Here is a 57,347-nt window from a genome sequence, read left to right as displayed (position 1 = left end):
AAGTATGTCTATGTGCCCTTGACGATCTTGGTGGTCATTCTGGGATTTGTGTTCCACGGGATTGGCTGAGTGAGGAATTTGAGAAATTGGAAGGGAGAGGTCTGTGTTGAAACAGAGGAGCATCAAGAGGCGATATGAGATCGATATGTGCAACGGGTCCATAGCGGATAAGATCCTTCTCTTTGCTTTGCCGCTGATGGCCTCCAGTCTGTTGCAGCTGCTGTTCAACGCCGCCGACGTAGTGGTGGTGGGTAAATTCGCCGGCAAGGAAGCCCTGGCGGCAGTAGGGTCCAATACGGCCCTGATTAACCTGCTGATCAATCTGTTTGTGGGCCTCTCCGTGGGCACCAATGTGGTGGTAGCCAGAGATTTGGGGGCCGGGCGCCACGACAATGTGAGCCGCAGCGTCCACACCTCCATGACCCTGGCGCTCATCAGTGGTGTGGTCATGACGGTGTTCGGCACAGTCATGGTCCGCCAGCTGCTAGAGTGGATGTCCTCCCCCACCGACGTCATCGACTTGGCCACCGTCTACCTGCGCATCTACTTCTTTGGGATGCCCGCCCTGCTTACTTACAACTTTGGGGCGGCCATCCTGCGGGCTCAGGGGGACACCCGCCGTCCCCTGTACTTTCTCTTTTTATCCGGCGTAGTCAACGTGGTACTAAACCTGTTTTTCGTCATCGTCCTGCATATGGATGTGGCCGGTGTGGCGCTGGCCACTATCATCTCCCAGTATATCTCCGCCGCTCTAGTGGTTTGGTGCCTGGTGCGGGAGGAGGGGGCTCTCCGGTTGGAATTGAATAAGCTGGGCCTTCAGTGGTCGGTCATCCGCCGTATCCTCCAGGTGGGCCTGCCGGCGGGCTGCCAGGGAGTGGTGTTCTCCCTGTCTAACGTGGTCATCCAGTCGGCCATCAACTCCTTTGATGACCCAGTGCTGGCCGCCGGCTCCTCTGCCTCCGCCAGCATTGAGGGCTTTGTCTACGCCGCCATGAACGCCTTTTATCAGACGGCCATCACCTTTGTGGGGCAGAACTACGGAGCCGGAAAGTGCAAGCGAGTGGACCGCATCGCGGTCCAGTGCGTCTCTTTTTCGGTCATAAGCGGCCTGGCATTTGGTAATCTTGCCTATTTCTTTGGCGAGACTCTGGCTGGCTTCTATGTCCCTGCCGGGGAGCATGAGGTCATTGCCCAGGCGCTTATCCGGTTGTCTTTTATCGCCTGCCCCTATTTTATCTGCGGCATCATGGATACGCTGGTAGGCGTCCTTCGGGGGATCGGCTATTCGGTGGTTCCCATGGTGGTCTCCCTAGTGGGGGCCTGCGGCCTGCGTCTGGTGTGGGTGGCGGTGATATTCCCGGTCTATCACACAGCCTCCTGCCTGTACATCTCCTATCCCATCAGTTGGCTGGTCACTGGTGCGGTCCATCTGATTTTCTTCCTGTGTGTACGGAAGCGGGCATATGCCAAGGTGGAGGGCAGCGACTTAACAGCGTTGGAGGGTCGGCATCCCCCGCTCTCCCAGGAGGCAGAGCGGCAGTAAAAAAACAGAGCGGGTCCCATAGGGGACCCGCTCTGTTTTTATAGTAATTTTGAGAGAAAATCAGACCAGGCGGCGTCCGCCCACAAAGCCGGTGGTGTAATAGGCGTAATCCATATCGCTGACAATGACGCCCACCGTGGAAGTGGAGGCATGGACAAACTGGTTGTTGCCGATGTAAATTCCCACATGGGATGCCCGCTTGCTGCCGGTACCGGATTTTTTGAACATGACCAGGTCGCCGGGCTGGAGCTCGCTCATGGAAACAGGAGTACCGTTATCCAACTGGGTGGAGGCGGTGCGATTGATGGTGATGCCAAACTGCTTATAGACATAGCTGGTAAAGCCAGAGCAGTCAAAGCCCTTGGGGCTGCTGCCGCCATACACATAGGGATACCCCACGAACTGGAGGGCATAATCGGCGATTTCCTGTCCCTTGCTGATTTGGGAGGGGTCTACGATGGTCACATACTCGGTGCTGATATAGCCGTTTTCAATACGGTACCAGCCGTCGCTCTCCTCCAGCAGTTCGACGACCCTGCCCGCGGCTAGGCTCCCTACCTTTTCGTGGTCAGTGCTGGGGCCAGAGCGAACGTTCAGGGAGGAGGCGGTAATCCGGCCAAAGGTACTGGCAGCTTCCGCGTCAGCCTCCGCGGCCAATGCGACGGCCTGCTCCTGGCCCTCCTCATGGACCACCAGATACTCCCCCGAAACGAAGCCGGAGATCCCCTCATGGGCGATCTTGTACCAGCCGTTTTCGGCCTGTTCCAGCACCTCTACCTGGGTGCCGTCGGACAGCTTGGTTAGAATTTGACTGCTGGTGTTGGGATCGGCCCGGACCCGAAGGGGGTCGCCCCCGGAATTGACAGTACCCGAGGCGGCCAGGACAGGGGCCGCGAGGGTGCTGGAAACCAGAAGGGCGGCGGTGAGCCGGGTGATGGTCATCTTCAGGTGCATAGCTGAGATCCTCCCAAATCCTTTTCTATTTCTGATGGTCAGCCAACAGGGGTCACTTGCCGTTCAAAGAGCGGTCCAGCCACACGGCGGCGATATCCATGGCCGCATAGAGGCTGTCTTTTTCACTTTTCTTGACCACACGGTCCCGTCCCCGCAGATCGGGGTCAGTCAGCTGGAGCTGGACGGCCACCTTATCTGCCATCTCCAGGCCGTTGACGGTCTTGGTAGACAGGATCTGGAGCATGATAATATATTTCTCGGCCATAGTGCCGTAGTAAATCAGGTTGTCTTTCCGACGCAGGGGATGCCCTTTATAGGAAAGAGGAATATTCTCAGAAGCCACTATGAATCCCTCCTTGCTCAAAACTTGTAACCGAATTGTAACATATTTGCCGCCGTCTGTCAAATCCTTTCCCAAAGAATTGGATGGAAAAATACGGAGAGAAAAGAAAAAAGCCGCTCTATGGGCGGCTTTTACGCTGAGAGCGGTCCTGATATGGGAAAGAAGGCCGTTTCCAAGGCCTATTTTGTATGTTGCCGGACATGGGCTTTAATCTTTTCAAAGGATTCATCGCTGAGGTCATGTTCGATCTTACAAGCGTCCGCCGCCGCGGTCTTTGGGTCAACCCCCAGCCGAACCAGAAGCTGAGTCAACAGCTTGTGGCGGTCATAAATCCGCTGGGCAATCGCCTCTCCCGGGGGAAGCAGAGTGATATGCCCTTCCCCATCCATTTCAATGTATCCATTTTCCCGCAGCCGTTTCATAGCCACGCTGACACTGGGCTTTGTGTAATCCAGGTGGTGGACAATGTCTATGGAGCGGACCATCCCCAGCTGTTCCCGCAGGATCAAAATGGCCTCCAGATAATCCTCAGCCGATTCGTGGATATTCATCTAAAGTCCTTCCTTCCTGGCAACTCTTTGTACCAAGGGTAACATAAACGCCAGAAAAAGGCAAGGACTTTCAAATAGGGGTTGACAAGGAAAGTTAGTTGTGATAAACTCCACAGACGAAAAGGGGTTAGTAAATGCTAACCTAGTTTTTCTGAGTGCGAGTTAGCTTTCGCTAATCATCTGAAGGAGGAGAGCTATGATGCCGCTGACGATGGCGAAGTCTGGGGAACGGGTTACGATCAAAAAGATCACAGGCAAGGACGAGATCCGTCAGCACCTGGCTGAATTGGGCTTTGTAGTGGACAGTGATATCACTGTGGTAAGTGAGATCGCGGGAAACCTGATCGTACAGGTCAAAGACAGCCGGATCGCCCTAGACAAGAGTATGGCGAACCGCATTATGATTTGAGGGGGAATAAGCATGAAGACATTGAAGGATGTGGCCGTGGGCCAGACTGCGGTTGTGGCCAAGCTCCATGGAGAAGGGCCGGTAAAGCGCCGGATCATGGACATGGGAATCACCAAGGGCGTCGAGATATTCGTCCGCAAAGTGGCTCCACTTGGAGACCCCATGGAATTAAATGTCCGGGGTTACGAGCTGTCGGTCCGGAAAAGTGACGCGGAGATGATCGAGGTCGTCTGAAAAGGCTCGGCGCCAGACGGTAAAATGCCGTCTGGGAGAGCCGCTTTTTTCAGCCAAAAAGTTAGCTATAACTAACAATCGAGAGGAGCAGAGGCGAGAAATGAACATCAAGATCGCATTGGCCGGCAATCCCAACTGTGGCAAGACCACCTTGTTCAACAGTTTGACCGGCGCAAACCAGTATGTGGGCAACTGGCCCGGCGTAACGGTAGAAAAGAAGGAAGGCAAGCTGAAGGGCTATAAGGACGTGATCATCCAGGACCTGCCCGGTATCTATTCCCTGTCCCCCTATACACTGGAGGAGGTAGTGGCCAGAAATTATCTGGTTAAGGAGCAACCCGACGCCATTCTGAACATCGTGGACGGCACGAATATCGAGCGCAACCTGTACCTGACGACTCAGCTCATCGAACTGGGCCTGCCCGTAGTGGTGGCGGTCAACATGATCGACCTGGTCCGTAAGAATGGGGACCAGATCGACCTGAAAAAGCTGGGTGACTCTCTGGGCTGCCTAGTGGTGGAGATGTCTGCCCTGAAAGGGGAGGGCGGCATGGCGGCGGCCGAACAGGCCGTCTCGATGGCTAAAGCCCACCGGGTAGGAGAGCTGCCCCATGTGTTTACCGGCAGCGTGGAGCACGCCATCGCCCACATTGAGGAGTCCATTGAGGGAAGGGTGGCCGATCAGTATTTGCGCTGGTATGCCATCAAGGTCTTCGAGCGGGACGAGAAGGTGTTGGAGGAGTTGGCACTGGACAGCGAGCTGGCGGCCCATCTGGAGTCCCATATCGCTGACTGTGAGAAGGAACTGGATGACGATGCTGAGTCCATCATTACCAATCAGCGATATGCATACATAAACGGTGTCGTGTCCAGGGCGGTAAAGAAAAAGGCGGCCAAGGGCAGCCTCTCCATCTCCGACAGAATCGATCAGATCGTGACCAACCGAATCCTGGCCCTGCCCATCTTCGCGGTGATCATGTATCTGATTTACACCATCGCCATGGGGACCTCTATTGTGGACGGCGGCATCGGGATCGGCACCTTCGGTACAGACTGGGCCAACGACACCCTTTTCGGTGAGATCGTGCCCGGCTGGTTCGACGCGATCCTGGGCGCCCTGGGCGTAGTGGAAGGCACCTGGGTCTACGGTCTGATCCAGGATGGTATTGTGGCCGGTGTGGGTGCTGTGCTCGGCTTTGTGCCCCAGATGCTGGTGCTGTTCCTCCTGCTGGCCATTCTGGAGGATGTGGGCTATATGGCTCGTATCGCCTTCATCATGGACCGGATTTTCCGCCGCTTTGGTCTGTCCGGCAAGAGCTTCATCCCCATGCTGGTGGCTACCGGCTGCGGCGTCCCCGGTATCATGGCTTCCCGAACCATAGAGCAGGACCGGGACCGGAAGATGACCGTTATGACCACCGGCTTCATCCCCTGCGGCGCGAAGATGCCCATCATCGGCCTGTTCGCCGGCGCTATCTTCGGAAACTCCTCCTGGGTAGCCACCTCTGCCTACTTTATTGGTATCGCCGCTGTCATCATCTCTGGCGTCATGCTCAAGAAATTCAAGGCATTTGCTGGTGAGCCCGCCCCCTTTGTCATGGAGCTGCCCACCTACCATGCCCCCTCTGCCGGCAATGTACTGCGGGCCACCTGGGAGCGGGGATGGTCCTTCATCAAGCGGGCTGGCACCGTTATCCTGCTTTCCTCCATCGTTCTCTGGTTCCTCCAGGGTTACGGCTTTGTGGAGGGCGTGTTCCAGGCTGTGGAGGACAACAACGACTCCCTGCTGGCCGTCATCGGCAATGCGGTCGCCTGGATCTTCTACCCCCTGGGCTGGGCCGGCGACTGGGCCTGGAAGGCTACGGTTGCCACAGTTACCGGACTCATCGCCAAGGAGGAGGTAGTCAACACCTTCGGCGTGCTGTACCACTATGCCGGCGAGATCGACCTGATGGAGGACTCCTCCCCCATCTGGACCATGGTGGCTGGCGACTTCAATGGCATCACCGCCTACTCCTTTATGATTTTCAACCTGCTGTGCGCTCCCTGCTTTGCCGCTATGGGCGCCATCAAGCGGGAGATGAACAACCCCAAGTGGACCCTGGGCGCCATCGGGTATATGTGCGGCTTTGCCTACGTCATCTCCATGATCGTCTATCAGATCGGCGGGCTCATCGCCGGTGTGGCCTCCTTCAGCGTGTGGACCGTAGTAGCGGCGGCTGCTCTGGTTCTCCTCCTCTTCCTGCTGTTTCGCAAGGGTTATCAGCCTGAGGGCGAGATCCACCACCTGACTTCCGTGGCCGCCGCTGAGGCGAAGAAAACTGCGAAGAAGTAAGAGAGCATTCATTTTCCTATCCTAAGCTATGAAAGGAGGGCGTGACGATGATACCGCCCATGATAGGAAACCTCATCGTGATCGCGGCCCTTGTGGCCGTGGCAGCCCTGGCAGTCCGCTCTATCTGGAAGGGCCATAAGAAGGGCGGACACTGCGGCGGCGACTGCGGCCAATGCGGCGGCTGCCATCATAAATAGATTTTCTCCCCCCTTTATGAAAGGCCGGACGGGATAACACCCGTCCGGCTTTCTTCCTTCCACATGGGGGTGGTAGATTGAAAACTGCTGTGTCCAAAGTCCGGATAGGTCTCCAGATAAGGTTTTATACCAAGGAAATTTTGGGAAAATAAAAGGAAGGCGCTTGACACAGCGCCTTCCCCATGGTACAATAAAATGCTTTTATGTCCCCTCAAAGAAAGAGCATGATCTCCCATACTCTGTCTTTAGTTTATCACAGGGCGGACAGAAAGACAAGAGTGACTTCAAGCAAAATAGCAACGCGCCCGGGTGTGCGGAAAAGCGGCGGAGTGCCGGATTTGTATAAATCGACGGCGAAAACGGCTGTTTTTCCCTGCATCCAGAGGAAAAAACGGAAGGACCAACCGTGGAATCAGAAGAAAGCGAGTTGATTTTTTAGCATGGTCAAGGACGTAATGTACGGCAAGACCCCGAGAAAGAGCTTTGCCCGCTACCAGGAGATCCTGGAGATGCCTAACCTGCTGGAGGTGCAGAAGACCTCCTACCAGTGGTTCCTGGACACCGGCCTGCGGGAGGTGTTCAAGGACGTCGGCCCCATCACCGACTATGCCGGCAATCTGGAGCTGACCTTTGTGGACTACTCCATGGATGAGAAGCCCAAGTACGACGTGGAGGAGTGCAAGGCCAGGGACGCCACCTACGCCGCCCCCATCAAGGTGAAGGTCCAGCTGCGCAACACCCAGAAGAAGAACGACCGGGTGTCGGAGCAGATCGCCGAGCAGGAGATCTTTATGGGAGACTTTCCCATCATGACCCAGGCCGGCACCTTCGTCATCAATGGCGCCGAGCGGGTCATCGTCTCCCAGATCGTCCGCTCTCCCGGTATGTATTACACCCGGACCGCGGACAAGGCGGACAACCTGACCTACACCACTACCGTAATCCCCTACCGGGGTGCCTGGCTGGAGTATGAAACCGATTTGTCCGACCTGTTCTATGTCCGCATCGATAAGAACCGCAAGCTGCCCATCACCTGCCTTATCCGTGCCCTGGGGCCCCGGACCGACGCTGAAATCATCGAGATGTTCGGCGAGGACGAGCGTATCCTGGCCACGATGGAGAAGGATGCCTGTAAGACCTATGAGGACGCCCTGCTGGAGATCTACCGCAAGCTCCGTCCTGGCGAGCCCCCCACGGTGGACTCCGCCCGGACCCTGCTGGACGCCACCTTCTTTGATCCCCGGCGCTATGATCTGTCCGCTGTGGGCCGCTATAAGTTCAACAAGAAGATGGCTCTGTGGTCCCGGCTGTCCGGCCAGAAGCTGGCCCTGCCCGTAGCCGATCCCCGCACCGGCGAGATCATCGCCGAGGAGGGAGAGGTCCTGACACGGGAGAGGGCCCACTTCCTGGACGACCGGGGCGTCAACGAGGCTGTCATCGACGTGGACGGTAAGCAGGTCAAGGTGTTTTCTAACAACATGGTCCACCTGAAGGACTTTGTGGACTTTGACCCTCAAGAGGTCGGCGTCAGCGAGATGGTCTATTTCCCCGCCCTGTGCGAGCTGCTGGACCAGTTCCAGGGGGAGGAACTGAAGGACGCCATCCGCGGCCATCTGGACGACCTGATCCCCAAGCACATCACTGTGCCTGACATCATGGCCTCTATCAATTACCTCAACTGTCTGGCCCACAACTCCGGCACCCCGGATGACATCGACCACCTGGGTAACCGCCGGCTGCGCTGTGTGGGCGAGCTGATTCAGAATCAGTTCCGCATCGGCTTCTCCCGTATGGAGCGTGTTATCCGGGAGCGGATGACCACCCAGGACCTGGATGTGGTCACCCCCCAGAGCCTGATTAACATCCGCCCTGTCACCGCCGCCATCAAGGAGTTCTTCGGCTCCAGCCCCCTGTCCCAGTTCATGGACCAGACCAACCCCCTGGCCGAGCTGACCCACAAGCGTCGTCTGTCCGCTCTGGGCCCCGGCGGCCTGTCCCGTGACCGGGCCTCCTTCGATGTCCGTGATGTCCATTACAGCCACTACGGACGCCTGTGCCCCATCGAGACCCCCGAAGGTCCCAATATCGGCCTGATTTCCTATCTGGCCTCCTACGCCCGTATCAACCGTTTCGGCTTTATTGAGACCCCCTACCGTAAGGTGGATAAGGAGACTGGCCGGGTTACCGACGAAATCACCTATATGACCGCCGATGTAGAGGACGAGTACACCATCGGCCAGGCCACTGAGCCCGTGGACGAGAACGGCTGCTTCGTCAACGAGCGTATCACCTGCCGTCACCGGAATGAGACCATTTCTGTGGATAAACACCAGGTGGACTATGTGGACGTGTCCCCCAAGATGATGGTGTCCGTGGCTACCGCCATGATCCCCTTCCTCCAGAACGACGACGCCAACCGTGCGCTGATGGGCGCCAACATGCAGCGCCAGGCCGTCCCCCTGCTCCGGCCCGAGGCTCCCATCGTGGCCACCGGCCAGGAGCACAAGAACTGCATCGACTCCGAAGTGGCCATCCTGGCGGAAGGCCCCGGCACGGTCACCAAGGTGTCCGCCCGGTATATCACCGTGGCTTATGACAACGGCCAGACCAAGGAGTACCGCCTAACTAAGTACCTGCGCTCCAACCACACCACCTGTATCAACCAGCGGCCCATCGTGGACGCCGGACAGCGGGTAGACTTCCAGGACGTGCTGGCCGACGGTCCCTCTACCGACCACGGCGAAATCGCCCTGGGCCGGAATATCCTCATGGGCTTCATGACCTGGGAGGGCTACAACTACGAGGACGCCATCCTGCTCAACGAGCGGATGGTGAAGGACGACGTATTTACCTCCATCCACATCGAGGAGTATGAGACCGAGGCACGGGACACCAAGCTGGGTCCCGAGACCATCACCCGTGATATCCCCAACGTGGGCGAGGACGCTCTGCGGGACCTGGACGAGCACGGCATCATCCGGGTGGGCGCCGAAGTCCATGCCGGCGACTACCTGGTGGGTAAGGTCACCCCCAAGGGCGAGGCGGAGGCCACTGCTGAGGAGAAGCTGCTCCGGGCCATCTTTGGAGAGAAGGCCCGTGAGGTCCGCGACACCTCTCTGAAGGTGCCCCACGGCGAGAGCGGCATCGTGGTGGATGTAAAGATCTTTACCCGTGAGAACGGCGACGAGATGTCCCCTGGCGTTAACCAGACCGTCCGGGTGTATATTGCTCAGAAGCGGAAAATCTCCGTGGGTGACAAGATGGCCGGCCGCCACGGCAACAAGGGCGTGGTGTCCCGCATCCTGCCCCAGGAGGATATGCCCTTCCTGCCCGACGGCACCCCCCTGGACATTGTGCTGAATCCCTTGGGCGTGCCCTCCCGTATGAACATCGGCCAGGTGCTGGAGGTCCATCTGGGATACGCCGCCAAGACCCTGGGCTGGAAGGTGGCCACCCCCATCTTCAACGGCGCCACCGAGAGCGATATTCAGGAGTGCCTGAAAATGGCCGGCCTGGCCCGTGAGGTGGGCTATGACGAGCCCCTTATCGGCAAGCAGCTCTATCTGGCCGGCGAGGGCGAGGAGGAGATGCGTGCCCTGTCTTCCGAGGAGATGGCCGACAGCGCCCAGGTCCGGGAGTGGCAGAAGGCGGGCAAACTTCGCCTGGTGGACGGCAAGAACTGGCTGTATGACGGCCGTACCGGCCAGCGATTTGACAACCCGGTCACCGTGGGCTATGTCTACTTCCTGAAGCTGCACCACCTGGTGGACGACAAGATCCACGCCCGTGCCACCGGCCCCTACTCCCTGGTCACCCAGCAGCCTCTGGGCGGCAAGGCCCAGTTCGGCGGCCAGCGGTTTGGCGAGATGGAGGTGTGGGCTCTGGAGGCCTACGGCGCCGCCTACACCCTGCAGGAGATCCTGACGGTCAAGTCGGACGACGTGACCGGCCGTGTCAAGACCTACGAGGCCATCGTCAAGGGTCTGAATGTGCCCAAGCCCGGCGTGCCCGAGTCCTTCAAGGTACTGATTAAAGAGCTCCAGTCCCTGTGTCTGGACATCAAGGTACTGGACGACCAAGGGCAGGAGATCGAGCTGAAGGATGACGACGAGGACAACTACCAGCCCGTCCGGGACGATTTCTATGACCGGGACGATGACTTCGGCTATGAGAAGGACGCCGACTTCGCCTCCGCTGGAGGCTTCACCTTCAAGGGAGAGAGCGATGACGACGACCTCACCTTGGATGTGACCGATGAGGAGAGCTCGGAGGACGGGCTGTTCTCTGACGAGGACTTTTGAGTACGGGAGGAGATTTGAAACATGAGTTACGCTGAATTTGACGCCATCCAGATCGGGATCGCCTCCCCCGAACAGATCCGTGAGTGGTCCTACGGCGAGGTCAAGCGCCCTGAGACCATCAACTACCGCACTCTGAAGCCGGAGAAGGACGGCCTGTTCTGTGAAAAGATCTTTGGCCCCACCAAGGACTGGGAGTGCAACTGCGGCAAGTATAAGAAGATCCGCTACAAGGGCAAGGTGTGCGACCGCTGCGGCGTGGAAATCACCAAGGCCAAAGTCCGCCGGGAGCGGATGGGCCACATCGAGCTGGCCGCCCCCGTGTCCCATATCTGGTACTTTAAGGGAATCCCCTCCCGGATGGGATTGCTGCTGGATATCAGCCCCCGGATCCTGGAGAAGGTTCTGTACTTTGCCGCCTATATTGTCATCGACCCCGGCTTCTCCCCCCTCTCCAAAAACCAGATCCTGTCCGAGAAGGAATATCGGGATATGCGGGAGAAGTACGAGGACGACTTTGACGCCGGTATGGGCGCCGAGGCTGTCAAGAAGCTGCTCCAGCAGATTGATTTGGAGGAGCTGTCTGCCCAGCTGCGTGCCGAACTGAAAGACGCCTCCGGTCAGAAGAAGGCCCGCATTGTTAAGCGTCTGGAGGTGGTAGACGCCTTCCGCGTCTCTGGCAACAAGCCCGAGTGGATGATTATCGATGTACTGCCTGTGATTCCCCCGGAGATCCGGCCAATGGTCCCCCTGGACGGCGGGCGGTACGCCTCCTCTGACCTGAATGATCTGTACCGCCGGGTCATCAACCGCAATAACCGCCTGAAGCGGCTCATCCAGCTCAACGCACCGGACATCATCGTGCGCAACGAGAAACGGATGCTCCAGGAGGCTGTGGACGCCCTCATCGACAACGGCCGCCGGGGCCGGGCCGTCACCGGCGCCAACAACCGGGCCCTCAAATCCCTGTCCGACATGCTCAAGGGCAAGCAGGGACGCTTCCGTCAGAACCTGCTGGGCAAGCGTGTGGACTACTCCGGCCGTTCCGTCATCGTGGTGGGCCCCAGCCTGAAGATATATCAGTGCGGCCTGCCCAAAGAGATGGCCATTGAGTTGTTCCGCCCCTTCGTTATGAAGAAGCTGGTGGACGACGGCGCCGCCCACAACATCAAGCAGGCCAAGAAGATGGTGGAGAAGGGCGAGGCTGCCGTGTGGGACGCCCTGGAATTTGTCATCAAAGACCACCCCGTCATGCTCAACCGCGCCCCCACCCTGCACCGCCTGGGCATCCAGGCATTTGAGCCTGTTCTGGTGGAAGGCCGGGCCATCAAGCTGCACCCCCTGGTGTGTACCGCCTTCAACGCCGACTTCGACGGCGACCAGATGGCTGTCCACGTCCCCCTGTCTGCCGAGGCCCAGACCGAGGCGCGGGTGCTGATGCTGTCTGCTAATAACCTGCTCCGTCCCCAGGACGGCGGCCCGGTTACCATCCCCTCCCAGGATATGATCCTGGGTGCCTACTACCTGACCTTCACCCGGGACGAGGCTGGCACTGGCCACTGTTTTGCCGACAAGGACGAGGCTATGCTGGCCTATGACGCCGGGGTAGTCACCCTTCACTCTCCCATCAAGGTCCGTATGTACCGGGAAGTAGATGGTGAGATGCGCCACAAGCTGGTGGAGACCACGGTGGGCCGCCTGATCTATAACGAGGCCATCCCCCAGGACTTGGGCTTTGTGGACCGCGACGACCCTGAGACCATGTTCGACCCAGAGATCAACTTCGTGGTGGGCAAAAAGCAACTGGGCAAAATCATCGACAAGTGTATCTCCAAGCACGGCTTTACCGTGTCCGCCGGAGTGCTGGACGCCATCAAAGACTTGGGCTACCATTACTCCACCCGGGGCTCCCTGACCGTGGCCATCGCCGACATGACGGTCCCGGCCAAGAAGTACGAGCTGATTGCCGAGACCGAGAAGGAGATCATCAAGATCGACCGCCTGTACCGCCGGGGTATGCTGACAAACGAGGAGCGGTACCGCAAGTCTGTGGAAGCCTGGGAACAGACCACCGCCGACGTGACCGCCGCCCTGCAGGAGTCCATGGACCGGTACAACCCCATCTGGATGATGGCCGACTCCGGCGCCCGTGGTTCTATGGCCCAGATCCGTCAGCTGGCCGGTATGCGCGGCCTGATGGCCGATACCGCCGGCCGTACCATCGAGATCCCCATCAAGGCCAACTTCCGTGAGGGGCTGTCTGTATTGGAATACTTCATCTCCTCCAGGGGCGCCCGGAAGGGTATGGCCGATACCGCTCTGCGTACCGCCGACTCGGGCTACCTGACCCGCCGCCTGGTGGACGTGTCCCAGGAGGTCATTATCCGGGAGGAGGACTGCGGCACCTCCGACGGAATCCTGGTCAGCGAGATCGAGGAGCACGGCCAGGTCATCGAGACCTTTGCCGAGCGCGTCCACGGCCGCTATCCCGCGGAGGACATCGTGGACCCCGCCACTGGCGAGGTGCTCTTCACTCGAGATACCATGCTTCTCAACGAGGACGCCAAGACTCTGGAAAAACACGGTATCCATGAAGTGAAGATCCGCTCTGTCCTTACCTGCCGGGCCCGCAGCGGCGTGTGCGCCAAGTGCTACGGCATCAACCTGGCCATTGGTGAGCCTGTGGGCGCTGGCGAGGCGGTGGGTATCATCGCCGCCCAGTCCATCGGTGAGCCCGGCACCCAGCTGACCATGCGTACCTTCCACACCGGCGGTGTGGCCGGCGGTGATATCACCCAGGGTCTGCCCCGCGTGGAGGAGCTGTTCGAGGCCCGCAAGCCCAAGAAGATGGCCCAGCTGGCTGAAATCAGCGGTGTGGTGTCCATGGAGGAGACCAAGCGCAACGTGATGTGCAACGTGACCATCACCGCCGATGACGGCGAGGTGGTGACCTACGCCCTGCCTTACTCCGCTGGCATTAAGGTGAAGGAGGGCGACATGGTGGAAAAGGGCTACCAGCTTACCGAGGGCGCCCTGTCCCCCCATGAGGTGCTGCGTATCCGCGGCCTGTCCGACTGCCACAACTACCTGATCCGCGAGGTGCAGAAGGTGTACCGTCAGCAGGGCGTGGACACCAATGATAAGCATATCGAGGTTATTGTCCGCCAGATGATGCGGAAGGTCCGGGTGGAGGATGCCGGGGACTCCGATTTGTTGTCCGGCGCTACCGTGGACATCACCGAGTTCCGGGATGCCGAGGAGGCGGTCCAGGCCCGCATTGACGCCGGGGAGAAGAACGAGATGGGCGAGGATCTGCGCCTGCCCACCTGCACCCGCCTGCTCATGGGAATTACCAAGGCATCTCTGGCTACTGAGTCCTTCCTGTCCGCCGCCTCCTTCCAAGAGACCACCAAGGTGCTCACTGAAGCGGCGATCAAGGGCAAGGTGGACCACCTGCAGGGGCTGAAGGAGAACGTCATCATCGGCAAGCTCATCCCCGCCGGCTCTGGCCTGGCCCAGTACCGTAAGGAGGATGTTATCGACGACGAGGGCAACCTAGTCTCTGACCAGAGCGGGGCCATCGTAGCCGATGCCCTGGAGGAACCCACCCAGATGGAAAACGAGGAGGACCTGTCCTTCGAGGTTGGCTCTATCGAGCTGGAAACAGCCGCTGGAAGCCAGAGCGAGGACGCGCTGGTCTAAAATGACCAGGAAACCTGCACAGTAGAGCGGACCGAGGGAGTGTATAACGCTCCCTCGGTCCGCTCTTTTTTCAACTTTTAAAAGAGAAAAATTCGTTTTTTCACAAGTCTTACCTTTTTAAAGCGAAAAATAGTTGCTATCGGGCCTAAAAGAAAGAAAAAATGATGGCTCAAATATCTTCTCTTGCAATTTTGCGGGACTGTCTTTATAATGTTTCTAAAAGAGGGAGAGGGATGATCGACAATGCTGGAGATGCTTACATCAGTCAACAGCGCCTTGAATGGCTTTGTATGGGGCCCCGTCATGCTGGCTCTGCTGGTGGGAACCGGCATCTACCTTACCTGCCGCACCGGCTGGATTCAGGTGCGGCGCTTCGGCTATATCATGAAAAGCACGGTGGGCTCTCTGTTCCGCAAGTCGGAAAAAGACCATGGCAGCAACCTGTCCCCTTTTCAGGCGGTGACCACAGCCCTGGCCGGGACAGTGGGCACGGGCAACATCGCCGGTGTCACTGGCGCCATCTTTGTGGGCGGGTCCGGCGCTGTGTTCTGGATGTGGGTGTCCGCCTTTTTTGGAATGTGTACCAAGTATGCCGAGATCGCCCTATCCATCCAGTACCGGGAGACAGATGAGGGCGGCGCCCACCGGGGCGGCCCCATGTATTACATCGAAAAGGGGCTGGGCAGGGGGTGGAAGCCCCTGGCTGTTTTGTTTGCCCTGTTTGGGGGCTTCGCCTCTTTTGGGATCGGAAACATCTCTCAGTCCAGTGAAATTGCCGGCGCCATGAACGGACTGTTCGGAATTGATCCTCTGGTTACCGGTATTCTTTTGGCAGTTATTGTGGGAGTGGTGATCATCGGTGGCGTCAAGCGCATCGGCCAGGTGGCCTCCTATCTGGTCCCCTTTATGGCCAGCTTCTATATCCTGGCCGGCATCGCTGTTATTTTGCTGCGGATTACCCAGGTTCCCGCCGCTTTGGCATCCATTGTCATCAGCGCCTTCAGCTTTGAGGCAGTGGGAGGGGGCGTCTTTGGCTACGCCATCATGGCGGCCATGAAGCAGGGATTTGCCCGTGGGGTGTTCTCCAACGAGGCCGGCCTCGGCTCCGCCCCGATGGCCCATGCGGCCTCCTCCACCGACGAGCCTGCCGAGCAGGCCATGTGGGGCGTGTTCGAGGTGTTTGTGGATACCATCGTGATCTGTACCATTACCTCCCTCACCGTGCTGCTGTCCGGCCTGCCTCTGGGGGAGGCAGCCCTGGACAGCTATACCTCCAATGGCGCCGCCGCAGTGGCCGCCTTCAACACGATCCTGCCTGGTACCATAGGGGGCGTGGTCATCCAAATCAGCCTGCTCTTTTTTGCCCTTTCCACCATTTTGGGCTGGAGTTACTACGGCGAGCAGTGCTGGGGCTATCTGACCCATGACAGCAAGGTGGTCAAGGCTCTTTTCAAAGCTGTATTCGCCTTAATCTGCATCGTGGGAGCCACCGGCTCCGGCAAACTGATGTGGGATATCGCCGATACCCTGAACGGCATGATGGCGATTCCAAACCTGGTGGGCCTTCTAGCCCTGTCGGGAGTGGTGGCCCGGATCACTAGGGACTATTTCAAGGAGCGGTAAGCTGATTGTGTGTATAAAAAATAATATTTGAATTTCTGCTATCGAAAGACCTCGAACCGCAAAAACCCCTGCAAATACAGACTTTTTTGCTCATTATGACACTTATGGAAGCAATGCTTTCTGATGTTTTGGTGTCCAGATTTTCTATAGCGATATAAAACGATATGGGCAGATATGAGAAAAAACATGGCATCCAAATTTGCCTCGGTCTTTTTTGCTTTTTAGAAAATTATGATACCGATAAATTGAAGTTGTAGGAAGAAATAGATATGCAAGAAAGATATAATTTTTGTGAATGGGATGAAGAAACATTCAAACTCCCAGATGAATACTTACTTGATGAAAATAGTGATTTGGCAGAGGCTTTGAATGTCTTTTATTCAGCAGGTGGTTACGATTTTTTTAATGTTATGGAACCTAAATATTATTCTGGTAATTGGTTGGATTTTGTAGGGAGTTTATATGCTGAAATAGAGGATAATAAATATCAACCCAGAGGAAAGAAATATATTATCCCCTTGACTGGTTCACAAAAACAAGAATTACTTGACAGAGGTGTTCCAAAAATCTTTTTAACAAACTTGTGAAGTTGAATTTAGCGCACAGTCAATACAATAAGGCGGAAATATTATTTGTGCTGCTAAAATGGTACTCAACTTTACAGAACCAACTTATGCGGGGATATGGGAAAATACACACAGAAACGGGAAGACCATGGAAAATACAGGTTTTTTCTTCCCTTATATAAATACTTGTAAGAAGTTATAAGACGAGTTTAATAAAAAACCCATAAAAAAATCCGCCCATACCGATGCGTGGGCGGATTTTTTATGGGGAAAGATACCTCTCCAGGGCGGAGAGAAGGGCGGAACGCTCGTTGGGCAGCTCTCCCTGGGCCACATGGTCCAGGAGCTCGTGCAGAGCCTGTCCGATTTGGGGACCGGCCAGACCGACCTTCAGGGCGTCGTGCCCGTTGACCGCCAGAGTCCGGAGGGAAAGACAGGCATTTTCCTCCAACAACTGCCGCCCCAGCGCCTCCGCCCGCTCCAGCGGAGCGGACTCCTCCGCCTTGAGCGGCGGGGCACAGGCGGATGCGTCCGCCCCTTTGAGAGCCAGCAATTGGAAGAAGCACTCCTCTCCCAGCCTGGACAGCCACCGGCCGGCCCACCGCCGGGTAGGCTCCACCGGCAGGTGATGGCGGGAGATCAGGATGGCCGCCCGCTCCCGGGTGGCGTTGTCCAGGCGAAGGCGGGCCATAGCCCGCTCGGCCAGCGGTACGCCCAGGCGGTCGTGGCCATAGAAATGCCCGATGCCCCGCTCATCCAGGAAAAAGGAGGCGGGCTTCCCCACGTCATGAAGAAGGGCGGCAAGTCGGAGAGCGGGGGAGGGGGGGACCAGGGCAGCCGTCTTGACGCTGTGGGTATACACGTCCCAGCGGTGGTGTGGATTACGCTGGTCAAAGCCCACCGCAGGGCCCAGCTCCGGAAGAATTTGGGTCACTACGTCGGGGAAGTCCAACAACACCTGCTCCGCTCCGGGGGAGCAGAGTAGCCGGAGAAATTCAGCGGAAATACGTTCCCAAGCCACCATGGACAGCTGGGAAGCGTGTCCGTGGATGGCGTCGGCGGTGTCCGGGTGGATGGTAAAACGAAGCTGACCGGCCAGCCGGAGTCCCCGGAGGAGCCGCAGGGCGTCCTCCTCCATTCGCCGGTCCGGATCCCCTACACAGCGGATCAGCCGAGCGTTCAAATCCTCTTGACCGCCAAACCGGTCGATCAGTCCCTCCGGACCCCAGGCCATGGCGTTGATCGTGAAGTCCCGGCGGGCCAGGTCATCAGTGAGGTCGCTGGTAAATTCCACCTGGTCCGGATGCCGGTGGTCGGAGTAGCTCCCCTCCCGGCGGAAGGTGGTTACCTCCACAGAGAGGCCGCCGGACAGGACAGTGACCGTGCCGTGCTTCAGACCGGTATTCAGACATGGAAAGCCGGCGCAGCAGGACAGTATCTCCCAAGGCAGGGCGGAGGTGGTCACATCGTAGTCATGGGGCGGGATGGACAGAAGGCTGTCCCGGACGCAGCCCCCCACCAGCACCGCCTGATGGCCGGACCGCCTCAACTGCTGGACGACCGCCAGCGCCCTGCTGTCCCAGTTTGTCATGCCACTCACCTCCTGTTGGGATTATCTTATCAGAGCGGGTGGAAAAAAACAAGGCCGGGACGTCCCAATGTCCCGGCCCGGAAATCACCGCCCCAGAACAAAAAGATTCTGGTCGGTGGAAAAATTGGAGAAAGAGTAGAGCACAAGCACCGAGTCAATGCCGTTGTCTGCTACATAGTCCTTCACGCTGCTCAGATTGTTCCGGGGATCAAAGAGGTGAACCTCAGAAAATCGCTCCGTCAGGAAGGGAGCCAGGGAGTCGGAGTAGGAATCCCGGATGACCAGCACCTTGGGGCCATCCACCTGTGGGTTCTCGATGACGCACAGGGGCTGGCGCCCCCCCAGGAAGTAGGAGTATTTATCCTTCACTTCTAAAAAGCTGTCCACATATAGACTGCCTTCACTGGGCTCAGAGCCGAACCAGGAGGTCACCTTCAGCCCCTCGCCAGACACATAGGTATCGATGGAGTCAGGGGCCACCCAGCGAACTCCGGAGGTGGAGAAGGTAGTGCCGAAGAACTGGTCAGTGACCGTAGTCTTCTGGTAATCATCCAGATCCAGCGGATCCAGACTCATAGCCTCAAAGATGGCGTTGGCCCCGTAGAAGGCCCCCAGGCTGGTCCAGTGGTGGTCGGTGCGGTAGTAGATGTCCTCGCCGCTGTGGGCGGCCAGAGCGCCTGCCATGTCGATGGTAGAGGCCCCGCTCTGAAAATACATCTGGTCAATGAGGGAAAACTCGTCCGCTGTGGGCGCACCAGCGGGCAGGCGGTCTGCCCAGATGGCAGAGGAGGAGGGGATGATGCCCAGGTACACCGGGACAGACACATTGCCTGCCAGCGTGTCCACAAAGCCGAGGCGGGTCAGAAGCCCCTGCTTGGCGGAAACGCCCGCCTGAGCGGGGGTATCCTCCCAGGCGGGGGTATCCACCCGGTTCAGGAGGGTGTCCTGCTTACCGAAATAGACCCCGTTGTTCTCCCGCTTGCCGGACAGACGCTCACACCAGGCTTTGGCGGCCACCCAGAAGTCCCGGCCGGCGATATGGTCGGCCACATAGTCCTCGGCCTGTTCCATAAAGGTGCCGTCTGTGACTGTTTCCACGCTGAATTTGGGCGGCTTCTGGAGATAGCGGTTCTCCAGCTCGGACATCTCCTTGTCCGGCAGGAGAGTGCTGACCACCAGCATCCCGCCAAGGAAGGTGCAGAACAGGGCAGTGATAAACTTGTTGTACTTGTTTGACATAGTCTGCGCCTCCTTAGAAACGGAAATAGAGGAAGGGATTGTAGGTGCCGTCCACCAGATAGGCGGTGCACACCAACAGGCCGGCTATGATGGCGGCGGCACCTGTTACCTGCGCTGCCCGCTGAGGGAGCCTGTGGTACAGTTTTGCGCCCAGAGGGGTGGAGGAGAGGGCCGCCAGCGCCAGGATGGGCAGATAGCTGATGAAATAGTAGCCCAAAGTGCCGTCCGCCAGAGGAGCGCCCCCCAGACCGAACATCACCTTCAGATAGCCGCCCAGCCGAGAGGCGTCCTCGATGCCAAAGATAGCCCAGCTGACAAGGACAAAAAACATGGTATAGACATGGCCCACCAGGGCTGGGGCCTTTTTCAACGCATCCAGCAGGAAAAACTTTTCTACCATCAGAAGGGCAAAGAAATACAGTCCCCAGATGAGATAGTTCCAACTGGCCCCGTGCCAGATGCCGGTGGCCGCCCACACGACGAACAGGTTGAACATCCAGCGGCCCTTGGAGCAGCGGTTGCCCCCCAGGGGGATATACAGGTATTCCCGGAACCAGGTGGACAGGGAGATGTGCCACCGCCGCCAGAACTCGGTGATACTCTTGGAAATATAGGGGTAGTTGAAGTTGGGCAGGAACTCAAAGCCCAGCATCCGGCCCAGGCCTACCGCCATGTCGGAGTAGCCAGAGAAGTCAAAGTAGATCTGGAAGGTGAAGGCCAGCACACCCAGCCAAGCCCCCGCCACGGTCAGGTCCGCCAGCGCCATGGTCTTATAGCTGTCCCACAGCATCCCCACGTTGTTGGCGATGAGCAGCTTTTTGCCAAGGCCGATCATAAACATCTGGACGCCAGAGGCAAACTTGTCCACAGTGCAGTCCCGCTGATCGATCTGGTCTCCCAGGTCCTTATACTTGATGATGGGACCGGCGATGAGCTGGGGAAACAGAGTGACGAAGGTGCCAAAGTTAAGGATGGATCGCTGCGCTCGGGCGTCTCCCCGGTACACATCGATGGTGTAGCTCATGGTTTGGAAGGTATAGAAGGAGATACCGATAGGCAGGTGGATACCCAGCACCGGCATGAAGTTCAGCCCGACCGACTGGAGAGAGGCGGCGATAAAGTCCCAGTACTTGAAGAAGAACAGCAGGGCCAGGTTGAATACAATGGAGGAGGCCACCGCCATCCGGGCGCCTCTGTCGTTGTCCCGCTTTTTGCACCGCTCCACCAGCAGGCCGTGGGTGTAGTCGATGGCGGTGGACAGGAACATGATGACGACATAGACCCGCTCCCCCCAGTAGTAGAAAAACAGAGAGGCGCACAGGATTACTACGTTCCGGAACTTTCGGGGCACCAAGTAGTAGATCAGCAGAGTGAGCGCCAGAAAATAAAATAAAAAGGTAGGGGTGGAAAAGACCATGAGCAACACTCCTTAAAGGAACGGCGGACGACTTGTCGTCCGCCGTGGGATCATATGGATCATAACACTGGGGATAGGGACTTTTGCTTCGAATCAGAACAGGGCGTTGAAGGCGTCTACGATGGCGTCGCAGTTCTCATGGACGACCATCATGACATAGTTGCCGTTGCTGACAACACGGGAGTTTTCGGTCCAGATCCGGGTGGGTTCGGGATACCAGGCTCCTCCGTTGATCATACCGTCGATCCGGGTCTGGAAGATGGACTTCACAGTATCCACGTCCTTACTGTCCTTCACCTGGACCAGGCCGAACTCGCCGTTGTTCATGGTCATCAGTGTGCCATAGATCAATTTTTGTTCCGCGCTTACCGCGCCCATGCCAGGATAGAGCTGTTCCATCAGATCGGCGTCTAAGAGTTGGAGCATACCAAACTCATACTGGCCCATGATATCGCTAGCAAAGGCGGATAGGTCCACGTTGCCGGCAGGGGTGGAAGTATCGCCGGAGGAGCTGCCGCTGGAGGAATCGCTGCCATCTGCGGGGCCACCCTCCTCGGGCTTCTGTTCCTCCCAGTTGCACCGGACGATGCAGGAGGCGGTCAGGCCCGTTTCGCTGTCGGTAACAGTGATAGTGGCGTTTCCAACGGCCACAGCGGTGACCAGGCCCTTGTCAGACACAGTGGCCACAGACTCATCGCTGGATTTCCAGGCCAGAACACCGCCGGCGGGATCAGCCTTGGCCTTCATTTGGAAGGTGGCTCCCGCCTTGAACAGGGTAAAGTCGCTGCGGTTTAGGGACAGGGAGGCCTGTGCCTGGGGCTCGTCCACAGGGGGCTGGGAGCTATCAGAGGAGGTGCTCCCAGAACCGTCCGGCTGGCTGCCGTCCGGCTGAGAGGCATCCGGAGCGGAGCTGTCGGGGATGGAGGTGGAGCCGTCCGGGGCCATAGTGCTCATGTCAGAATTGCTGCCAGTAGAAGAGGACTGATTGCCGGAGGAGTTATCCTCCCCCTTGGGACCACAGGCGGCCAGCAGGACCATGGACAGCGCCAAAGTCAGAGCGAATACACGTCGTTTCATGGTATTGATCTCCTTTTCTTGGGGATGGTATGGGGTTCCCCTGATGGGGATTACGACTAGTTTGACGAGGGCGGAAGAAAAAAGTTCCCTGGTAGAGAAAAAATATTTAACAGATCCATTATATTTTGTTTTTGTCTGAACAGCAAGATTTTTGTTGGAAAGACAGGAAATGAAATTTCCCCCGGCCTCTTGACAAAAGAGGAGCGGTACGCTATTATAATATCAACATATGAATAAATGTTCATATATTGAGAGGAGATGAGAGAATGGAGCGTGAAGTTATCCCCTGCTGCCAGGAGGACCGGGTCCATGTGGACGCGGTGGACCAGGTGCGCGCCCTGCTCCCCCCGGATGAGGAGCTGTATGACTTGGCGGAGCTGTTCAAAATATTTGGGGACAGCACCCGAATCAAGATCCTGTACGCCTTGCTGGAGGGAGAGCTGTGCGTCTGTGATATCGCCAAGCTCATGGAGGTCACCCAGAGCGCCGTGTCCCACCAGCTCCGGGTGCTGAAGAGCAGCAAGCTGGTCAAATTCCGCCGGGAGGGCAAGACAGTTTATTATTCCCTGGCGGACGAACATGTAGTCCGCATCTTAAGCCAGGGAATGGAGCATATCGAGGAGTAACCTGTATGCCGCGATCCAATGGATCGAGAAAAGGAGAGTATACAATGAAAAAGACGTATAAGATGATTGACCTGGACTGTGCCAACTGTGCCGCTAAGATGGAGGAGGCCATCAAGAAGATTGACGGCGTTACCTCCGCCTCTGTCAGCTTTATGACCCAGAAAATGACCATAGAGGGGGACGATGCCCGTTTTGATCAGATCGTCAAGGAGGCGGTCAAGGTGTGCAGAAAAGTAGAACCCGACTGCGAGATTGTACTGAAATAAACGTGAGGCGGCCTAAGGCCACCCATGTCCATATCCCTGTGAGAGGAGCTTTCGCCATGACAAGAAAGCAGAAAAAGACGCTCTGGCGTATTATCTTCAGCTTTGTCCTGCTGGCCGCCGCCGCCCTGCTGCCGGAGATCGAGGTACCATTTAATATGTGGCCTTATTTCGGTCAGCCCCTGGTGAATGAGGCTGGCGAACCCTATTACGCATTCCCCAGGCTGTACCTGTTTCTGATCCCCTATCTGGTCATTGGCTGGGATGTACTGTGGAGAGCTGTGCGCAATATTAAAAACGGCCAGGTCTTTGATGAAAACTTCCTTATGTCTGTCGCCACCGTGGGTGCTATGGCAGTGGGCGAATACGCCGAGGGCGTGGCAGTGATGCTGTTTTACCAGGTGGGCGAGCTGTTCCAGAACGTGGCCGTCAGCCGCAGCCGCCAGTCTATCTCCGAGCTTATGGATATCCGCCCGGACTACGCCAATGTGGAGCGGGAGGGACAACTGGTCCAGGTGGATCCGGAGGAGGTCCAGGTGGATGATATCATCGTTATCAAGGCGGGGGAGCGGGTGCCATTGGACGGGACTGTCACCCAAGGGAGCTCCGCTCTGGACACCGCCGCTCTCACCGGCGAGTCCCTGCCACGGGACGTGGAGCCGGGGGATGAGGTGATATCGGGCTGTGTCAACTTGTCCGGCCTGCTCCATGTGAAAGTGAGTAAGCCCTACGGACAGTCCACCGTGGCCCGTATCTTGGACCTGGTGGAGAACTCCAGCGAGAAAAAGGCCCAGGCGGAGCATTTTATAACCAAATTCGCCCGGTACTATACCCCTGCTGTGGTTTTTGCTGCCCTGGCCCTGGGGCTGCTTCCCTCCCTGCTGACTGGCCGGTGGGGGGTGTGGGTCCCCCGTGCCCTGAACTTCCTGGTCGTATCCTGCCCATGCGCCCTGGTCATCTCCATTCCCCTGTCCTTTTTTGGCGGGCTGGGCGGAGCATCCAAGCAGGGTATCCTGGTGAAGGGGAGCAACTATCTGGAGGCCCTGGCCAATACCGGAATCGTGGTGCTGGACAAGACAGGCACTCTGACTAAGGGCACCTTTGCTGTCACCGGAGTCCACCCCAAAGACTGCGCTCCAGAGGAGCTGTTGGAAACCGCCGCCCTGGCAGAGCAGTTCTCTACCCACCCCATCTCCAGGTCCATCGTCAAGGCCTGGGGCGGTGTTCCAGAGCAGAATAGGGTCTGCGACGTGGAGGAGATCGCCGGCCACGGGGTCCGGGCCAAGGTGGACGGCCGGGAGGTGCTGGCGGGGAACCAGAAGCTGATGGACTTGGAGAATATTCCGGTGACCACGGACCATCAACACCCTGGGACCGTCATCCATGTGGCGGTGGAAGGGGAATACGCTGGACACCTTGTTATCTCCGACCAGGTGAAGGAGGGGTCCGCCCAGGCTCTGCGGGAGCTCAAGCAGGTCGGGGTCCGAAGGACCGTCATGCTCACCGGCGACAGCCAGGGGGCCGCTCAGGCGGTGGCGGATCAGTTGGGGCTGGATCAGTTCTTTGCCCAGCTTCTGCCTGGGGACAAGGTGGAGCGGGTGGAGGATCTGCTCCGCTCCAAAGGCCCAAAGGAGAACCTGGTCTTTGTGGGGGACGGTATCAACGATGCCCCCGTCTTGTCCCGTGCGGACATCGGGGTGGCCATGGGGGCCCTGGGCTCTGACGCGGCCATCGAGGCGGCCGATGTGGTCCTGATGGACGACGACCTGCGCAAGTTGCCCGTGGCGGTGCGAATCGCCCGGAAAACGCTGACCATTGTGCGGCAAAATGTGGTGTTCGCTCTGGGGGTGAAATTCCTAGTGCTGGGGCTGTCCGCCGTTGGCCGGGCCAATATGTGGATGGCTGTCTTTGCCGATGTGGGCGTATCTGTCATCGCCATCTTAAATGCGAGCCGGATGCTGAAAGCCAGATAACCCAAAAGCCGCGGCCTAAGAGCCGCGGCTTTTTCCATAGATAGGACGGATGGGATATCACTCCAATATCTGGAACAGGCAGCCCCAGACATAGTCCAGAGCTTCAAAGCTTACCTGGGGAGAGAGGTGAAAGACCGCCCGATTCCCCTCCAGGTCCACCAAAATGCCGTGGTCCCGCTCCAACCGCGCAACCACGCTTTCCGTGGAGCGGCCGGGAAAACGGGCGAATATGGTTCCAGATGCCTGGTCCGCCTCCAACACCTCCGGGCCGTCAGGTCCAAAGTCCCGCAACCGGGCCTCCAGGTGTCGGACCTGCCTGGCCCGAAGGGCCTCCTTCCCGGCGGCGGAATATGTATGACGAAGGTCGATCTCTCTCATAGTCTGGTCTCCATCGGGGTATATACCACAAAATGCTCGTACCGAAGCTGACGCAGCAGCGCGGACAGGATTCGGGCGGTATTTTCCCCTCCCTCTAAAGTCAGATAAGTAGTCCTGGTACGGCCCTCCAGGCGGTTGAGGGTGTTGACCGCGAAGGTGTTGGGGCCCACGGTACCAGATGGGGAGAGGGCCATGGTCTGGTCCCAGCACACCCACCCCTCCAGCTCCAGCAGCTCCCGCTGGCCGTCAGGGACATACGCCACCGTGGTCCGGGTGTAGGCCAGATGCTCCAAAGCCCGGTTGCCCTCCTCCAGCAGCGCGCGGGTCTGGTCCAGGGTTCCTCCATCCGCCAGGATACCGACGCTGTGCCCAGTACCCAGAATCCGCCGTACCAGGTCATCCTCCTGCTCCAGGGCCTCTGGGGTAAAGAAGAATAGTGCCTGATTGCCCGCGCTGTCCAGGGCAGACAGAATCTGATCGAGTCCATGGCCATCCTTACAGAGAAAGGCCAGATAGGTGGATACGTTCGTGGTATTGGACTCATCCGGCTCGGTGGGAGGGGATGTGGGAGTAGTGGTATCGGGAGCGGGATTGATGGATTGGTTATATTCACGGAGGTAGCGGTTTATCAGGTTGCTGGCCGCGTCGATCAGCTTGGCGTCGGACAGGACCACCGAGTCGTTGTTGATGCGGACCAGGTAGCCCTGGCTGAAGGCGGTATAAGAGAAATCCAGACCGAAGAAGTTGCATACCATGACCACAGGCAGGTAGGGTATGCCATTTCGCATGATGGCCTGAGCGGGATAGCTCTCACCGGAGATTTCCTCCCGGCAGGTGCCGTTTTTCAGATCAAAGGTGAGCATCTGTTGTAACGTGTACAGGGTGAGCTTGTGGGTGGTGCTGGTGTGAATATAGCTGTAATCCACATCCACCAGCTTGAAGCCGCCGTTGTACTGGGCCAGAAAGACCGTATAGGGCACATAGAGGACGCCGCCGGACCAGGTAGGCATGGTGTCCGCGGTCAAAGGGCGTAAATTGTCGTTGATGGAAGTAAAGTATACCGTGGAGGAGGCGGAGGAGGCGGGGGGGACAAAGACGGCCCCGCACAGGACCAGGGACAGCAGCAGCGAGATCATTCTTTTTTTCAGGTCCATGGGCGCTCCTCCTTTCGACTTCTGGTTGCGGATATCATTATATCATAGTATAATCCAATGGGCAAGACAGCCAAAGGGTGCGTTCTTTAATGAAACTTTAAGGATCGGTAAATTCCCTTTCAACACTGGTGTGGTATCCTGACCATAGAGAAAAATCGACCACTCCGGAGGAAAGGAGTTCCCATCATGGATATCACGTTGGAGCAGGTGGAGCGCCTGCGGGAAAAGGCGGACGTGAGCTACGCCCAGGCCAAGGAGGCTTTGGAGTACAGCGGAGGCAACCTGCTGGACGCCCTGATCTATTTGGAGGAGAGGGGAATGATCCCACGGCCCGAGGGGGCTTACTACTCCACCAGGGGGGGAACTTCCCCCCAGCCCGCCTCCGCCGCGGACAGCGCCTCTCAGGGTGGGGAGCGGAAGGAAAAGAAAGAGAAAAAGAAAAAGGGCGGCAGTATGGAAGTCGTCGTGGTAAAGCCAGAGAGAGGGGCAGTCAGGGGCCTGCTCCACACCTTGCGCCGCTGGCTGATCGAAAATGAGTTGGAGATCTGGCGAAAAGACAAGCCGGTCACGGCCCTGCCGGTGTTGATCCTGGTCCTGCTGGTCATCTGCGCCCCCTGGGTGGTGCTGCCCGCTTTGGTGCTGGGATTGTTCCTGGGCTTTCGGTACCGCTTCTCCGGCCCGGACTTGGAGCGGGACGAGCTGAATGACATGATGGGCACGGTGGCCGATACCGCCGCCGACATTGGGCACAAGGTCATGGAGGAATTGAAGCATGACTGGCACTCGGATGAGCCGGGCAGACAGGACCGGAACAAAGAGCGGGAAGAATAAAAAGGTCTGAGGTGATGGAGATGGCGGAGCACATCCTCCTGGTGGAGGACGAGGAGAAGCTGGCCCGCATGGTGGAGCTGGAGCTGAAATATGAGGGGTACTCTGTGGAGAAAGCCTTTGATGGCCGAAAGGGGCTGGAGCTGGCCCTGAGCGGGGCGTTTGACCTGGTGCTGCTGGACATCATGCTGCCCCAACTGTCTGGCATGGAGGTGCTGCGCCGCCTGCGGCGGGAGAGTCAGGTCCCCGTCATCATGCTTACCGCCCGGGACAGCGTAGTGGATAAGGTGTCCGGCCTGGACTCTGGCGCGGACGACTATATTACAAAGCCCTTCGCCATCGAGGAGCTGCTGGCCCGCATCCGGGCGGCCCTGCGGACCAAGAGTGGCCGGGACAGCCAGATGCTGGCCGTCGGTCCCCTGGCAATGGAGGTGGAGAGCCGCCGGGTGACAGTGAGGGGCCAGGAGGTGGAGCTGACCAAAAAGGAGTTTGACCTGCTCCGCCACCTGCTGGAAAATAAGGGCCGGGTCCTGACCCGTGAGGCCCTGCTGGACAGTGTCTGGGGCTTTGACTTTGTGGGAGAGACAAACTCGGTGGACGTGTATATCCGCTTTCTCCGGAGCAAGATTGATGAGGCCTTCGGCATCAAGCTGATTCACACGGTCCGGGGCGTGGGCTATGTGATCAAAGAGGAGTAAGGGGCGCGACCCGCCATACCGTCAGGAGAAAAAGGAGAGAGAGCCATGGTCATCGTCTACCGTTCCAACACCGGCTTTACCAGGGAATATGCCGAAATGCTGGGCAGAGCGGAAAAAATAAAGGTGTACAGCGTCACTGAGGCGGAGCGCAGTCTGGAGTCAGGTACTGAGATATTCTATATGGGTCCCCTGATGGCAGGCCACATCGAGGGCGTGGACCAGGCGGTGAAGCGATATCAGGTCAGGGGCGTGTGCGGCGTGGGGCTCTCCCCCTCTGGCCGGCAGGTGCTGGAAACCATCTCCAGAGCCAACTATGTGCCAAACGCCCCTATTTTTTATTTGCAGGGGGGCTGGGCCCCTAAGAAAGTGAGCTGGCTGAAGCGTAGGATGGTGGGTATGGCCACAAAATCTCTGCGGGAATCCCTGCAAGACAAGGGCAGCCGCCGTACCCCTGAGGAGCAGGCCCAGCTGGATCTGCTGGTAAAGGGCGGGAGCCGCGTCGCCTTTGAGCGTCTTGAGGCTATTCGGGATTGGATGAAGGACTGCTGAGGGGCCGTGCGCCACGGGTCTGAATCACGGCCCATCCCGTTTTACAGAGAAAATGGGTGCGTACAGGCCCTGAAAAGAACAGACCGCACAGAGAGGAGGCGTGCCTATGGCCCGGAAAAAGCACCGTTTTCAATCCCCCCCGCCGGCAGACCCCATTGCCGCCGCTCGGGATTCCTCTCTGGTATTTCGGCTAAATTTCGGCTTTTTCCTGCGCCAGCTTACGATTTTTCTGGTGATGGATCTGCTGCTGGTGGCCATGGCCACCGCGGGCGTATTCTATTACGCGGAGAACCGGTGCGCCGGCGTGGCGGCTCTGGTGGAGGAACGGGGTGTCCCGACGGTGGAGGCCATCCCCTGGATGGAGAAGGGGGACTATACCATCACCCCCCTGAACCGTCCGCCAGAGGGCCAGCCGTCCTCCAGCTTCTCATGGCTGCCGGGGGCGGTGGCCCAGGAGACCGCCGATGGCTACCGTATGTGGGATCTGACCAGCTACTACACCATTGAGCTGTACTATGGGGACCAGCCCTACGCCATCACAGTGGATCTGTCCGGCATCGCCGGGACAGGCTATTGGGCGGGAGTCGTTCTGCTGATATGCCAATTTTTGTCCCTGGTCACCGGACTGTTCCGCAACAAGCGGTCGATCAGAAAGGTGCTCCGGCCTATCCAGGACCTAGCCGCCACTGCGGCCCGCCTCAACTCCATGACTCACATGTCCAAACGGGAGCTGGAGAGCCTGGCTGACAAGCTGGATAAGATCGACGCCACCCATCTGGACAGCCGCATCGACCTGCCCGCGACCCAGAAGGAACTGCGCTCTCTGGCCCAGGCCATCAACGAGATGATGGACCGGGTGAACCAGGCGTACAGCGCCCAGATGCGGTTTGTGTCCGACGCCAGCCATGAGCTGCGTACCCCCATCGCGGTAATCCAGGGCTATGCCGCCCTGCTGGACCGGTGGGGCAAGTCGGACCCAGAGGCCCTTCAAGAGTCCATCGACGCCATCCGCTCCGAGGCCCAGGCCATGGAGCGGCTGGTGGAGCAGCTCCTTTTCTTAGCGCGGGGGGATAACGATTCCCAGCCGGTGAAGAGGGAGCGGGTGGACCTGATAGCCCTGGCCGGTGAGGTGCTGCGGGAGGAGGAGATGATTCATCCTGACCGGCTTCTCATTCCCTGTTGGGAGGGAGAGCCAGTAAGAGTATACGCCGATCCGGGGCTGATGAAGCAGCTGCTGCGCATCCTGATGGACAACAGCCTCAAGTACAGCCCACCCGAAGGCAGGGTATATCTGCGGGTGTCCCACAATCAGGGGTATGCAAGAGTGACCGTCCAGGACGAGGGCATGGGGATCCCTCCCGATGGCATCCCCCACATCTTCGAACGATTCTACCGCACCGACCAGTCCCGCGACAGAAAGACCGGAGGGACGGGTCTGGGACTGTCCATCGCCAAGTGGATCGTGGACCGCCACGGCGGTTGGTTTGAGGTAGTGTCCAGGGTGGATGTGGGGACTCGCATTACCTTCCTGATCCCACTGAAGGAGGACAAGCCGGGGAGTGCGTCAACAGAAGGATAGAAGCCCAACCTGCCGTTGCCGATTGCTTTCGTCAGGAGGGCATCCACAGCAAGGTGACGCTGACGGGGTTCCTCCGTCAGAACCGTGTCGAGAGGGTGATCAACACGGCGGATAGCAGGATAGGAAAGGAAAAGGAATGGACGGCTTTGGGCCGTCCATTCCTTTTCCTTATTTTGATGGGTGGGGCCACAGGCCGTCCCATAGGATGTTGCGGTAGTTTTCCCGGTCCGTATCCCCCTCTGTGGAAAAGCAGAGGATTCGGGAAGCTTTGCCCAGGCCCAGGGCTTCCTTGAGCGGAGCCAGGTCCTTTCGGCGCAGAACTTCGGTCACAAGACCGAGGGTGGCGGCACCGCTTTCACCGGAGATGACCTGGGGATCGCCGGGCAGGGGAGCGCCCAGCACCCGCATTCCCTGAGCGGCCACATAGTCTGGAACAGAGAGAAAATGGTCCGCGTGGTCCCGCAGGATATCCCAGGAGATAGAGCAGGGCTCTCCACAGGCCAGACCGGCCATGATCGTGTCCAGCGCCCCATCCACGCGATGGAGCTGGCCGTCATTGGCCTGGGCCGTATGGAACAGACAGTTGGCCCGGTGGGGCTCCACGATGACGACTTTGGGACGGTCCTGGCCGTAGAAGTCAGCGAAAAAGGCGGCCAGGCTCCCGGCCATCGCGCCTACTCCAGCCTGAAGGAAAAGGTGGGTGGGAGGGCGGTCCTCCAACTGGCGGACCGCCTCAAGGGCCATGGTGGTGTAGCCCTCCATAATCCAGGCGGGGATATCCCAATAACCCTCCCAGGCTGTGTCCTGAATCACTACCCAGCCCTGTTCCTGAGCCTGCTGCTGGACCAGGCGGACGGTGTCGTCATAGTTCAGGTCCGTGACAGAGGCGTCTGCCCCCAGAGCCCGGATATTGGCCAGCCGCTCTGGGGAGCTGCCCTTGGGCATCCGGACCACGGACCGATGGCCCAGCTGGGCGGCGGTCCAGGCCACCCCTCGACCGTGGTTCCCGTCGGTGGCGGTGGCAAAGGTGAGCTGGCCCAGCCGATCCCGGACATGGGGGGAGGTGAGCAGAGAGAAGGTCAGATCCTCCGGCGCCAGCCCCAGCTCCCGAGCAATATAGCGCCCTATGGCGTAGCTCCCGCCCAACACCTTAAAGGCGTTGAGAGAGAACCGCCGGCTTTCATCCTTCACATGGATGGCCGCCACTCCGAGATGGGCGGCCAGACGGTTCAGGCTGGCTAGGGGGGTGGGGGCATACTGGGGGAAGCTGGCGTGAAATCGCTGGGCCGTGCGGGCCCGCTCCAGCCCAAAGGGAGCGGTGGGGGCCAGTGGACCGCCTGGCTTTCTGGTCAGGGAGACGGCCTGGATGGGGGCGTCCATAGAAATTCCTCCTTCTGTTGATGGAAAAGAATCAGGCGGAACAGCCCTGGAGCAAGACTATTCCGCCTGAAAGAAAGGTCATTTGTTGGGGGCTGGCTCTCCGGTGGGGACTTGCTGCTCCAGTTTTTCAACCAGCGCCCACTCCACCCGGCGGTCACACAGTTCCTCCACCTGGATACGCAGTCCCAGGGCCTCCACTATGGGCCGGCTGCCGTCGTCTGGGATGACGGAGAGCTGGGAAAACACCAGGCCGCCCAGCGTATCATAATCCAGGTCCTCGTCGGACAGGTCCAAGTCAAGGGCCTCGGCCAGCTCTTCCAGGTCGGCGGAGCCGGACACACGCCACTTGTTGTCCTCCAGACGGATGATATCCTGCTCCTCCTGGGGGTCAAATTCGTCGTAGATGTTGCCCACCAGCTCCTCCAGCAGGTCCTCCAGAGTGACCAAGCCGCTGGTTCCGCCGTACTCGTCCACCACCAGGGCCATGTGGGTCTTTTTCCCCTGCATATCCCGGAACAGCACATCGGCGGGCACACTTTCGGGGACAAAAGAGGCGGTGCGGAGCAGCTCACGAATGGGTTTGGGATCGGGCAGGTGGAAGTTGAGCAGATATTCCCGGGTGGATAGAATACCCACAATATCGTCTACGTCGTTTTGATAAACCGGGAATCGGGACAGTCCGGACTGGCGGATGGTGTCCAGAATGACGTCCTCCTCCTCATCCAATGCCAGGGTCACCATGTCGGTGCGGTGGATCATGACATCCTCCGCGGTGATGTTGTTGAATTCAAAGATATTCTCAATGAGCTCTTTTTCGTTGGACTGGATGGCGCCGGACTCCTCGCCCTCCTCCACCATGGCCATGATCTCGTCCTCGGATACCTCGTCCTCACGGCGAAGCAGCCTCAGGAGCGGCTTGCGGGCCAGCAGGAGTACGTTGACCAGCAGACTAACAGCAAATAGGATGGGCCATATATGGTCCCCAACCACGGAAATTCCCCCTTAATAGATAAGAATACAAGATAAATGATAGCACATCTATCAGCGTTATGCAAGGGGCGTCTGTGTGGGCTCTCTGTTTACATTTGGACTGATGGGTTTTTACTCCGTCCTTTTCACTGAGTATTGAATAAATCAGAAAAATAGGATACAGTAAATATAAAGATAAACTGGATTTTATGGGGTATGAATATGAAAAGATGGACAGCACTTTTTTTGACTTTGGTCTGCATATTAGGATTAGCGGGCTGCGACAATCGAACGATGAATTATATCATAGAAAATGAGCCAAGTATTACCGGAACTGTGGAAGAAGTAAGAGATAACGCAATTATCATCTATATCAATACACAGGGATATCCTAACGGGGCAAGTTGTAAAGTTTCTTTAGATGTGGAAAACAAAGACAGCTATACCGATATATCTGTTGGCGATGAAATTGTTGTGTACTATAATGGTGAGATAGCGGAAAGCGACCCGCTACAAATAAATACGGTATACGGCATTACATTAAAAACTCCAGCGAATCAAGATGCTGAATAATTCTCTATCAGTTGTTATCGGCGCAGATACCTCTCCTCGTCATTTTGACTGGGGGAGGTTATTTATATCTAAATGTCTAAAATCTGTCCAAAGGGTAATTGGGAGGTGTGTGGGGCCCTGCTTTTGCCAGGAGACTGGAAAAAACCGATGCAAAAGCCGATGTTCTATGATATAATTTGGAGTATCGAGCGGGAAGCGGCAGGTGGTATGTAGGCCGCTCCAGGGGGGAGAAAGAAGTGTATCAGCCGTCAGACCGGGTCAGGGGGCACATAGAGGAGGGGATCTCCTTCCTGAAGTGGCTCCTGTACGCCTGCTCCATCGGGGCGCTGGTGGGCGTGGTGGGCGTGGCCTTTTACTATGGGATAGACTGGGCCACCCAGCTGCGGGGAGAGGTGCCGCGGGTGGTATGGCTGCTGCCCGCAGGTGGTGTGTCCATCGTACTGATCTACCGCATCTGTCACATGGAGCGGGACCGGGGGACAAACCTGGTGCTGGTGGCCGTGCGGGAGGCGGAGCCTATGAAGTTGCGCACCGCCCCCCTGATCTTCCTATCCACCATCATCACGCACCTTGTGGGGGGATCCGCCGGCAGAGAGGGGGCAGCTCTCCAACTGGGCGGCTCCCTGGCCGCTTTTGTGGGCCGGCAGATAAGGCTGGACCAGAAGGACGGCCGGGTGATGGTCATGTGCGGCATGGCCGCCGCCTTCTCCGCCCTGTTTGGCACGCCGCTGACGGCAGCCATCTTCGCCATGGAGGTGGTCAGTGTGGGTGTGATGTACTACGCCGCCATTGTCCCCTGTGTGTCTGCCGCCCTGGTGTCCCTCCAGGTAGCCCAGCTCTGCGGCATCCACAGCCATGGGTATGAGATCGGTCCGGCGGCGCTGTTGGGGCCCGCCACTATGGTCCAGACAGCCGTTCTGGGGGTGCTGTGCGCTCTGGTTTCCATCCTGTTCTGCAAAGTGATGCACGCCTCCCCCCGCCTGTATCAGAAGTATTTTCCCAGCACCATGCTTCGAGTGACCGTGGGGGCCCTGCTGGTGCTGGCCCTGACACTGCTGGTGGGCAATCAGGACTACAACGGAGCGGGGGACCCGGTCATCCGGCGGATGCTGGCTGGAGAAACCATTCCGGAGGCTTTTTTACTTAAAATATTGTTTACCGCTCTTACCCTGGGGGCCGGATTTCGAGGCGGAGAGATTGTACCTGTCCTGTTTACCGGCTGCGCCTTTGGTACTTGGGCCGGACCGCTGCTGGGACTGCCCCACGGTTTTTCCGGGGCCTTGGGGATGGCGGCCGTTTTCTGTGGAGCTACCAACTGCCCCATGAGCGCCCTGATGCTGGCCTTTGAGCTTTTTGGGGGCGAGGGCCTTTCCCTCCACGCCCTGTGTATCGGAGTGGCCTATATGCTGTCCGGCTACTATGGACTGTACAGCGAGCAGAAAATCGTCTATTCGAAATTCAGAACCGAATGGATCGATAAGAAGGCAAAGTGAGTGTATCCGGGCCTGCTGGCCCCTATCAAGGAGGAATTTGCGTGACAAAATTTTATCATTTCAATTTCAATGTTCTGGACTTGGACAGGAGCCTGGCCTTTTACAAACAGGCGCTGAATCTGACCCCGGTGCGGGAGAAGGAGGGAGCTGACGGCTCCTTCAAGCTGGTCTACCTGGGGGACGAGGCCGGCAGCGATTTCACCCTGGAGCTGACCTGGCTCCGGGACCGGACCACACCCTATGATCTGGGGGAGTGCGAATTCCACCTGGCCTTCCGCGCAGACGACTATGACGCCATGTATGAAAAGCACAAGTCGATGGGCTGCATCTGTTTTGAGAATCCCGCCATGGGCATCTATTTCATCTCCGACCCGGACGGGTATTGGATCGAGATTGTGCCGGAGGCAAAGTGATGGCGAAGGGAGATCGCAATCTGGGCTGGCCCGGTTTTTTCCGGGCCTTCACTGTGCTGTGCGCCATCATGCTCCTGCTGGCTCAGGAGGGGCAGGGAGGTGTGGCCGTGGGCTCCGGCCCGTGGCAGGTCTTATCCGTCTATGAGGGACTCACATCTTGGACGGTCCCAGCCCTGTTCATGCTTTGGGGGATGTTCGCTCTGGAGGAGGGGAAGCCCCGTCTCGCCTCGTCGATGCTGGGACTGGCCCTTCCGGCCTTCTGCCTGCTGGTATTCTGGGGGGCCCTGTATGCGGTGGCTGCCCACCTGCTGGGGGGCGGTGCGCTGTCCTGGTCGGGAGTATGGGCCGCTCTGGTATCCGCCGCTAAGGGGAATACCTACCACCACCTTTGGGTGCTCTACCCCCTCATTGGCCTCTACCTGGTTCACCCGGTGATCCACCGGTTTACCTCGTCCGCCAGCAGGGGAGAGGTCCGGTACTTCCTAATTCTGTGCTTCCTCTTTGCCTCCCTGCTCCCTCTGTGGTCGGCCTACCATCCGAATAGCTTGCTCGCGGCCCAGCTGGAGCGCCTACGGGTCCATCTGGTGCTGGGGTGGGTGGGCTGCTATGTGGCGGGCTGGTATCTGCGCCATTATACCATCGGGCGAGTGCCGGAGTTTATCCTCTATCTCCTGGGTATTTTGGGCATGGTGTTCACCCTGATGGGGAATACCCTTTTCGGGGGAGGAAGGGAGCTGTGGTATCTCTACACTTCACCCAATGTGGTCCTCACCGCCTTGGCCCTCTGTGTCCTGTTTCGCTATGTGCTGGGCATCAGCGAGGAGCGATCCCGCCGCCGCTCGGTGTATGAGCTTGGTTCCTACGCCTTTGGCATCTATCTGTTCCATCAGCTCTGGGTGCTGGTGTTCCGTTGGTTCGGGTTTTCTGTTCTGGACTTGTCTCCGGTGATCTCGGTGCCCTTCTTCGCGTTGGTGTTCTTCCTGCTGTCTATCCCATTCGCCTGGCTGGTCAGTCTCATCCCCGGCGTGGGAACGAAATTGACGTAGCATTGGCTTTGGGATACCGAAGGCGACCTCAAACCGCGGCCCAACAAAGTGGTCGCGCTTTGGAGAGAAGGAACAGCGGAATGAGTGAGCTCTGGCCGATGGGCAAAGCGAGGGATGTGGGGCTTGCGAGGACGGTGCAACTGGCAGTTGCGTATTTTCCAAGCCAACTTGGTGTACATATCCCCTCCGACTGGAGTAAACTGAGACCATCTCATAGGAAAGGTTTGATGTCATATGACGTTGGGGGAGCGCATCTGTGCCCAGCGCACCGCCCACCACCTGTCCCAGACCGACCTGGCCGACGCCCTGGGGGTTTCAAGACAGAGTGTGTCCAAGTGGGAAACAGACGCCAGTGTACCTGACCTGGATAAGCTGGTCAAGATGTGCGAACTGTTCGAAACCTCCCTGGACCAACTTGTCCGGGGTGCGGAACCGACGGCAGACCTATCCCAGCCCACCGTCGTCATCCAGCGGGAAAACAGTCGCCGAGATGTGCGGACCATAATCGGGCTGATTTTAATCGTATTTGGACTGCTCTGTTTTATGCTGGTTTTTTTCCTCAAGGGATGGGGGCTGGACGACGCATTGGTATACAGTGTGCCCTTCTGGGTGTGGGGCTGGCTGACACTCCGGTGTAAAAAGCACCCTGTTCTGGCCTGCTTCTGGGGGACATGGGGGATGTACACCGGCCTGTTGGCCTTTTTTCTGGTGGGGTATGGGTTGTCAAATCCAGCAGTCAATCTTTTTATCCCGCCAAACCTGCTCATGCTGTCCCTGCTGTCTGCCGCTACGGCGTGGATTAGAAAACAGGGAGTAGATGAGAGGAAAGAATAAGCAAAAACGAGGCCCGGAACCGTCGGTTCCGGGCCTCGTTTTTGCTTTTTTGAGATAGCCGCTCTGGGTAATGCTGCTTATGCTGTTTTCCTTTCAGACCAAATACCAATGACTTACTGCTGATCGGGGTGATACTCCTTACAGGTGCACTTCTTCCATTTCAACCCAGATCCGCAGGGGCAGGGGTCGTTGCGGCCAATCTTGATGACCTTTTTCACCGGGCGCTTCTGGACGGTGCCGTCGTCGGCCCCGCTCTCGCTGGTGACTTTGGCCACCCGCTCCCGCTTGACTTCTTCGTTCTTGCGCAGGCGGACCAGGAACAGGCGGCGGAGCGTTTCCTCCTGGATAGCGGCCACCATGGCCTCGAACATTTCGTAGCCTTCCTTCTTATAGGCCACCACGGGATCAGTCTGGGCGTAGGACCGCAGTCCGATGCCCTGGCGCAGTTCGGTCATGGCGTCGATGTGGTCCATCCAGTACTCGTCCACCACCCGGAGCATAATGACCCGCTCCAACTCCCGCATAATAGGGGAGCCAAATTCCTGCTCCTTTTGGGCGTAAAACTCACGGGCGGTGTTGGATACCAACTCTACCAGCCCCTGGGCGTCATACTGTTCCAGATCCTGGTCAGACAGCTGGGGTAGAGGGAACATGGTGCGGAAGGGGGCAGTGGCCTCGTGGAAGTCCTGGGCAGTCATGTGGCGCTGTTCTCCCATATGGCCTTGGATAGCCCCTTCTACCATAGAGTGGAGCATGTTCTGAATGGAATTTTGTAGGTCCTCACCGTCCAGGACCTGGCGGCGCTGTTTGTAGATGACCTCACGCTGGGTGTTCATCACGTCGTCATATTGCAGAACGTTTTTACGAGTCTGAAAATTCCGGGATTCCACCTGCTTTTGAGCGTTTTCGATGGCGCCGGACAGCATTTTGGCGTCGATGGGGGTATCCTCGTCCACGCCCAGCTTCTCCATCATGTTCATCACCCGCTCAGAGCCGAACAGGCGCATGATGTCATCCTCCAGGGACAGGAAGAAGCGGGTCTCGCCGGGGTCACCCTGACGACCAGCGCGGCCACGAAGCTGGTTGTCAATGCGCCGGGACTCGTGGCGCTCGGTACCGAGGATGAACAGGCCGCCCGCCTGACGGACCTTGTCCGCCTCATCCCGGATCTCCTCTTTGTACTTGGCCTCCGCCTGGGAGAACTGCTTGCGGGCGTCCAAAATATCCTGATTGTCTGTCTCAGCAAAGCCGGTGGCTTCAGCGATGAGCTCATCGGTCATGCCAGCCCTACGCAGATCAGCCTTAGCCAAAAACTCGGCATTGCCGCCCAGCATGATGTCAGTGCCGCGGCCAGCCATATTGGTAGCTACGGTGACAGCGCCAAATTTGCCAGCCTGGGCGACGATCTCCGCTTCCTTCTCATGGTTCTTGGCGTTGAGCACATTGTGTTTAATGCCCTTACGCTTGAGGATCTCAGACAGCTCTTCCGATTTCTCGATAGAGATAGTGCCTACCAGCACTGGCTGGCCCTTGGCGTGGCAGGCCTCGATTTGAGCCACGATGGCTCTCAGCTTGCCCGCCTCGTTTTTATATACCACATCGGGGTCGTCAATACGGGCCAGAGGCTTGTTGGTGGGGATCTCCACGATGTCCAGCTCGTAGATCGTGCCGAACTCCTCCTGCTCAGTCATGGCGGTGCCCGTCATGCCGGACAGCTTATCATACAGTCGAAAATAATTTTGGAAGGTGATAGTAGCCAGAGTCTTGGACTCGTTGGCCACCTCCACGTGCTCCTTGGCCTCGATGGCCTGGTGGAGCCCCTCATTGTAGCGGCGCCCAAACATCAGACGGCCGGTGAACTCGTCCACAATGATGACCTGGCCATCCTTGACCACATAGTCGATGTCCTTCTTCATCACGCCCCGGGCCTTGATAGCCTGGTTGATGTGGTGGGACAGGGTGGTGTTCTCCGGATCAGCCAGGTTTTCAATGTTGAAGAAGGCCTCCGCCTTTTTGATGCCGGGAGCGGTGAGGGTGGCGGTCCGGGCCTTTTCATCCACGATATAGTCCGCGTCGATATCCGCGTCCTCTTCCTCTTTTTCATCCACCTTCGCGATGCGCTGGCATTTTAGCCGGGAGACAAACTGGTCCACCACAGTGTAGAGCTGGGTGGACTTCTCTCCCTGGCCGGAGATGATTAGGGGGGTGCGGGCCTCATCGATGAGGATGGAGTCCACCTCGTCCACGATAGCAAAGGCGTGGCCCCGCTGGACCAGCTCCTGGGAATAGATGGCCATGTTGTCCCGCAGGTAGTCAAAGCCGAACTCGTTGTTGGTGCCATAGGTGATGTCAGCCCGGTAAGCGGCCTTTTTTTCCTCACCCATGACCCCGTGGATGACCAGGCCGACGGTAAGGCCCATGAAACGGAAGACCTTGCCCATCCATTCGGAGTCACGCTTGGCCAGATAGTCATTGACCGTAACCACATGGACGCCCTTTCCGGCCAGGGCGTTCAAATAGGCGGGCAGGGTGGCCACCAAGGTCTTGCCTTCACCGGTTTTCATCTCAGCGATACGGCCCTGGTGCAGGACGATGCCGCCTACTACCTGGACCCGGTAGGGACGCATCCCAAGAACACGCCAAGCAGCCTCACGGCAGGCAGCAAAAGCCTCAGGCAGAATATCGTCCAGGGTTTCCCCGTTGGCCAGCCGCTGCTTCAACTCCGGGGTCTTGGCCTGGAGCTGGGCGTCGGTGAGGGCTTTGTACTCGTCCTCCAGGGCGTCAACCTTGTCAGCGATGGGATAGATTGACTTCAATTCCCGCTGGGAGGAAGTGCCGAATAGTTTGGTAAACAGGCTCATATGGATAAACACCTCTCGGTTCTGTGTATGATATGCTCTGAGAATTGATTTACAATCTTAATTAGTATATCACACTCCGCACGGATAAAAAAGAGCAAATTGTAAACTTTGGCAGTGATTCTGGACAAAAACGAAGATAGTGCGGATCTGCTTTTTGTGCGTGAGGCCTGGGTGCCTTGAAAGCGGAAGAAGGAGAAAAGAAATTTTGGGGCTTTACAACGGGAAAAATTTTGATATAATAAGAAAGCCACATAAGTGATGTATCATAAAGCTTGGCAGGCTATAGTTCCAGAAGGAGCCTGCTATCAATTGTACAGATAGTGAAGACCAGATTTGAGTATGGGCCTGTAGCGCAGTTGGGAGCGCACTACATTCGCATTGTAGGGGTCGTCGGTTCGAATCCGATCAGGTCCACCATTTTTAAGAAAAATCACCGCCAAATCGGCGGTGATTTTTCGTTTGAACACAATTTTACCACAGACAGGGAAGAATCTGCCCCCTTGCACCCAGCGCTCTCCAGGATGATCTGGAGCCTCTTTCGCGCATAGCCCGGATCGATGGGCTGCTCCGGCTTGCTCCGGGATGGGAACATCAGGTCAGAGAAGATCCCCTTCTTGTACTTCAGTAGTAATTCCACGTTTTCAAGAAGATGGCCGGAGGATAAAAATTCCGATATATAAGTTGTCACATAGCGTCTATTTCTGCCATAATTATCGAGAGGAGAGATTTTTGTGGCGAAAAGAGTCAGACGCTATATTTCTGAACTCCTGCAAGCATATCAGGAAATTACAGGAAAAACTTATACTGAAATAGCATTAGATTTTGACATATCACTGTCCAATCTTTATCTGTATCGCACGGAACAAGGTAATCCAACCGCAGATACCATTGATAAAATTATAGACGGGATAGAGAAAGACTGCCCGGAAGTGATTAAAAAAGTTCCGTACCCACCAGAGGAAGACATTGCAGAGGAGGAAGGTCATGGAGATCTATGAACTGCTATACCGTCTTGGTGTCACCGCCAACTATACAGGCTTCTTCTATACTGCCTATGCAGTACAGTTGTGCGCGGAACATCCGGACCGTCTGATGCTGGTAACAAAATGGGTATATCCGGATGTAGCAAAGAGGTATCGGACAAATTGGAAAGCTGTAGAAAGAAACATCCGCACAGCAGGCAACGTCATATGGGAGGAAGGCCGGTCCCATCTGGAACAATTAGCAGGCAGAATATTGGAACACAAGCCTTGCAATGCGCAGTTACTGGCGATCTTATCCTATAGTCTGCTCTTACCACGCGCCACTCGTCTGACGGCTCGTAGACTGGATGAAGCGGTAGCTCTCTCCAGAGAAGATCATGATATGGGAGTAGTGGATGAGTCGGCCAATGAGCGAGACGATGAGCCGGTTGTCCCCAAAGACTGTGTTCCACTGGATGAACTCAAGGTGAAGTGATGAGGAGGCTCATCCTCTCGCAGCAGTCAGAGACCACCTGGGAAAGCAGCCCGGCGGCATCCCTGCGCGGAGGGACAAAGCCCGATCTCGCCAATGGCATACAGACCAGTTTTTCTTAACGTGCTGAGGAACGCATTGAGCGTTCCTTTACTGTTTCTCTCCAAAAAGGTTCGCCAGAGAATCGGCAGTGAAGAAATAGATCTTCCGGCCTGTTACAAATTATGAAAGCGATGGCGGTGGCGAAGTGAGTTTTCCCAATCCATACAACCTGTTCCGGAATAACGGGACTGCGGCGCAACTGGACAAGGTTCCCACGGAGATCGCACCGGATTTCCAGGGCAGAGTTTTCTCTGATAATGGAATGGATATCGACAACCGCTGCGAACAGCCGTTGCAGTTGTCCCGGGACATCTTTGAATAGTGCGGAACGGGCAGGCAGAGAGTGGCCGGAAACGGAGGGGGGCATCCGGCAATCGGCTGGCCCCCTGTGCCGTCATATATCTTAACATTCCAGATTAAGGTTTGATTGTCCATTTCATATGTCCTTTTTGGAAAAAAGGACGAAAAGCGGATTCTGCCAGAGGAAAGCCTTGTGTTCTTTTTCATAATCTAAAAACCCTCTGCCCATTTTCAAATGGGCAGAGGGTTTTTAGATATTGTATTGAGAGGTACAAGAGAAAAATGGAAGTTTAAGAAGCGCGCGAATCACTGAATCGCAATCCGGTTGTGCTGGGGGAGCTCCTTTGTTTCCTTCTTGGGCAACGTCAGCTTCAGGATACCGTCTTCATACTTAGCGGACACCTCCTCAGGCTCCACATCACCAACGTAGAAGCTGCGGCTGCATGCGCCGGTATAACGCTCCTGACGAATATAAGTGCCTTTTTTGTCCTTTTCCTCCTTGTCAAGTCCCTTTGCGGCACGGATGGACAGATAGCCGTCTCGAAGTTCCACAGTCATTTCCTCTTTCTGGAAGCCAGGCAGATCGATGTCCAACTCATAGGAATTCTCTGTTTCCCGTACGTCGGTCTTCATCAGATTCTTAACGTGCTTGCCATACAGAGGGTCGTGACCAGTCCACATCGGAGCGGTGGGAAATCCATCCCCCCAAAAGTCATCAAACAGACGCTCGGCCAAATACTTGTTGTTAGACATAATTCATTCCTCCATTCAAATAACGAATACTTTGCTCGGCCCTTGGAGAGAGCTGGAGGAACTTTTTGGGAGGGGATCATGTGCCCCCTCTCTCAAGGTTCAAGCCTATTATGATCCCAACTTTAGCACTGTCAAGAGGTGAGTGCTAAAATTCATAAAAGAAATACAATTCGTTCATATAATATTCGAGAATGGAGAGACCGGAGGGGGATGGACAGATCTGCTTCCGCATATGGCCGGAGAAAAATATTTAAATTGGGAATTGCTGGGCAAGGGCCTAGGGCAGACTCGGAAAAAGTTGGAAGACAGTGGCTGGCGACTTTTGCGAAAACACCCCCTTTTTTTGATATGGCTCGCTCTGCATAGACAGCAGGCGGTACCCAGCATGCGCCACAGCATTCCAAAGGGTATCATCATTCAGGGACTCCTCGGCGATGACATCTGTCAGGCCTTTCCGATGGTTTTTGATGGGGCAGGCCTTACAGTTGGCCTCATTAATATGGGCCTCATACATAGAGCGGGCCATACTTCGATTCCCAGTATGATTTTTACCATAAAATCCTCTCCTATTTGTTTGTATCTCAAAAAATGCGTAAGAGATTTAGCAACAAATTAGAAAGAACTAACTTCTGCTCAAAACAGAAACGCTCTATGAGCGGAGAAGGATGCATGGCTAATATGGTCATTTTTCAGCGTGTCGTCAACAGTTCTGGGGAGAAGTAAATTTTTCAGAAAAGGGGATTGACAGATCAGATATACTATGTTATTCTTTAGAAGAAGTTAGTATAAACTAACCACGAAACGGGTGGACCTTATTTTTTTAAACGGAGGTTAGTTATATCTAACTGCGGAGAACAAACCATTGTCTGAATGCCTCAAGTAAAGGAGCGAGCATAAGTATGAACAAATTAGCAATCGTCTATTGGAGCGGCACCGGGAACACAGAGGTCATGGCCAACTGTATTGCGGAAGGGGCAAAAGAGGCCGGAGCTGAGGTGACGCTGATGGGGCCGGCCGATTTTTCCACCGCCCGTCTCTCTGAGTTCAACGTAGTGGCCTTTGGCTGTCCCGCTATGGGGGCTGAGGTGTTGGAGGAGATGGAATTTGATCCCATGTTCTCTGGGATAGAAAGCTTCCTGAACGGTAAGAGAATTGCCCTGTTTGGATCTTATGGTTGGGGTGATGGACAGTGGATGCGGGATTGGTGCAAGCGGTGTGACGAGCATGGCGCCAATCTCTACGACGAAAATGGATTGATTGCCAACGAGACTCCTGATGCAAGTGCCCAGGAGAAGTGCCAGGAGCTGGGCAGAAAGCTGGCTGCCTGGTAGGACTGGACCCCGCTGTTCTGCTTATTTAGATCCCTCCCCGCTTTCCCTTACAGATTCCTCCGAGCGGATATCTGACCCGTTCGGGGGAAAACTACTATCGAGTTGCCTGTGAAAGGAGACGCCCCATGGATCGGACATTTGAAGAAATGCTAGTTAGACAGTGCGCCCCTACTCTGGCGGGCCTGAAGCCGGGCAGCCTGTTCTGTATTACGGCGGAGGACTTAGAGAACGTGCGGAAGAAGGTGCGGTTTTGGGACCAGCGCCTGGAGGTCCTCGGCCTGTCTGTCCGTATACTGCTGGAGCGGAGAGAGGCCGGCTCCGCCTTGGTGTATGTGTACCGCGGCAGCCAGCTAGAGCAGTCCCTAGGAGCGACGGATCGCCGCGGTTTTCTGGTGGGGATGGGGTACAGGGGGAGCGGGACAGAGCAAATGCTGGACCAGCTGGCGGAGCGCCTGTCGGCCCAATCGGATTTTCCACATGAGATTGGTGTATTTCTAGGTTATCCCCTCAGGGATGTGGTAGGCTTCATCGAAAACCGGGGACAAAATTTTACTTGCTGTGGATTCTGGAAATCATACAGCGATCCCAATACAATCCAACGGTGTTTCGCCTGCTACCGACAGTGTGTGAACATCTATGTCAGGATGTATGAGCGAGGGATTCCAATTGAAAAAATGGTAATCGCCGCGTAAAAAGAGCGCCCCTGCGAGGTATTAACCTTGTGGGGGCGCGGTTTTCAATTTCTATAATTCACATCCTGGCGCTCCCCCAGAGGGAACTGTCGAATGGCCCCGGCGCCGCGAGGTAGTCGGACGGCGGAGATGCGTCGGTTTTGCGCGGGGGAAAAATAGTAGATGCCGCTTTCGGCGCACATGACTGAGATACAGAGGGTCTGTTGATACTCCTCGGCATCCGGGGACGTCCTGGACAGTCCCTCTGGAATGTTCACCGGGGAAAAGGCGCGGAACATCCGGGATACTCCGTCCAATTCGTCTATTCCTTCTACGGCAAACTCCTTCATAAACGCCATACGGACAAATCGGGAGGGGGAGGTATAGTCCCCAGGCAGGCCAAAACCACCTCCTAGCCGCTCTCCGAAGGCGCGAATCTCATGCCCTGCGATGGAATGAGGCGGTTTTGGTAGGTTGGTGGTCCCCACATAGGTCCGCAGATTGGTCCTGTGCCAGAGATAGTCAGGGCTGTTGGTCAATACTCCAATAGTATGGCGGTGGAGCTTCAGCCCGCCGGCGTCGGGCTCCAGGACAGCAGCCTCACCGCTTCGATCACTGAAGATATAGTGGGCCGGCAGAGGGCTGCCCAGAGAGAGATCGTCTACCAGTGCGACGGTGGGTAAGAGAGCGGCGACTTCCTCCACCCCAGAACAGAGGCCAAAGAGATAAGCCAGCAGACGGCCTGGATGTACCGCCATCTGGTCCGGCCTGGGCTTTGGTGGGTAAATGGCGTACTCCGGGTAGTGGAGCAGCGCGCCCATTAGTCCGGCCTCATTGACGCCGTCTACAAGGATGGGTTCTCCATATCCCAGCACCGCCATGCCCGTATAGCCATAGTGTGCCGTGACCTCCCGCCCGGCTGGCTGAAGCCCAGGCAGACAGGGCGACCCTTTGGGGACACAGATAACCCGGTTGGCCCGCAGATCCCCAAGCTGGTCATATGTCCGGCCTAAAAGGTGGCGGCCATCTTTTGTTTTCCAGGAAAAGCTGCTGCATCCAAAGTTCATATCCCATTCTCCCAGAGCGGTTGAAATTCTGCGACAGGTGATAGTATGCCGGTTTCTCCCTGAAAAATTCCTGTTTATCGTAGGTGTGGGAGAGGGTGCCCCGCATCTGCGTTACCAGGTAGATTTGACATAAAAGGAGTAGGATGCAGTACCTCCATATCCGCTCTCTGGCGCCCAGGCGGCATGGACCTCGTAGATATAGCCGCCTGGCTGCAGCTCGATCTCATTCCCACGGAGGACCACAGGCTGGCCGACGGCGTCCGGGCTGCCCAGATCCGCCTCGCTCCAGCAGCGCGCGTTTAAGATCTCGTCCGGAGCTTCTGCAAAGCGCAGAACGGCGGTCTGCTCTCCGGTGTCCAGGGGAGACAGCAGCTCCCCGCAGTCCAGAGGATGGGGACTGTCTGAGAGGATGTTTTCAAAGCTATCCCCGTCGGCCTTCCTCTGCCATTGATAGCTGCCCAGCAGAGCGCCGAGGGATGTGTCGCCGCTGACGACGGCCAGTGCGGGGGGGTCTTCTAAAATCACGGGAGCAGCTGGGTCGTTTAGCAGCTTATTTGCATAGCGGTTGAGGGCCTCGCATGGCTCGTGTTTGGTCCGGTACCCCACGCCGTCGATCACAAGGAAGGGACTGAAGGCCATGACGCTGGTCTGGCTGCCATCAGCCATGGTGAGAGAGAAGGTGACGGCCTGTCCACAGTAATCCTGGTAGGAATCGTCCCTCTGGTAAATTACGGTATCCTTCAGATATTCCACCAGCTGGCCGGGTTCGGGAATAAGAAGCGTTTTGTCCGGCGGGGAGAGACGGACGGTGACGCAGGCGAGATCCGCCGAGTCTAGGTGAGCAAAGGGTCTGTTTACGGCGGATGACATCCATAGGAACAGGCCGCAGCCTGCCAGTGCGGCGCAGGCGGCGAAAAGAAAATAGCGATGTTTTTTCATAGGGAGCTCCTCCTTGCGGTTTCGTTTCTATCCATCAAGACGGAAATGGTCCGAAGAAGTTGCGCTCCCGAAAAAAATATAGGCTGAAAATAGGACGAAAAAATTCTCCTGATTGTTTCTGCTGGGAGAGGGGAGGATTGTTAACTCAGAAAGCCTAGAGCAAAGGAACCACACGCAACGGCGGCCAAGAAGCTTCTTGGCCGCCGCCTTTTCCTGTGTGGATATGGAGAAAGAAACGTAGACTGCTGTCCGCTAAAACAGGGAGAGCTGCTCCGCGGGGGGAGCGGGACGGGCGGTCAGCCTTTCCCGCCGGACCGTTGTCGGAAGGTTTGCCAGGAAGAGGGAGGGCTCTCCGGCGGTGGTAAGGATCAGCTCCTCCTTGGCGCGGGTCATGCCCACATAGAACAGCCGGCGCTCCTCCTCCAGATCGGCTGGCCTGCCCTTGGTCTCCAGCGGCAGGGAGCCGGCCTTGAGACCAGCCAGCAGGACGGCCGGAAACTCCAGCCCCTTGGAGGCGTGGAGTGTCATAAGCCGGACAGCTCCGGACTGCCAGCCTTTGCCGGATGCCCGGCACAGGTCCCCCTCCTGGCCCAGGATCAGGGCGTTCCACAGGCTGTCCAGGGTAGGGTGGAACACAGCCGCCCCTTTCAGCCGTACCAGCTCCGGGGAGGAGCCCCGCTGCTCGATCCAGTGCTCCACCAGCCGCCAAGGCTTTTCTTTTTGAACCTGCGGGAGCCAGGAGAGGGCCTGATCCAGCCATGCCTCCAGGTGGCCGTAACCACGGAAGGCATCCCGCAGGACCGGCTCTTCCAGAGAGGACAGAGGCCGGCACACCGCCAGGGCCTTCTGGACCAGGTCAGTGGGGCACTGGAACACCAGGCGAAGGGCGGACTCTAGCGCAGGCCCGTCCCAGGGAACCTGGACAGAGCGGAAAAAGGCCAGGGTTCCCCGGACAAGGTCGGAGTCCCAGAAATCCTCCCGCCCGCTGACGACGCAGGGGATGTCGTCATGGCGGAGACAGCTCTCAATCAGCTCCAGCTGCCGGTGGGTGCGGCAGAGGACGGCGATATCGGAGAAGGCGCGGGCCTCCTGTGACGCGCCTAGGCGCTGGGCCTCCAGCATATCCACCCCTCCGGTCATCCGTCCAATCTCCTTGGCGATCAACACCCCCTCGGCAAAGTCGTCCGGGGCGGTGATAAGCCGCACAGGAGGACCGGGCGGGCAGTTGGGGGAGAGCGTCCTGGAGTCGCCCTTCCCGGCTTGGATCACAGGGAGGGCGGCCTGGAGCACCTGGGGCGTGGAGCGGTAATTCTCCACCAGGCAAATCTGGCGCAAGTGGGGCAGATCTTCTGCCAGCCGCTGAAAACAGCGGCCACTGGCCCCCCGGAATCCGTAGATGGACTGGTCGGGGTCTCCGATGACAAACAGGCTCCGGCTGCCCTGGGACCACTGCCGGGCAAGGGCGTACTGGGTATCGTTGATGTCCTGAAACTCATCGATCAGAAGATAGCGGAAGTTTTTACGCCCGGCGGTGTCCACCTTCAGTCCCTCCGCCAGCAGGTCGTCAAAATCCAGAACGCCCAGTTCCTTCAAATAGGAGCAGTAGGCCCGATAGGTCTCCTCATCCAGCCCGGCCTCCCCCAGAGAAAACCCGTTTTTGACCTGAGACACCCCCTGGAGCAGCTCCTTGGGGGAACCTTTCCGGCCCAGGGACTGGAGAACCTGACTGGCCGCTGTCAGCCCCTCTCCCCGGCTGATTAGGCGGACCTGGCCCAGCAGCTTCAGGCAGATGGCGTGGAAAGTTCCGATGGTCATGGGGGAAACAGCCCGCTTGCCGCCCAGACGCCGCTCCAACCGCTGGCGCATCTCGGCGGCGGCCTGGTTTGTGAAGGTGACAGCGGTGATCTCCTGGGGGCGGACCCCCAGCTCCTCCACCAGATAGGCGACACGGGCGACCAATGTTTTGGTCTTTCCTGTACCTGGCCCCGCCACCACGGCCACCACGGGCTCTGGGGCGGTGACAGCAGCCAGCTGCTCTGGGTTCAATTCCTCCCCGCGAGGAGGGGCGTCAGCCGCTTTGATGGTGGCGGCGGGGGAGGGGAGGACCTGGGATTTGTGGGAGAAGTCTCCCTTTTCCTCAGGGGCAAAAAGAGAAAACTGACCGCTGAATCGCTGGATCTCACCGGGAGTCAGAAGGGAGATGACCCCATACTCCCCGTCAAAGCCCGGACGGCGGTCTACCTCGCCCAGCCGCAGGCGGCGGATGCCCTCGGCCACACAGGGGCCGGCCAGCTGGCTGATGTCTGGAATGGGGGCTTGGCGCAGGATATAGAACTCTGGGCCCAGGCCGTGGAGCAGGCTCTCGTACCGCTCCATGGTCCCCTTTGCCGTGGGGGAGGAGCCAGTGGAGGCGGCGATAACCTCTGGTAGAGGAGCCAGACTCTCGAAGGGCTTGGCCCTCTGTGGCTGAAAGCCAGCGGGCCGGTCGGCCAGGGCCTCCACCCGGTGCTCCACGCCGATGGTCAGCTTTCTGCCGCAGACTGGGCACAGGCCGCCTCTGGCCAGCGTTTCCGCCGGAGTGAGGCAGACGCCGCAGTTCCGGTGGCCGTCCAGGTGGTACTTGCCCTCCTCTGGGAAGAACTCCACAGTGCCCAGAAAGTCCTGGCCTGTTCGAATGGAGTGGATCAGGCCGGAGTAAGAGATGTCTCCATCCAGCAGGTTGGCCTCCCGTCCCAGCTTGGCAGGGGAGTGGGCGTCGGAGTTGGAAACCAGGGTGAGGCCGTCCAGGTCGGACACCCGCCAGTTCATAGGCGGATCGGAGGACAGGCCGGTCTCCACGGCATGGATGTGGGAGCGAAGAGGACCAAAGCACTCCTCCACGGAATCAAAGCCGGAGAAGGCCCCAAACATGGCAAAGTGAGGGGTCCAGATATGAGCTGGAATGAACTCCGCCTCCGGGCAGGTGTCCAGGGCCAGCTCCAGCAGATCCCGGCTGTCCAGCCCGAGGATGGGCCGGCCGTCGGAGCGGATGTTCCCGATGGCCTCCAGCTTGGTGGACAGCAGGTCCGCCGCCTCCAGAGAGGGGAGAAGGATAAGGTTATGGACCTTCCGGGTCTTTCCATCCCGCTTATAGATGGAGCTGATCTCACCAGTGACGACGAATCGGGGCGGGGGGGAGGATAGACCATCCGGCAGGGCGAAGGACTCCCGTAGGGTGTAAGTCCCATCCCCCAGGGGGAGCAGCTGCTCTTTCAGTTCGGCCCGCCAGGCCGGATGAGTGAAATCCCCGGTGCCCAGCAGTTGGATGCCCTTCCGCCGGGCCCACCAGTCCAGGTGAGGGGCGTCGCAGTCCCTGCTGGTGGCGCGGGAGAACCGGGAGTGGATATGAAGGTCGGCAATGTACAAAATATATCCCCTCTTTCAACAGGATTCGACTTCTATTATAACTTTTTTTCAGGGAAGCGCAACACGGACGGAGAAAGATTCCAATGCCGATATGGATTGCCTGTTAAAACCAGTTGAGCGGCTTTAAGATTGCGAAAAAGAAGGCGCGAAATGTATGTTTGAAGTTTCCTTGTCGGCAAGAGAAAAATAAGATGCAATGACCCTATCACCTGCCAGTCCTGGCAGAGAAAAGAGGAAGGGGAGAGGTTTCCCTCTCCCCTGAAATCCTTCCACAAAAGCTCTTACAGCTCCTTGTCCAGCACCTCGGTGAAGGCGCTCTCTGGCATGACGCCCACCTTCCGGTCAATCTCCTTGCCATCCTTGAAGAAGATGACAGTGGGGATGGACATGACGCCATATCGGATAGCCAGCTCCTGCTCATCATCCACATTTACCTTGCCGACTACGGCCTTTCCCTCGTACCGGTCAGCCAGGTCCTCGATGACAGGACCCAGCATACGGCAGGGGCCGCACCAGTCAGCCCAGAAGTCCACCATCATCAGCTTGCCTTGGTCCAAGGCCTTATCGAAGCTCTCTTTGTTGAAATGAGTCATTTGTATACTTCCTTTCCTGTATTTTTTAATATTAGTTTTTTGTCCCCTGTCATCAGCGGGGGGATATCGACCACTTTATTTTATCTGGTCTAGATATTCACAGGCAGATAGTGCGGCCACGTGGCCCTCTCCGACCGCTTTGGCCACCTGAAGGGGCCCGCCAGTACAGTCGCCGGCAGCGAACACACCCTCTACATTGGTGGCCATCCGGCGGTCCACCCTGATGTAGCCCTCCTCCGTCTCCAGGGCGGGGAGCAGATCGGTGGGGGCCACCGCCTGGCGCAGGATAAAAATGCCGGCGCAGGGAATAGAGGCTCCGTCCGCCTCCAGGGCGGTGACGGCCTGCTCCCCCTTGACCGCCAGCCGACCGGCCCGGACAAAGGGGATTTCCTGATCCAGTCCCTGGGGCTCTCTGGCGGCGACATAGGTGACCTGGCATCCTAGGCTTTTCAGATAGTTGGCCTCATGTGGGGCGTCCGGGGAACGCCCCACCACCACGACGGGCTTGTTCCGGTAGAGCATTCCGTCACAGGTCGCACAGTAGCTCACACCCCGGCCCAGATACTCCTCCTCGCCGGGATATTTGGCCTGGCGGATGACCCCAGGGGCCAGGATCAGGGCCCGGCTGTCGTACACCTGGCTGCCCACCGTGACCATAAACCCCTTCCAGGCCATGAGGGAGATGGCTTTTCCAGTCAGAAACTCGGTCCCCATCTGCTCGGCGTGGCGCTGGAATTCCTCCAGCATCTCATGGCCAGTCCGACCGGGCAGGCCCAGGTAGTTGTCTACCTGCTCCGCCCGGGCCAGGGGGCTGTCCTGCCACCGGTTGCCAATGACCAGCACGCGCTTGCCACGGCCCCTGGCCCCAACAGCGGCAGCCAGCCCCGCCGGGCCGCTGCCCAATACGATGATATCATAGGTCATGGAGCCACCTTCTTTCTATATATTTATTATATCCATTTTTTCGTTCTTGCAAAGAGAAAAAACTATTCCTTTCTTCCGTGCTTGACCGTGCAGATCATCTGTGTCATGGTACCCATCGGACAGTAGACACACCAGGTTCGGGGGCGGAACAGGAACATGGTGACCAGGCCCAGCACTGTGGAGATAAACATAACGCTGTAAAAACCAAAGGCAAACTGCGCGATCCAAGGAGTGACCTGAACCGGATAGGCCCAGTGCCAGGGCAGCTTGAAGGTCCACAGCAGTGTAACCGCCTGCCTTAGCTCCCCGACTCCGGCAAACACCAGCCAGGTGACGTAGAGCATATTGAGAAACATGGCCATGAAGAAGGTTAGAAAACCATATCGAAACCATTTGGACTTGAGCCAATGGGGGATCGGGAGTCCGCGGGACAGCTTCCATTTTCCTCCCAGCAGGGCAAACAGCTGCCCCCGGCCGCAGTAGCGGTTGCAGTACCCCTTGTCCTTGCCCGCTGCCGCCATGATCAGTGGGATCGCGAAACACAGTAGACCCAGCCAGGCAAACAAGATATTAAAAAATCCCAGGATCAGATAGAGCAGGGACGCCACCCAGAGATAATCATACCAACGCTTTTGCCGATTCATCCGGCTGCCACCTCCCTAATCTGAATAATGTCTGCCGGACAGGCTCTGGCGCAGAGACCACAGCCTACGCATTGTTGCAGGGAAACCTCCGCGTACAGCCCCTTGCGCACGGCAATCGCCTCCTTGGGACATACCTTGACACAGGTGCCGCAGGCTACGCACAGCCGCCGGTCTACTACCGCTTTTCTCCCAGTCATTTCCGTGGCCCCCTTTCTGCTATGATTCTATCTGCCACCCCCGGTTTCTTCCGTAACCTTGTCACACAGGGACAAATTTTTCCAAAAGTTTTTTAACTTCCCCCCGGAAGGACAGAATATCCGTAGGAAACCCTTGCAATCCATATCAAGAATGGTGTAGAATGAACCAGTTAATGCTATGTCGGTCTGCCAGACCTTCATACCTGGAAAAGAAACAGGAGGGACACATATGTCGGAAGAGATCAAGATTGCCGCCGGCGGCACGGATGGGGAATCTGGCGAGAGCCAGAACTTTATCCACCAGTTCATCCAGGAGGATATCTCCGAAGGAGGGCGGTTCGCCGGGATGCAGGTCCACACCCGTTTCCCTCCCGAACCCAACGGTTATCTTCACATCGGCCACTGCAAGGCGCTGATCATCGACTTTGGCTCCGCTGAAAAATTCGGCGGCATCTGCAACCTGCGCATGGACGACACCAACCCCGCCAAGGAGGACACGGAGTTCGTGGACGCCATCCAGGAGGACATTCACTGGCTGGGCTTCGACTGGGGAGACCGGTTCTTTTACGGCAGCGACTACTTTGAGAAGACCTATGAGCTGGCCATCGGCCTGATCAAAAAAGGATTGGCCTACGTGTGTGAACTCACCCCGGAGCAGTTTAAGGAGTACCGGGGCGATGTGAACACCCCAGCCCGCTCCCCCTGGCGGGACCGCCCCGTTGAGGAGTCCCTGGATTTGTTTCAGCGGATGCGGGCCGGCGAGTTCCCTGAAGGCAAGTACACCCTCCGGGCCAAGATTGACCTGGCCAGCGGAAACTTTAATATGCGGGACCCGGTGCTCTATCGCATCCGGTATATTGAGCACCACCGCCAGGGCACCAAGTGGTGTATCTTCCCTATGTACGACTTTGCCCACCCCATCCAGGATGCCCTGGAGGGCATCACCCACTCCCTGTGTTCCCTGGAGTATGAGGACCACCGCCCCCTGTACGACTGGGTCATCAACAACACCGACGTGCCCAGCCGCCCCCGGCAGATCGAGTTCGCCCGCCTGGGCATCAACTATACTGTCATGAGCAAGCGGAAGCTGCGCAAGCTGGTGGAGGAGGGCTATGTGTCCGGCTGGGATGACCCCCGGATGCCCACTCTGTGTGGCCTGCGCCGCCGGGGCTACACCCCCGCCGCCATCCGGAACTTCTGCGACCGCATCGGTGTGGCCAAGAACACCTCCACCGTGGAGTACGGCTTTTTGGAGCACTGTCTGCGGGAGGACCTGAACGACCACGCCCAGCGTGCCATGGCCGTGCTGCGCCCCATTAAGCTGACCATCACCAACTACCCTGAGGGCCAGTCTGAGACCTTCCAGGTGGAGAACAACCCCAACGATCCCGCCGCCGGCACCCGCTCTGTCACCTTCTCCCGCCACCTGTATGTGGAGGAGGAGGACTTTATGGAACAGCCCATCCCCAAGTATAAGCGGCTGTATCCCGAGGGCCCGGAGTGCCGCCTGAAGGGAGCCTATCTGATTACCTGCACCGGCTGTGTCAAGGACGAGAGCGGTCGGGTGGTAGAGATCCTGGCCACCTATGACCCGGACAGCTCCGGCGGGAATCCCGCTGACGGCCGGAAGGTGAAGGGGGCTACCATCCACTGGGTGGACGCCTCCACCGCCGTGGACGCTCAGGTCCGGCTGTACGATAACCTCTTTGCTGACGAGAATCCAGACGGCGGGGACAAGGACTTCCTGGACTGCCTGAACCCCGGCTCTCTGGAGGTGCTGGAGGGCTGCAAGCTGGAGGCCTCTCTGGCCGCCGCCCAGCCTGCCGACCGGTTCCAGTTCCTCCGCCTGGGCTATTTCTGCGCCGACTCCAAGGACTCCAAGCCCGGAGCGTTGGTATTCAACCGGGCTGTCAGCCTAAAGGACGGTTTCAAGCCTGGAAAATGATTTCTCTCCGCCCCGGACCCTCTGGGTCCGGGGTTTTTCTCTGCCTTTTCTCTGTTATACCTTGCTCTTTCCGCCATAGTGTGCTTTAATTAAAGTACCATAAAAAGGAGGAAAACTTTTATGATTTCACTTCAAGATGTCCAGGCGGCCCAGAGCCGCATCGCTCCGTATATTACCCGTACACCACTGCTCCGAGTGCCCGCCCTGGACGAGGCGCTGGGCTGCGAGGTGTATCTGAAATTTGAAGGCTTCCAGGTCATGGGTGCCTTTAAGCTCCGGGGCGCCATGAACAAGGCCCTGTCTCTGACTCAGGAGGAACTGGACCGGGGTATCGTGTGCGCCTCCTCTGGCAATCACGCCCAGGGGGTGGCCTGTGCCGCCCACCGTCTAGGAGCCCGGGCGGTCATCGTTATGCCTACCAATGCCAACCCGGTCAAGCTGGCCGGTGTCAAGGCTTTCGGCGGCCAGGTGGAGCTGGTGGGCACTCTGGGCTCCCAGAGGGAGGGAAGAGCTGCCCAGCTGGTGGAGCAGGAGGGCATGGTGAACGTTCATCCCTATGCTGACCCCTATGTGGCCGCAGGACAGGGGACCATTGGACTGGAGATCATCGAGGACCAGCCCGCTGTGGACGCTGTGGCGGTCCCCATTGGCGGCGGCGGACTTATTTCCGGCGTTGCTACCGCCGTCAAGGGCCTGGCTCCCCAGGTTAAGACCATTGGTGTAGAGCCCGCTGGGGCGGACCGATATGCCCGCAGCCGGGCTGCCGGACAGCCTGTCACCCTGGATAAAGTGGACACCATCGCCGACGGTACCCGCACGGACCACGCGACCCTGTTCAACTTTGAGATGATCCAGGATAAGGTGGATGAGCTCTGCACGGCGGACGACGACCATATCTGTCAGGCGATGGTGCTGCTGATGACAAAGGCCAAGCTGATGGTGGAGCCCTCCGGCGCCCTCCCTGTGGCCGCCGCTCTGGCTGGCCGGCTGCCTGTGGAGAAGGGCCAGAAGGTGGCCTTTGTTCTGTCGGGCGGCAACGTGGACCCGGCTCTGGCCGCACAGCTTCTGGCCGACGTACAGGCATAAAAGCGATTTTTCCGGCATAAGTATAGCTTCCCCTGCGGCTGTGCCGTAAGTATCGGAAAGGACGTGTTCCCTATGAAAAAATTTTTGGGCAGTCTTCCCGCACGGCTCATCATCGGCGTGATCGTCGGTATCGCTCTGGGCCTGTTCTCCGCCAATCTGTATATCGGAGAGACCGATGTGGGCAGCATGATTATGCAGGTGGTCCTCACAGTCAAGAGTCTGCTGGGCTCTCTGATCAATTTCTGTGTTCCCCTCATCATCATTGGCTTTATCGCCCCCTCCATCACACGGCTTCGGTCCAACGCCTCTAAGATGCTGGGCCTGGCCCTGATCCTGGCCTATGCGTCCTCTGTGTGCGCCGCGCTGATGTCCATGGGGGCCGGCTACACTATTATCCCCAGCCTGTCCATCCAGTCCGCGGCCGAGGGGCTGCGGGAGCTCCCTGAACTGCTCTTCGACCTGGAGATCGCCCCCATTATGACTGTCATGTCCGCTCTGATCTTCTCGGTGCTGGTAGGGCTGGCTGCCACCTGGACACACGCCCGCACCACTACCCAGGTACTGGAGGAGTTTCAGCAGATTGTACTTTCCATCGTGACCAAGGTGGTCATCCCCATCCTGCCCTTCTTCATTGCCGCCACCTTCTGTGGCCTGGCCTTTGAGGGCTCCATTACCAAACAGCTGCCTGTATTCCTCATTGTTATCCTCATCGTCATAGTGGGTCACTTCATCTGGATGACCGTGTTGTACGGCCTGGCCGGTGCCTACTCCGGCTCCAATCCTATGGAGGTTGTGAAGCACTACGGCCCCGCCTACCTCACCGCTGTGGGTACTATGTCCTCCGCCGCCACCCTGGCTGTGGCTCTGCGCTGCGCCCAAAAGTCCTCCGTTTTGCGCCGTGATATGGTGGACTTTGGTATCCCTCTGTTCGCCAACATCCACCTGTGCGGATCGGTGCTGACCGAGGTATTCTTCGTGATGACGGTATCCCAGGTGCTCTATGGAAAGCTGCCTGAGCCCCTGACCATGGTTCTGTTCTGCCTTTTGCTGGGCATTTTCGCCGTGGGCGCTCCTGGTGTTCCTGGCGGTACGGTCATGGCTTCTCTGGGACTCATCATCAGTGTCCTGGGCTTTGATGATACTGGTACGGGCCTGATGATGACCATTTTCGCCCTTCAGGACAGCTTTGGCACCGCCTGTAATGTCACTGGCGATGGGGCCCTGACCCTCATGCTTACCGGCTACGCCAAGAAGCACAATATCCATGAGGCACCCCGGTCTGCCGGCCTGTAAGCCATTTCACATTATAAAAATCCACCCGGACGCATCAGCGCCGGGTGGATTTTATTTTATAGTCCCGTCTGGGCTGGTCCGTCCAGAAGGCGGCCCTCATAGTCAAACCGAGAGCCATGGCAGGGGCAGTCCCAGCTCCGTTCCTCTGGGTTCCACTCCAGCTGGCAGCCCATGTGGGGGCAGCGTGGGTCCACTAGGTAGAGCTGCCCCTCCTTATCCCGGTAGGCGCCTACCTTTTTCCCCTGCCAGGATACCAGGCCGCCGTTGCCCGGAGGGAGCCCGTCCAGCGAGCCCTCTCCCTGGGCAAAGACCGCCCTGGCCAGCCCCCGTGCGGCCTGGCCCCCCTCTTTCGCCATGGTTCTGGCCGCCAGCATACTGAAGCGACGGGGAGAAAAAATAGGAGCCAGAGCATTCTCCTTGCCGCAGATCTGGTCTGCGATGAGCTCTGAGGCTACCATAGAGGATGTCATTCCCCACTTGCCAAAGCCGGTGGCCACATACCACCGCGGCCTGGTTGGGCTAAAGGTGCCGATATATGGCACTCCGTCCAGTGTGATGCAGTCCTGGGCCGACCAGCGTGCTGCCACCTGGCAGTTTGGCCACAGCCGTTCGGCACTGTCCTCCAGCATCTGGTACTGTCCCCCGGCCCGGTTGTCCCCGGTCCGGTGTCCGCCGCCCCCCAGCAGCACCATGGAGCCGAAGGGCCGAAGGGACAGGCCGCCCGGGTCTACCCCATAATAGGCCCCGTCCAGTTCTCCCGTCCCTTTTAGGGCGACCGCATAGCTGCGCTCCTGGTGGAGCCGGGTAAAATAGAAGCCGGGCAGGTTGACAAAGGGATAGTGGGCGGCAAAGACGATATGTTCGGCCCTCACTTTACCTTTCGGCGTCAATACTTCGTCCCCCCGCACCGCCGTCACTGGAGTGTCCTCGTACACAGTCAGACCCT

Annotated in this window: 52 protein-coding genes, 1 tRNA gene and 1 pseudogene (2 of these 54 only partly in view); 31 read left to right on the top strand and 23 right to left on the bottom strand. The window is 57.7% G+C overall.

Annotated elements, in window-relative coordinates:
- A protein-coding gene (locus H8S11_RS08130) for a sodium-dependent transporter (RefSeq protein WP_147570823.1) crosses the window boundary here: on the top strand, positions 1-69 show its 3' end. The gene continues 1,266 nt to the left of window position 1, outside the view; only the last 69 of its 1,335 coding nucleotides appear in the window; its start codon lies off the left edge, out of view; its stop codon occupies positions 67-69.
- A 34-nt stretch (positions 70-103) separates the two neighbouring features.
- Positions 104-1,543, top strand: coding sequence for an MATE family efflux transporter (locus tag H8S11_RS08125; protein ID WP_412531132.1), 1,440 nt, complete (start codon positions 104-106; stop codon positions 1,541-1,543).
- A gap of 60 nt (positions 1,544-1,603) precedes the next feature.
- Here H8S11_RS08125 and H8S11_RS08120 read toward each other — a convergent pair whose 3' ends face one another.
- The 3 genes from H8S11_RS08120 to H8S11_RS08110 all read right to left on the bottom strand — a co-directional run bounded on the left by H8S11_RS08120 (position 1,604) and on the right by H8S11_RS08110 (position 3,391).
- Positions 1,604-2,497 (bottom strand): C40 family peptidase, encoded by an 894-nt coding sequence (locus H8S11_RS08120; protein WP_147570822.1) that lies wholly within the window; start codon positions 2,495-2,497, stop codon positions 1,604-1,606.
- Between the two features lie 52 nt (positions 2,498-2,549).
- A complete protein-coding gene (locus tag H8S11_RS08115; protein WP_147570821.1) occupies positions 2,550-2,840 on the bottom strand; it encodes a hypothetical protein in 291 nt (96 codons plus the stop codon).
- A 179-nt stretch (positions 2,841-3,019) separates the two neighbouring features.
- Entirely contained in the window at positions 3,020-3,391 is a 372-nt protein-coding gene (locus H8S11_RS08110) for a metal-dependent transcriptional regulator (RefSeq protein WP_186852788.1), read from the bottom strand.
- Between the two features lie 196 nt (positions 3,392-3,587).
- Between H8S11_RS08110 and H8S11_RS08105 the strand changes: the two genes are divergently transcribed.
- From H8S11_RS08105 to H8S11_RS08070, 8 genes are all read left to right on the top strand, one after another.
- A complete protein-coding gene (locus H8S11_RS08105) occupies positions 3,588-3,800 on the top strand; it encodes a FeoA family protein (protein ID WP_147570819.1) in 213 nt (70 codons plus the stop codon).
- A 12-nt stretch (positions 3,801-3,812) separates the two neighbouring features.
- Positions 3,813-4,034, top strand: coding sequence for a FeoA family protein (locus H8S11_RS08100; protein ID WP_186852787.1), 222 nt, complete (start codon positions 3,813-3,815; stop codon positions 4,032-4,034).
- Positions 4,035-4,134: 100 nt separating this feature from the next.
- Complete coding sequence (gene feoB / locus H8S11_RS08095) at positions 4,135-6,369, top strand: ferrous iron transport protein B (RefSeq protein ID WP_186852786.1); 2,235 nt, start codon at positions 4,135-4,137, stop codon at positions 6,367-6,369.
- Positions 6,370-6,416: 47 nt separating this feature from the next.
- Positions 6,417-6,566 (top strand): FeoB-associated Cys-rich membrane protein, encoded by a 150-nt coding sequence (locus H8S11_RS08090; protein WP_240286987.1) that lies wholly within the window; start codon positions 6,417-6,419, stop codon positions 6,564-6,566.
- A gap of 440 nt (positions 6,567-7,006) precedes the next feature.
- On the top strand, positions 7,007-10,867 hold the full coding sequence (gene rpoB / locus H8S11_RS08085; RefSeq protein WP_186852785.1) for a DNA-directed RNA polymerase subunit beta: 3,861 nt from the start codon (positions 7,007-7,009) through the stop codon (positions 10,865-10,867).
- Positions 10,868-10,888: 21 nt separating this feature from the next.
- Complete coding sequence (gene rpoC, locus H8S11_RS08080) at positions 10,889-14,566, top strand: DNA-directed RNA polymerase subunit beta' (protein ID WP_186852784.1); 3,678 nt, start codon at positions 10,889-10,891, stop codon at positions 14,564-14,566.
- Between the two features lie 243 nt (positions 14,567-14,809).
- Positions 14,810-16,189 (top strand): alanine/glycine:cation symporter family protein, encoded by a 1,380-nt coding sequence (locus H8S11_RS08075; protein WP_186852783.1) that lies wholly within the window; start codon positions 14,810-14,812, stop codon positions 16,187-16,189.
- Between the two features lie 269 nt (positions 16,190-16,458).
- Entirely contained in the window at positions 16,459-16,776 is a 318-nt protein-coding gene (locus tag H8S11_RS08070; RefSeq protein ID WP_186852782.1) for a hypothetical protein, read from the top strand.
- 241 nt (positions 16,777-17,017) lie between these two features.
- Here H8S11_RS08070 and H8S11_RS08065 read toward each other — a convergent pair whose 3' ends face one another.
- The 4 genes from H8S11_RS08065 to H8S11_RS08050 all read right to left on the bottom strand — a co-directional run bounded on the left by H8S11_RS08065 (position 17,018) and on the right by H8S11_RS08050 (position 22,079).
- Positions 17,018-18,346, bottom strand: a complete 1,329-nt coding sequence (locus H8S11_RS08065; protein WP_186852781.1) for a CCA tRNA nucleotidyltransferase — start codon at positions 18,344-18,346, stop codon at positions 17,018-17,020.
- 84 nt (positions 18,347-18,430) lie between these two features.
- A complete protein-coding gene (locus H8S11_RS08060; RefSeq protein ID WP_147570812.1) occupies positions 18,431-19,585 on the bottom strand; it encodes a DHHW family protein in 1,155 nt (384 codons plus the stop codon).
- A gap of 13 nt (positions 19,586-19,598) precedes the next feature.
- Positions 19,599-21,002, bottom strand: coding sequence for an MBOAT family O-acyltransferase (locus H8S11_RS08055; RefSeq protein ID WP_186852780.1), 1,404 nt, complete (start codon positions 21,000-21,002; stop codon positions 19,599-19,601).
- Between the two features lie 93 nt (positions 21,003-21,095).
- Positions 21,096-22,079 carry an Ig-like domain-containing protein gene (locus H8S11_RS08050; RefSeq protein WP_186852779.1) on the bottom strand — a complete coding sequence of 328 codons (984 nt, stop codon included), beginning with the start codon at positions 22,077-22,079 and terminating at the stop codon, positions 21,096-21,098.
- Positions 22,080-22,345: 266 nt separating this feature from the next.
- Between H8S11_RS08050 and H8S11_RS08045 the strand changes: the two genes are divergently transcribed.
- From H8S11_RS08045 to H8S11_RS08035, 3 genes are read left to right on the top strand one after another with little or no spacing between them, the layout of a single operon-like run.
- Positions 22,346-22,705: an ArsR/SmtB family transcription factor gene (locus H8S11_RS08045; protein ID WP_186852778.1), complete on the top strand. Its 360-nt coding sequence runs from the start codon at positions 22,346-22,348 to the stop codon at positions 22,703-22,705.
- 44 nt (positions 22,706-22,749) lie between these two features.
- On the top strand, positions 22,750-22,971 hold the full coding sequence (locus H8S11_RS08040; protein WP_147570808.1) for a cation transporter: 222 nt from the start codon (positions 22,750-22,752) through the stop codon (positions 22,969-22,971).
- Between the two features lie 56 nt (positions 22,972-23,027).
- The gene (locus tag H8S11_RS08035) at positions 23,028-24,941 is read left to right on the top strand and encodes a heavy metal translocating P-type ATPase (RefSeq protein ID WP_147570807.1); all 1,914 of its coding nucleotides are present in this window, start codon (positions 23,028-23,030) and stop codon (positions 24,939-24,941) included.
- 57 nt (positions 24,942-24,998) lie between these two features.
- Here H8S11_RS08035 and H8S11_RS08030 read toward each other — a convergent pair whose 3' ends face one another.
- Both H8S11_RS08030 and H8S11_RS08025 read right to left on the bottom strand, forming a co-directional pair.
- Positions 24,999-25,319, bottom strand: coding sequence for a hypothetical protein (locus H8S11_RS08030; protein WP_186852777.1), 321 nt, complete (start codon positions 25,317-25,319; stop codon positions 24,999-25,001).
- The gene (locus H8S11_RS08025) at positions 25,316-26,473 is read right to left on the bottom strand and encodes a polysaccharide deacetylase family protein (RefSeq protein ID WP_186852776.1); all 1,158 of its coding nucleotides are present in this window, start codon (positions 26,471-26,473) and stop codon (positions 25,316-25,318) included. Before H8S11_RS08025 ends, H8S11_RS08030 begins: the two co-directional genes overlap by 4 nt.
- A 186-nt stretch (positions 26,474-26,659) precedes the next feature.
- Here H8S11_RS08025 and H8S11_RS08020 point away from each other — a divergent pair, with 186 nt between their 5' ends.
- The 4 genes from H8S11_RS08020 to H8S11_RS08005 all read left to right on the top strand — a co-directional run bounded on the left by H8S11_RS08020 (position 26,660) and on the right by H8S11_RS08005 (position 30,127).
- Positions 26,660-27,304, top strand: coding sequence for a UBA domain-containing protein (locus H8S11_RS08020; protein WP_147570804.1), 645 nt, complete (start codon positions 26,660-26,662; stop codon positions 27,302-27,304).
- A gap of 20 nt (positions 27,305-27,324) precedes the next feature.
- The gene (locus tag H8S11_RS08015; protein WP_147570803.1) at positions 27,325-27,999 is read left to right on the top strand and encodes a response regulator transcription factor; all 675 of its coding nucleotides are present in this window, start codon (positions 27,325-27,327) and stop codon (positions 27,997-27,999) included.
- Positions 28,000-28,044: 45 nt separating this feature from the next.
- Entirely contained in the window at positions 28,045-28,548 is a 504-nt protein-coding gene (locus H8S11_RS08010) for a hypothetical protein (protein ID WP_147570802.1), read from the top strand.
- Between the two features lie 106 nt (positions 28,549-28,654).
- The gene (locus H8S11_RS08005) at positions 28,655-30,127 is read left to right on the top strand and encodes a HAMP domain-containing sensor histidine kinase (RefSeq protein ID WP_186852775.1); all 1,473 of its coding nucleotides are present in this window, start codon (positions 28,655-28,657) and stop codon (positions 30,125-30,127) included.
- A gap of 168 nt (positions 30,128-30,295) precedes the next feature.
- Here H8S11_RS08005 and dpaL read toward each other — a convergent pair whose 3' ends face one another.
- Complete coding sequence (gene dpaL, locus H8S11_RS08000) at positions 30,296-31,507, bottom strand: diaminopropionate ammonia-lyase (protein ID WP_186852774.1); 1,212 nt, start codon at positions 31,505-31,507, stop codon at positions 30,296-30,298.
- Positions 31,508-31,585: 78 nt separating this feature from the next.
- Complete coding sequence (locus tag H8S11_RS14075) at positions 31,586-32,497, bottom strand: hemolysin family protein (RefSeq protein ID WP_366460950.1); 912 nt, start codon at positions 32,495-32,497, stop codon at positions 31,586-31,588.
- Between the two features lie 201 nt (positions 32,498-32,698).
- Between H8S11_RS14075 and H8S11_RS07990 the strand changes: the two genes are divergently transcribed.
- The 5 genes from H8S11_RS07990 (at position 32,699) to H8S11_RS07970 (ending at position 36,835) form a co-directional block, all read left to right on the top strand.
- Entirely contained in the window at positions 32,699-33,049 is a 351-nt protein-coding gene (locus tag H8S11_RS07990; protein ID WP_186852773.1) for a hypothetical protein, read from the top strand.
- Between the two features lie 176 nt (positions 33,050-33,225).
- On the top strand, positions 33,226-34,542 hold the full coding sequence (locus H8S11_RS07985) for a chloride channel protein (RefSeq protein ID WP_207721945.1): 1,317 nt from the start codon (positions 33,226-33,228) through the stop codon (positions 34,540-34,542).
- A gap of 41 nt (positions 34,543-34,583) precedes the next feature.
- Positions 34,584-34,955, top strand: coding sequence for a VOC family protein (locus H8S11_RS07980; protein WP_186852772.1), 372 nt, complete (start codon positions 34,584-34,586; stop codon positions 34,953-34,955).
- On the top strand, positions 34,955-36,001 hold the full coding sequence (locus H8S11_RS07975) for an acyltransferase (protein ID WP_186852771.1): 1,047 nt from the start codon (positions 34,955-34,957) through the stop codon (positions 35,999-36,001). Before H8S11_RS07980 ends, H8S11_RS07975 begins: the two co-directional genes overlap by 1 nt.
- A 234-nt stretch (positions 36,002-36,235) precedes the next feature.
- Positions 36,236-36,835, top strand: coding sequence for a helix-turn-helix domain-containing protein (locus tag H8S11_RS07970; RefSeq protein WP_186852770.1), 600 nt, complete (start codon positions 36,236-36,238; stop codon positions 36,833-36,835).
- 113 nt (positions 36,836-36,948) lie between these two features.
- Here the strand turns inward: H8S11_RS07970 and secA are convergent, their stop codons facing one another.
- Positions 36,949-39,696, bottom strand: a complete 2,748-nt coding sequence (gene secA, locus H8S11_RS07965; protein WP_186852769.1) for a preprotein translocase subunit SecA — start codon at positions 39,694-39,696, stop codon at positions 36,949-36,951.
- Between the two features lie 341 nt (positions 39,697-40,037).
- Between secA and H8S11_RS07960 the strand changes: the two genes are divergently transcribed.
- Positions 40,038-40,113: transfer RNA gene (locus tag H8S11_RS07960), tRNA-Ala, on the top strand.
- A gap of 13 nt (positions 40,114-40,126) precedes the next feature.
- Here H8S11_RS07960 and H8S11_RS07955 read toward each other — a convergent pair.
- Positions 40,127-40,333, bottom strand: coding sequence for a hypothetical protein (locus H8S11_RS07955; RefSeq protein WP_240287019.1), 207 nt, complete (start codon positions 40,331-40,333; stop codon positions 40,127-40,129).
- Between the two features lie 94 nt (positions 40,334-40,427).
- Here H8S11_RS07955 and H8S11_RS07950 point away from each other — a divergent pair, with 94 nt between their 5' ends.
- Both H8S11_RS07950 and H8S11_RS14245 read left to right on the top strand, forming a co-directional pair.
- Positions 40,428-40,694: a hypothetical protein gene (locus H8S11_RS07950; RefSeq protein WP_147570762.1), complete on the top strand. Its 267-nt coding sequence runs from the start codon at positions 40,428-40,430 to the stop codon at positions 40,692-40,694.
- Positions 40,681-40,917 (top strand): annotated as a pseudogene (locus H8S11_RS14245) (sporulation initiation factor Spo0A C-terminal domain-containing protein); the annotation flags it as partial. The gene H8S11_RS07950 and the pseudogene H8S11_RS14245, both read left to right, overlap by 14 nt.
- 72 nt (positions 40,918-40,989) lie before the next feature.
- Here H8S11_RS14245 and H8S11_RS14240 read toward each other — a convergent pair.
- On the bottom strand, positions 40,990-41,088 hold the full coding sequence (locus H8S11_RS14240; RefSeq protein ID WP_366460989.1) for a hypothetical protein: 99 nt from the start codon (positions 41,086-41,088) through the stop codon (positions 40,990-40,992).
- A 771-nt stretch (positions 41,089-41,859) separates the two neighbouring features.
- Entirely contained in the window at positions 41,860-42,306 is a 447-nt protein-coding gene (locus H8S11_RS07940) for an Hsp20/alpha crystallin family protein (protein ID WP_147570761.1), read from the bottom strand.
- Positions 42,307-42,538: 232 nt separating this feature from the next.
- Between H8S11_RS07940 and H8S11_RS07935 the strand changes: the two genes are divergently transcribed.
- From H8S11_RS07935 to H8S11_RS07925, 3 genes are all read left to right on the top strand, one after another.
- Positions 42,539-42,922: a hypothetical protein gene (locus H8S11_RS07935; protein WP_186852768.1), complete on the top strand. Its 384-nt coding sequence runs from the start codon at positions 42,539-42,541 to the stop codon at positions 42,920-42,922.
- Between the two features lie 283 nt (positions 42,923-43,205).
- Positions 43,206-43,637 carry a flavodoxin gene (locus tag H8S11_RS07930; RefSeq protein WP_186852767.1) on the top strand — a complete coding sequence of 144 codons (432 nt, stop codon included), beginning with the start codon at positions 43,206-43,208 and terminating at the stop codon, positions 43,635-43,637.
- Between the two features lie 125 nt (positions 43,638-43,762).
- The gene (locus H8S11_RS07925) at positions 43,763-44,329 is read left to right on the top strand and encodes a DUF3793 family protein (RefSeq protein WP_147570759.1); all 567 of its coding nucleotides are present in this window, start codon (positions 43,763-43,765) and stop codon (positions 44,327-44,329) included.
- A gap of 44 nt (positions 44,330-44,373) precedes the next feature.
- On the opposite strand, the gene H8S11_RS07920 is transcribed toward H8S11_RS07925, so the two are convergent.
- The 7 genes from H8S11_RS07920 to H8S11_RS07890 form a co-directional block, all read right to left on the bottom strand.
- Entirely contained in the window at positions 44,374-45,375 is a 1,002-nt protein-coding gene (locus tag H8S11_RS07920; protein WP_186852766.1) for a linear amide C-N hydrolase, read from the bottom strand.
- Positions 45,376-45,486: 111 nt separating this feature from the next.
- On the bottom strand, positions 45,487-46,314 hold the full coding sequence (locus H8S11_RS07915) for a hypothetical protein (RefSeq protein ID WP_186852765.1): 828 nt from the start codon (positions 46,312-46,314) through the stop codon (positions 45,487-45,489).
- 252 nt (positions 46,315-46,566) lie between these two features.
- The gene (locus H8S11_RS07910) at positions 46,567-49,719 is read right to left on the bottom strand and encodes a UvrD-helicase domain-containing protein (RefSeq protein WP_147570757.1); all 3,153 of its coding nucleotides are present in this window, start codon (positions 49,717-49,719) and stop codon (positions 46,567-46,569) included.
- 281 nt (positions 49,720-50,000) lie between these two features.
- Complete coding sequence (trxA, locus tag H8S11_RS07905; RefSeq protein WP_186852764.1) at positions 50,001-50,312, bottom strand: thioredoxin; 312 nt, start codon at positions 50,310-50,312, stop codon at positions 50,001-50,003.
- A 75-nt stretch (positions 50,313-50,387) separates the two neighbouring features.
- A complete protein-coding gene (locus tag H8S11_RS07900; RefSeq protein WP_147570755.1) occupies positions 50,388-51,236 on the bottom strand; it encodes an NAD(P)/FAD-dependent oxidoreductase in 849 nt (282 codons plus the stop codon).
- A 62-nt stretch (positions 51,237-51,298) separates the two neighbouring features.
- Positions 51,299-51,880, bottom strand: coding sequence for a 4Fe-4S binding protein (locus H8S11_RS07895; protein ID WP_186852763.1), 582 nt, complete (start codon positions 51,878-51,880; stop codon positions 51,299-51,301).
- Positions 51,877-52,077, bottom strand: a complete 201-nt coding sequence (locus H8S11_RS07890) for a 4Fe-4S dicluster domain-containing protein (protein WP_147570753.1) — start codon at positions 52,075-52,077, stop codon at positions 51,877-51,879. The genes H8S11_RS07895 and H8S11_RS07890 overlap by 4 nt, the downstream gene beginning before the upstream one ends.
- A 229-nt stretch (positions 52,078-52,306) precedes the next feature.
- Here H8S11_RS07890 and H8S11_RS07885 point away from each other — a divergent pair, with 229 nt between their 5' ends.
- From H8S11_RS07885 to H8S11_RS07875, 3 genes are all read left to right on the top strand, one after another.
- A complete protein-coding gene (locus H8S11_RS07885; RefSeq protein ID WP_186852762.1) occupies positions 52,307-54,022 on the top strand; it encodes a glutamine--tRNA ligase/YqeY domain fusion protein in 1,716 nt (571 codons plus the stop codon).
- A 120-nt stretch (positions 54,023-54,142) separates the two neighbouring features.
- Entirely contained in the window at positions 54,143-55,108 is a 966-nt protein-coding gene (locus H8S11_RS07880; RefSeq protein ID WP_186852761.1) for a threonine ammonia-lyase, read from the top strand.
- Positions 55,109-55,180: 72 nt separating this feature from the next.
- The gene (locus H8S11_RS07875) at positions 55,181-56,401 is read left to right on the top strand and encodes a dicarboxylate/amino acid:cation symporter (protein WP_186852760.1); all 1,221 of its coding nucleotides are present in this window, start codon (positions 55,181-55,183) and stop codon (positions 56,399-56,401) included.
- A gap of 56 nt (positions 56,402-56,457) precedes the next feature.
- Here the strand turns inward: H8S11_RS07875 and H8S11_RS07870 are convergent, their stop codons facing one another.
- A protein-coding gene (locus H8S11_RS07870) for an FAD-dependent oxidoreductase (protein WP_186852836.1) crosses the window boundary here: on the bottom strand, positions 56,458-57,347 show its 3' portion. Its footprint extends 538 nt past the window's final position; only the last 890 of its 1,428 coding nucleotides appear in the window; its start codon lies off the right edge, out of view; the stop codon is at positions 56,458-56,460.

The sequence above is a fragment of the Flintibacter hominis genome (genome assembly GCF_014287965.1).
Classification (GTDB): Bacteria; Bacillota; Clostridia; order Oscillospirales; family Oscillospiraceae; genus Lawsonibacter; species Lawsonibacter aceti.
The sequence above is the reverse complement of the archived record's forward strand: the minus strand, read 5'-3'. Positions and strand labels throughout refer to the sequence as shown.

Coding starts and splice junctions, on each gene's coding strand:
- H8S11_RS07930 (WP_186852767.1), top strand. CDS start 43,206: ATGAACAAATTAGCAATCGTCTATTGGAGCGGCACCGGGAACACAGAG.
- H8S11_RS07915 (WP_186852765.1), bottom strand. CDS start 46,314: ATGAAAAAACATCGCTATTTTCTTTTCGCCGCCTGCGCCGCACTGGCA.
- H8S11_RS07970 (WP_186852770.1), top strand. CDS start 36,236: ATGACGTTGGGGGAGCGCATCTGTGCCCAGCGCACCGCCCACCACCTG.
- H8S11_RS07925 (WP_147570759.1), top strand. CDS start 43,763: ATGGATCGGACATTTGAAGAAATGCTAGTTAGACAGTGCGCCCCTACT.
- H8S11_RS08050 (WP_186852779.1), bottom strand. CDS start 22,079: ATGAAACGACGTGTATTCGCTCTGACTTTGGCGCTGTCCATGGTCCTG.
- secA (WP_186852769.1), bottom strand. CDS start 39,696: ATGAGCCTGTTTACCAAACTATTCGGCACTTCCTCCCAGCGGGAATTG.
- H8S11_RS08015 (WP_147570803.1), top strand. CDS start 27,325: ATGGCGGAGCACATCCTCCTGGTGGAGGACGAGGAGAAGCTGGCCCGC.
- H8S11_RS08025 (WP_186852776.1), bottom strand. CDS start 26,473: ATGGACCTGAAAAAAAGAATGATCTCGCTGCTGCTGTCCCTGGTCCTG.
- H8S11_RS07885 (WP_186852762.1), top strand. CDS start 52,307: ATGTCGGAAGAGATCAAGATTGCCGCCGGCGGCACGGATGGGGAATCT.
- H8S11_RS08100 (WP_186852787.1), top strand. CDS start 3,813: ATGAAGACATTGAAGGATGTGGCCGTGGGCCAGACTGCGGTTGTGGCC.
- H8S11_RS08105 (WP_147570819.1), top strand. CDS start 3,588: ATGATGCCGCTGACGATGGCGAAGTCTGGGGAACGGGTTACGATCAAA.
- H8S11_RS07975 (WP_186852771.1), top strand. CDS start 34,955: ATGGCGAAGGGAGATCGCAATCTGGGCTGGCCCGGTTTTTTCCGGGCC.
- H8S11_RS07920 (WP_186852766.1), bottom strand. CDS start 45,375: ATGAACTTTGGATGCAGCAGCTTTTCCTGGAAAACAAAAGATGGCCGC.
- H8S11_RS08090 (WP_240286987.1), top strand. CDS start 6,417: ATGATACCGCCCATGATAGGAAACCTCATCGTGATCGCGGCCCTTGTG.
- H8S11_RS08020 (WP_147570804.1), top strand. CDS start 26,660: ATGGATATCACGTTGGAGCAGGTGGAGCGCCTGCGGGAAAAGGCGGAC.
- H8S11_RS08060 (WP_147570812.1), bottom strand. CDS start 19,585: ATGTCAAACAAGTACAACAAGTTTATCACTGCCCTGTTCTGCACCTTC.
- H8S11_RS08075 (WP_186852783.1), top strand. CDS start 14,810: ATGCTGGAGATGCTTACATCAGTCAACAGCGCCTTGAATGGCTTTGTA.
- H8S11_RS07935 (WP_186852768.1), top strand. CDS start 42,539: ATGGCCGGAGAAAAATATTTAAATTGGGAATTGCTGGGCAAGGGCCTA.
- H8S11_RS07880 (WP_186852761.1), top strand. CDS start 54,143: ATGATTTCACTTCAAGATGTCCAGGCGGCCCAGAGCCGCATCGCTCCG.
- H8S11_RS08110 (WP_186852788.1), bottom strand. CDS start 3,391: ATGAATATCCACGAATCGGCTGAGGATTATCTGGAGGCCATTTTGATC.
- H8S11_RS07940 (WP_147570761.1), bottom strand. CDS start 42,306: ATGTCTAACAACAAGTATTTGGCCGAGCGTCTGTTTGATGACTTTTGG.
- H8S11_RS08045 (WP_186852778.1), top strand. CDS start 22,346: ATGGAGCGTGAAGTTATCCCCTGCTGCCAGGAGGACCGGGTCCATGTG.
- rpoB (WP_186852785.1), top strand. CDS start 7,007: ATGGTCAAGGACGTAATGTACGGCAAGACCCCGAGAAAGAGCTTTGCC.
- trxA (WP_186852764.1), bottom strand. CDS start 50,312: ATGACTCATTTCAACAAAGAGAGCTTCGATAAGGCCTTGGACCAAGGC.
- dpaL (WP_186852774.1), bottom strand. CDS start 31,507: ATGGACGCCCCCATCCAGGCCGTCTCCCTGACCAGAAAGCCAGGCGGT.
- H8S11_RS07990 (WP_186852773.1), top strand. CDS start 32,699: ATGAAAAGATGGACAGCACTTTTTTTGACTTTGGTCTGCATATTAGGA.
- H8S11_RS08040 (WP_147570808.1), top strand. CDS start 22,750: ATGAAAAAGACGTATAAGATGATTGACCTGGACTGTGCCAACTGTGCC.
- H8S11_RS07895 (WP_186852763.1), bottom strand. CDS start 51,880: ATGAATCGGCAAAAGCGTTGGTATGATTATCTCTGGGTGGCGTCCCTG.
- H8S11_RS08010 (WP_147570802.1), top strand. CDS start 28,045: ATGGTCATCGTCTACCGTTCCAACACCGGCTTTACCAGGGAATATGCC.
- H8S11_RS08005 (WP_186852775.1), top strand. CDS start 28,655: ATGGCCCGGAAAAAGCACCGTTTTCAATCCCCCCCGCCGGCAGACCCC.
- H8S11_RS07875 (WP_186852760.1), top strand. CDS start 55,181: ATGAAAAAATTTTTGGGCAGTCTTCCCGCACGGCTCATCATCGGCGTG.
- H8S11_RS08065 (WP_186852781.1), bottom strand. CDS start 18,346: ATGACAAACTGGGACAGCAGGGCGCTGGCGGTCGTCCAGCAGTTGAGG.
- H8S11_RS08120 (WP_147570822.1), bottom strand. CDS start 2,497: ATGCACCTGAAGATGACCATCACCCGGCTCACCGCCGCCCTTCTGGTT.
- H8S11_RS08030 (WP_186852777.1), bottom strand. CDS start 25,319: ATGAGAGAGATCGACCTTCGTCATACATATTCCGCCGCCGGGAAGGAG.
- H8S11_RS08035 (WP_147570807.1), top strand. CDS start 23,028: ATGACAAGAAAGCAGAAAAAGACGCTCTGGCGTATTATCTTCAGCTTT.
- feoB (WP_186852786.1), top strand. CDS start 4,135: ATGAACATCAAGATCGCATTGGCCGGCAATCCCAACTGTGGCAAGACC.
- rpoC (WP_186852784.1), top strand. CDS start 10,889: ATGAGTTACGCTGAATTTGACGCCATCCAGATCGGGATCGCCTCCCCC.
- H8S11_RS08055 (WP_186852780.1), bottom strand. CDS start 21,002: ATGGTCTTTTCCACCCCTACCTTTTTATTTTATTTTCTGGCGCTCACT.
- H8S11_RS08070 (WP_186852782.1), top strand. CDS start 16,459: ATGCAAGAAAGATATAATTTTTGTGAATGGGATGAAGAAACATTCAAA.
- H8S11_RS07890 (WP_147570753.1), bottom strand. CDS start 52,077: ATGACTGGGAGAAAAGCGGTAGTAGACCGGCGGCTGTGCGTAGCCTGC.
- H8S11_RS07900 (WP_147570755.1), bottom strand. CDS start 51,236: ATGACCTATGATATCATCGTATTGGGCAGCGGCCCGGCGGGGCTGGCT.